Source organism: Amycolatopsis sp. NPDC049252, assembly GCF_043197175.1.
GTDB lineage: Bacteria > Actinomycetota > Actinomycetes > Mycobacteriales > Pseudonocardiaceae > Amycolatopsis.
In genome coordinates, this window is sequence record NZ_JBICSQ010000009.1 from 1 (window position 1) to 55173 (window position 55173).

Consider the following 55173-nt stretch of genomic DNA (forward strand, 5'->3'; position numbering starts at 1 on the left):
GACCGGGTTCCCGCTGGTCACCGACGGGGTCACCACGAGCAGGGAGCCGACCGCGGAAGAGCTGGAGCTGATCGCCGAACTGGATCCGAAGTCGTTGCGGGAGAAGGAAGTACCCGAATGAAGACGCGGCTGACCGAGCTGACCGGCGTCCGGCACCCGGTCGTCCAGACCGGGATGGGCTGGGTGGCCGGGCCGCGGCTGGTGTCGGCGACGGCGGAGGGCGGCGGGCTCGGCATCCTCGGCTCGGCGACGATGACGTTCGACGAGCTCGAAGCCGCCGTCAAGGAGGTCAAGAGCCGCACGTCCGCGCCGTTCGGGGTCAACCTGCGCGCGGACGCCGACGACGCCGGCCGCCGCGTCGACCTGCTGATCCGCGAGAACGTCCGGGTCGCGTCGTTCGCGTTGGCCCCCAAGAAGGACATGATCGCGAAGCTGAAGGACCACGGCGTTGTCGTGGTGCCGTCGGTGGGCGCGGCCCGGCACGCCGAGAAGGTGGCGGCGTGGGGCGCGGACGCGGTCGTCGTCCAGGGCGGGGAGGGCGGCGGGCACACCGGCGGGGTCGCCACGACGCTGCTGCTGCCGTCGGTGCTGGACGCCGTCGACATCCCGGTGGTCGCGGCGGGCGGGTTCTTCGACGGCCGCGGGCTGGCCGCGGCGCTGGCCTACGGCGCGGCCGGGATCGGCATGGGCACCCGGTTCCTGCTGACGCGGGAGAGCACGGTGCCCGACGCCATCAAGCAGGCCTACCTGGCGCGAGACCTGAACGGCACCGTCGTCACCCGAAAGGTGGACGGCCTTCCGCACCGGGTGTTGCGCACCGGGCTGGTCGACGGGCTGGAGGCGTCCGGGACGCTCGGGGGGCTCGTCCGGGCGGCGGCCAACGCGGGCCGGTTCCGGCGGCTCAGCGGGCTTTCCTGGGCGTCGCTGGCGCGCGAGGGCGTCCGGATGAAGCGCGGCGGGCAGCGGACGTGGGCGCAGGTGCTGATGGCCGCCAACACGCCGATGCTGCTGCGCGCGGGGCTCGTCGACGGCGACCTCGGGGCCGGGGTGCTGGCGTCCGGGCAGGTCGTCGGGCTGCTCGCGGATCTCCCCCGGGTGGGTGACCTGATCGAACGGATCGTGAGCGACGCCGAAGCAATCCTGCGCGGGCTGTGTGCTTGACTTTCGGGCATGATCTCGGAAAGCCGTTGCCCGGTGGAGGACGGTGAGCTCCAGGTCCGCCGCGGCGGCGAGGGGCCGGTGCTGCTGCTGATCTCGGGCGGGACCGGATCGGGTGACGCCTACCGCGCGCTGGCGAAACACCTGTACGAGCACTACACGGTCGTCACGTACGACCGGCGCGGCCACTTCGCCAGCACGGACACCACGACGGGCCCGGTCCCGGTGGCGCTGCAGGCGGACGACGCGCTGGCGGTGCTGAACCACGTGACGGACACCCCGGCCCTGGTGTTCGGCTCGAGCGCGGGCGCGCTGATCGGCCTCGACCTGGTCGCCCGCCACCCGGACCGCGTGTCGACGCTGGTGGCGCACGAGCCCCCGGCGGTCCACCTGATGCCGGACGCGAGCGGCTGGCTCGAAGCGGCGGCCGAGCAGGTGCAGCTGGCCCGTTCGGGTGAGCTGATGACGGCGGTGACCCGGTTCGCCGACGCGATCGCGGGGGCCGCGCTGCCGGACCTGCCCAACCTCCGCCTCCCGCACGAGGCCGACTGGATCCGGCTGTTCGACCGCGAGCTGACGCCGTTCTTCGACTACCTGCCGGACCTGCGCGCGTTGCGCCGGGCGAGCACGGAGGTCCTCCCGGTGGCCGGCGAGGGAAGCCGCGGCCGGTACCACTACCAGCCGGCGAAGATCCTGGCGCTGGAGCTGGGCCTGCCGTTCACGGAGCTGCCCGGGGCGCACCTGGCGCCGCAGCGGAACCCGGTCAAGTTCGCGGCCGCGTTGCGGGACCTGCTGTCCCCGGAACTCCCGTAATCGGGCTTTCGCCCCTTTTCAACGCGGGAAAAGCCCGCCCTCGTAACGAAATTCGCCACGGCCGCGACCCAGGGACCGGTGTGGCCGGATTCGGCGGCGGACGGGGCGGACGGGGCGGACATGGAAAGCAAGACCCGCGGTGGTTTTGTCATCGCCGGCAGCGTCATCGGATTCCTCGGGTTCGTCCTGCCGTCCTTGTACGGCGCGACCTACGAGCCGCCGCCCGGTTCTCCGCTGGCGCACACCGTCCTGACCAGCTTGAAGGACTTCGGCGGCGGGGTCGGGGGCGGGAACTTCGCCGTTTTCAACGGTTTCGCCGGACCGGTGAATTTCCACCCGACGCTGTATTCGCTCATCGCGCTGACCTTGATCGGAATCGTCGGACTGAACTGGAACATCGACAACGCCGCCCTGATCGCGAAAGTGGCGGGCTATTCCGTCAGCGCCGTCGCGATGCTCTGGCCGATCGCGCAGTTCATCTGGGAATTCCGCTACGACCGCACGCCGGCCGCGATCCGGGACGCGTTCGTCGCCGACCTCGGTGGGGGGCAGAACGCAGTCACCGCGGCCCAGTACGTGCACGGTGAACTGGGCCTCGGCACGCTGATCCTGGCGTTCGGCCTGCTGGTGGCCGGGGTCGGCGTCAAGCCGATCGTCGGCTGGCCGCTGCTGGGCGTGACCGTCACGGGCTTCGTCGTGCTGGTCGCGGTCGGCAACTAGCTCAGACCACCCGGGTGCCGTCCTTCCAGACCTCGCGGATGGTGCCCGCCAGCCCCGGGAAGTCGTACGGGTCCCCCGCCACCACCACGAGGTCCGCGCGCAGGCCCGGCTCGATGCGGCCCAGCTCGCCGTCCAGGCCCATCAGCCGGGCCGCCGACGACGTCGTCGCCTCCAGGACGTCCCCGGGCGTCATGCCGCACGCCGCCATCAGGGCCAGTTCCTCGAGGTTCGTGCCGTGCGGGCCGACGCCGCTGTCCGTGCCCATCGCGATGCGGACGCCTGCGGCGTACGCGCGGCGGACCGAGTCGCGGTGGGCCTCGACCACCTCGCGGGCCTTGGCGACGACGGCCGACGGCAGGTCGATGCCCGCGTCGGCCGCGCGGACCACGTTCACCGGGGCGATCAGCGTCGGGACCAGCCACGTGCCGTGGCCGAGCATCAGCTCGATCGCCTCGTCGTCCAGGTAGATGCCGTGCTCGATCGAGCGGACGCCCGCGCGGACGGCGTTCTTGATGCCCGCCGCGCCCTGCGCGTGCGCCATCACCGGACGGCCCTGCGCGGCCGCCTCGGCGACCAGGACCTCCAGCTCCTCCGGCGTGTACTGCGCGTGCCGCGGGTCGTCGCGCGGCGAGAGCACCCCGCCGGTCGTGCACACCTTCAGCACGTCCGCGCCCGCGCGCAGCAGGGTGCGGGCGACGCGGCGCATCTCGTCGGGGCCGTCGGCGGTCGCGTCCGGGCGGCCCGGGTGCGGCACCAGCAGCGGGACGCACATCCCGGACGGGCTCCACGCGTCGCCGTGGCCGCCGGTCTGGCTGATCAGGCCGATCGAGATCTGCAGCCGCGGGCCCGGGATCAGTCCGTCGTCCACCGCCTGCTTGATGCCGAGGTCGGCGCCGGAGGCGTCGCGGACCGTCGTGATGCCCAGCCCGAGGGTCGCCCACAGGTTCCGGGCGGCCTCGTAGAACTGGTAGGAGAACGGTTTCTGCACCCGCGCGAGCAGCCCGATGTCGGACACCGTGACGTGCACATGGCAGTCGAACAGGCCCGGCAGCAGCACGGCACCGTCGCAGTCGACGCCCTCGTCGCCGTCCAGATCCGTGCCGACGTCGACGATCCGCCCGTGTTCGACGGCGACGTCGGCCGCCGCCGGGTCCGCGCCGGTGCCGTCGAACACCGAACCGCCGGTGAAGACCGTGCGAGTCACGCCGCCTCCTGGGGAGAAGCCTGTCGTTGGACCAGAGCGGCCAGTGCGAGCACGACGACGTTCGCGCCGAGCCCCACCAGGCCCACGTTGACCGTGCCGACCAGGTGAGTGTCCACAAAGGTCAGCCAGCTGACCACGAGCTCGCCGGCCACCAGCCCGGCCAGCACCGGGCCCTTGCCGACCGGCACGCGCCGGAAGAAGCCCAGCAGGTTGGCCGGCGCCAGCTGGACCGAGCCCGAATAGGTGAGCAGCAGCAGGTTGGCCAGCAGGTCCGGGCGGAAGATGCCGAGCACGAGGGCAAGGGTACTCGCGACCACAACCGTGCCGTGGTTGATCCAGAACTGCTTGCGGCCGCTGCGAACACGGACTATGTTGCGCGCCACCAGCGACGAGATGCCGATCAGGATCCCGGCCGCCGGGACCATCGCGGTGGCCGTCGCGGCGACCACGACGACCCCGGTCACCCAGCCGGGCAGGGCGTCCTTCGAGAGCGTCAGCAGTACGCCGTTCGGATCACTCCCCTTGGGTACCACGAGGATCGCCGCGAACCCGATGACCATCGGCAGCAGCAGGCACAGCTCGTACACCGGCATCCAGGCGTAGTTGCGCCGCAGCACCTTCGGGTCGCGCGCGGACATCAGCGCCGGCCACGAGTGCGGCAGTGTCATCAGGCCGACGCCGATGGCGCTGACCAGCATGCTCGTGATGAACCAGACGTGGTCGTTCGCTCCACTGTGGACGATCAGCTTCTCCGGGTGCAGCTGCTCGATCTTGTGGAACACCGCGGGAATCCCGCCCGCGAAGTGCGTCGGCACGGCGATGATGAGCACCACCAGCGCGACCAGCATGACGCCGTCCTTGAAGTAGGACGTCGCCGCGACGCCGCGCAGCCCGGCCCACAGCACGAACGCGACGATCAGCACGCTGCCGGTCACCATGCTGAGCGTGCCGGAGGCGTTGTCGCCGGTGACCAGCCGGACGATCAGGCCGAGCCCGGTGATCTGCAGCTGCAGGTACGGCAGCACGAAGACCACGCCCAGCACCGCGGACAGCGTGCCGAGCGTCCGGCTGGAGTAGCGGTCCTCGAGGAAGTCGCCCTGGGTGAGGTACCCGCGGTCCTTCCCCATCGTCCAGAGCCGTTTGGCGAGGAAGAACAGCACGACGTAGGCGATCGGCACGTACGGCAGCGCGTACATCGCCGCGACGCCGCCGGAGAACGCGAGCCCGGCCATGCCGAGGAAGGTGAAGGTGGTGAACACCTCCCCGGCCTGCAGGAACCACATCGTGAGCGCGCCGAACCGGCGGCCACCGACCGTCCATTCGGCCAGGTCGGCGACGGGCTTGCGGCGGCCGACGAAGCCGAGCACGCCGATCAGCACGATGCCGGCGAGGGTGAAGGTGAGGATCATGCGTCGTCCTCCTCCCCCGCCGCGCGCAGCAGGCGTTCGGACCACAGCAGCGCCGGGGTGAACATCAGGCACCAGAACGCGCCCCACACCACCATCCGCGGCAGCCCGAGCCACAGCCCGGTCGTGTTGACGAACGGCAGGAACGGCATCAGCACCAGCGCGAGCACCGGGAGCAGCGGCGGCCAGTGGTATCTGCGCACGGGCTCACCCCGCCAGGATCTCGAGCCGGCGGAGGGCGAGCTCGGCCAGCAGCGCGGCGCCGTCGCCGAGCACGCTGTCGTCGAACCTCGCGCGGGGCGAGTGGTTGTCCGGCGCGGTCGCCGGGTCCGTCGGACAGGCGCCGAGGAACAGGTACGCGCCGGGCACGCGCTCGAGGACGCGGGAGAAGTCCTCCGACCCGGTGATCGGTTCGGCCATCTCGGTGAACCGCTCCTCGCCGAAGACGTCGCGGATCGTGTCCGCGACGAAGTCGTATGCCCCGGCGTCGTTGATCGTCGCCGGGTACTCCGGCTCGTAGGTGACGTCGACGTCGAGGCCGTGCGCGGCGGCGATGCCGCGGCAGACCTGGACGGCGCGGTCGCCGACGCGGGCCGCCGTCTCCGGCGAGAACGAGCGCAGGGTCGCCTCGAACCTCGCGTCGTCCGGGATGATGTTGCGCCGGGTGCCGGCGTGGAACATCCCGACGGTGACGACGACCGGGTCGAAGACGTCGAAGGTGCGCGTCACCATCGTCTGCAGCGCGGTCACCATCTCGCAGGCCGCCGGGATCGGGTCGCGGGCGTCGTGCGGGGACGAGCCGTGGCCGCCTTCGCCGAGGACCCGGACGGCCAGCGCGCCGGACGCCGCCATCAGCGTGCCGGGGCGGGCGGTGAACTGGCCCTTCCCGTAGCTCGCGGCCGAGACGTGCAGGCCGTACGCGGCGTCGACGTGCTTGCCGGACGCCGTCAGGACGCCCTCCTCGATCATGTGCCCGGCGCCGTCCCAGCCCTCTTCGCCGGGCTGGAACATGAACACGACATCGCCGGGCAGGTCGGCCTTGCGGGCGGCGAGCAGCCGGGCCGCGCCGACCAGGCCCGCGGTGTGCAGGTCGTGGCCGCAGGCGTGCATGGCGCCGTCGAGCGTGGAGCCGAACTCCTCGCCGGTGGCCTCGGTGACCGGGAGCGCGTCCATGTCGCCCCGCAGGAGGACCGTGCCGCCGGGCTTGCCGCCGCGGAGGACGCCGGTGATCGAGGAGAGGTTCTTGCCGAGGGTGAGTTCGAGGCCGAGGCCGTCGAGCGCGGCGAGGACGCGTTCCTGCGTGCGCGGCAGGTGCAGGCCGATCTCGGGGATGCGGTGCAGGTCACGGCGCAGGGAGACCAGATCGTCGAGCAGGACGGCGGCGTCGGAGCGCAGAGTCATCCGCCGATCATGCGAGAGTCGAGCACAATGGCTGGGAAAAACCCACAGAACCACCGTTTCGAGGGCCGATGAGCGAAGAATCCGCCATGTTGGACGAGCAGGACCTCAAACTGGTCGACGCGCTGCAGGCGGCGCCGCGGGCGTCCTGGTCGACGCTCGGAAAAGCGCTGGGGCTGGGCGCGGTCACCGCCGCCCGGCGCTGGGACGGCCTCGTCGAACGCGGGGACGCGTGGCTCACCGCGTACGCGGGTGGGGAGCTCACCGCGCAGCTGGCCTTGGCGTTCGTCGAGATCGACTGCACGCCCGGCTCGGTTCTGCGCGTCGCCGGCGAGCTGGCCGCGGACGTGCACGTGGTGACCGTCGAATGTGTGGCCGGGCCGGGTGACCTGCTCGTCCACGTCGTCGCGCCGACGTTGCGGGAGCTGGGCGCGCACGTGCTGGACCGGGTGGCGACGACCCCGGGTGTCACGCGGGTGCGGACCGTCCTGTCACCGCGGATGTTCACCGAAGGCAGCCGGTGGCGGGTGCGCGCGATCTCGCCCGGGCAACGGGAAGCGCTGACGCCGAAACCGGTGCGGCACCGCGCCCCGCTGCGGTTCGACGAGGCCGACCGGGCGTTGATCCTGGCCCTCGGGGTGGACGCGCGGGTGTCGGCGGCGGCGCTGGCGGCCGAGCTCGGCGTCGGGGCGACGACCGTGCGACGCCGGCTGGACGCGCTGCTGGCCCGGGGCGCGATCCGCGTGCGGTGCGAGATCGCGCGGTCGGCGTCCCCCGCGCCGGTCACGGTGACGCTGTGGCTGCGGGTTCCCCCGGACAAGCTGGAGACGACGGCGCGTTCGCTGGCGATGCTGCCCGACGTCCGGATGTGCGCGGCGGTGTCCGGGGAGGCGAACCTGATGCTGGTGGTGTGGCTGCCGGCGCAGCACGACACGGTGGCGCTGGAAGGGGTTCTGGCCGCGAAGCTGCCGTGGCTGGAGATCACCGGCCGGGCCGTCACCCTGCGGAGCGTCAAGCTGATGGGCCGGCTGCTCGACTCGGCCGGGCGGGGCGTCGGCCGCGTCCCGCTGGACTTCTGGGCCACGGTCCCCGTGCCGGAGCACGGGGACCGCAGCTGAGCCGGTCCGGAGGATGAGGGGGGTGAGGTGGAGGGAAGCATCCACCGGACCGGGGATTGCGGAACGGCCCGCGACCGAGGGGGCGGCCGTCAGGCCGGGATCCGGGCGGAGCGTGGAAGCTCGGAGACCGGAATCGCGGGACCGTAAGCGGATCTCGCGTGACTGGGGACGTGACTCGCGTGATGGAGGACGTGAGTCGCGTGTCCAGCGGGGATTTCGGTTGGCTGGAGGGGCCTCTCGCGTGTCTGGAGGGGCATCTCGCGTGATTGGGAGGTCGGCTCGCGTACCTGGAGGGTCGGGTTGCGGGGTTGGGGGAGTTCCGGGCCGGCGGGCGAGGGGGGTGAGGTGGAGGGAAGTCGCCTGCCGGACCGGAACTCGGGGCGGGATCTGCATCCCGCGACTGTCCTCCTTCGCCTGATCCGAAGTGGATCGTTGTGGGGGAACGGAATCCCGGCCGGGTGGACGAGGGGGTGAGGTGGAGGGAAGTCGTCCACCCGGCCGGGGCTCGGGGACGGGACCGTGGTCCGGCGGACTGGGGGGTGAGGTGGAGGGCGTCCGCCGGACCGGGTCTCGCGTTACCGCATCGGCCCGGTGGGCAAAGGGGGTGAGGTGGAGGGGAAACACCCACCGGGTGCGGTAACTCACGAACGGGACCGTGGTCCCGCGTACTGCGACCGGCCCGGCGAACGGGGGGGTGAGGTGGAGGGAAGTGTTCGCCGGGCCGGGGATCGTGGGGCGGGTCAGTACCCGCCGGAAGATGACGCTGCCGCAACCTGCTGGGCGTCGGGTCTGCGGGCCGGGTCGACCTTGCAGCCGCTGGGTTCCACGGCGTACCAGGTGTTCCCGACTCCGTGCCCGTTGGCTTCGCCGGGCGCTTCGTCCTTGCTGTAGCTGTAGACCGGCCAGCCGCCGACGGTCACCTGCATGGTTCCGTCGGAGCGCCGGATCTGCCCGATGAGGGCGGTGTCGACGCTCTCGGCGACCGTGATCCGGCCGTCCACCCGCACCGGCGGCCACGTCTTCGCGCAGGCGCCGTCGCATGTGGACGTTCCGGAGTCCTTGCCGTCCTTCGTGAACAGGTAGAGCGTGTTGCCGGCCTGGTCCGTGAGGACCGGGCCGAGACCGCCGACTTCGGTGGTGCCGATCGTGGTGGGCTTCGCGGGTTCGGTGGCCGGGGAAGCCGGGCCCTGGCCCGCCTTCTCCCCCGTCGGCGTGATCGCCGACCAGTCCGCGCTGGCGTTCTGGCCGAGCGCGATGCCCCGGCCGGTGTCCTTGGCGTACCGGTAGACCGGCCAGCCGCCGACGGTCACCTGCTGCTGTCCGTCGGATCTCGTGACCTGGCCGATGAGCTGCGCGTCCACGCCGGCGGCGAGCGCCGGGGTGTCGGAGACCAGCGGGGGCCACATTTCGGCGCAAGCCCCGTCGCAAACAGCTTTCGGGGGCTTGGCGGTGTCCTTGGCGTACCGGTAGAGCGTGTGGCCTTCGGTGTCGGCCAGGACCGTGCCGAGACCCTCCACTGTGGAGGTGACGAGCTGGACCTGGCCGGCACCGGCCGGAACCGTGCTCGCCGGTTGCTGCTGCTGGAGTCCGAGCGCGGCCGGCTGCACGGTGGTGCCGGACGTGGCGTACGGATTGGTCCCGCAGGCCGTGACCAGCGCGAGGCCGGCGACGGCGAGCAGTGCGGCAGCGACCGGGCGAGCACGGTTCATGACGTTCACCCTTCTTGGAGCGGTGGCCGGTTGCGGAGCGGTGGAGCCGTTATTCCGCGCAGGCCTTGCCGGAGTTGACGCAGTTGACGAGGCGGTTCATGATCTGCCTGCTCATCACGTTGCCGAAGTCGTCGTGGTCGGACCGCGGGTTGTGCTTCTCCTGGGCGAATGCGTCCACTTTGTACTGGCCCTTTTGCTGGACGTCCTGCGGGACGTTGTAGACCAGCGTCACCTGCAGCTGCGGGATGTTCTTGAACCCCTGCGGGCACTTGCCCTGCTGGTTGGCGAACACCACGTGGGTGCGGTGGTTCGCGCTGTCGGTGTTCTTGCCGTCCCAGCAGTTCGGGAAGGCGTGGATGCGCTCCACCTTGCTGCCCGCCGGGCAGATCGGGTAGAGGTCGGTCAGCCGGTCCTCGAACCCGGTGCAGGTCCAGCTGGGCCGGGCGTTGGCCGGGCCGTTGGTGCTCTGCTTGGCGTCACCGTAGAGGATCTTCAGGCCGAGCGGCATCGCGACGACGCTCCTGGCGCCGCCGCCGATGAACTTCAGCGTCGCCGACTCCGGCTCGACGATCTGGCCGTCGTTGTCGCCGACCTCTTCGTTCGCGCCCTGGGGGCCGCCGAGCACTTCGGACGGCGGTGCCGCGGCGCTGCTGCTCTGGTTGCCGTTCTGGCCACCGTTGTTCTGGCCACCGTTCTTGCCGCCCTGGTTCTGGCCGCCGTTCTGGCCACCGCGGCGACGGTTCTGCGCCTGCTGGTCCTGCTGGGCGTTCTGGCCGTCCTGCTGCTGGGCGTTCTGGCCACCGCGAGTCCCGCCGCCACCGGCGTTCTTCTTCTGCTGACCGTTCTGGTCCTGAGCGTTCTGATCCTGCGCGTTCTGGTCCTGCGCGTTCTGATCCTGCGCGTTCTGATCCTGCGTGGCCTGGTCCTGCGTGGCCTGGTCCTGAGTGGCCTGGCCCTGGCCGGCGGCGTCGGCCGCCTGGGCGTCCGCGGCGCTCTGGTCCTGCTGGACGTCGCCGGTCTTGCCCTGCTGCTGTTGCTGAGCCTGCTGGTTCTTGCTCGCGTTCGCCGCCGCGTCGTCCGCGGTGTCGATCCGGATGACCGGCCAGAAGTAGGCGGACTTGTCGCCGTTCTTGCAGGTCGTGCCACCGGCGAGCAGGCTCTTGAGGCTCGAGTCGGCGTCGGTGGTCAAGTTGCCGACGTAGTCGTGCAGGTGCTGCGCGCCGTTCTTGATCCCGGGCTGGGCGATGAAGTTGTCCGGGTTGTGGTGGGCGCCGTCGGCGTTCGTGCCGCAGTCGACGGTGAAGGAACCTTGGGTACCCTTCTTCGCCAGGGCCGCGTTGACGTTGTTGCCGGCGGGAACCTTGTTGATGTCGATGAAGAACGACGGGTCAGCCGGGTCCGCGCTGGCCTCGCCCGTGCGGCCGGTCGAGACCGCGACGGCGAGTGCGCCGACGGCGATCGCCAGGCCGATCGCGCCCATCGCGATCTTGGTTCGACGGGCAACACGATGCTTGCCCGTCACGGGGGACCGAGAATTCCGGGGCATGGACTAGTTCACCTCGTTCGTTTTTCCGGGCGCGCCGAACAGCGCGGCAGCCCGGGCAAGAACTACCGATAATTGAGGTCGTGATGTGGTGCGGAACCCGGGGGAAGTGCTGTCCGGGGCCTTCCGCCGAATGTTCCGGCGTCGCTGCCCGGTGCCACTTGGTTCCGGCTCGGGGTCTATCGGGGTGCATCAGGGGGATGCATTGGGGGATACGGACGCCGGCGGCGCGAGGTTCAAAAGCGACCGGCCCGTTATCTTTTCGTTATCTGACGCCGCGCAACCGCGCAGCATTCACCCAGGTCACCGGGGGACAAGCGGGAAAATTGTTTCAACGCCGCACGGTTCAGCGCTGCACCATGACGAGGACGGTGCCGTCCTCGCCACGGACCTCGAACCGGCCGATCTGGTCCATCGGCGTCGAGGTGGACCCCTGCAGGCGCAGCGGTTCGGGCGAGCCGGGAATGCCGAAGCCCTTGGGCGGCACGGACCAGCTGGCGACCACGCCCTCGCCGCCCGAAACGGAGACGGCGATCAGCTGGCACTTCAGCGGCCCGACGATCCCGCGCAGCTCGAGCTCGATGCGGCTGCCCCACTCCACCGGCAGGACGGTGACGAGGGCGCTGACGGCGGACCCGCCGCTGCCGCGGCCGTAGGTCTGGCCGTTGCCGGCCTGACCCGGCGGCGGGGTGGACGTCGCGGGGACGCTCGTCACGGGAGGCGGCTGCTTGCCGCTCGGCGCGGAGAGGGCGGCGGGCGGGACGGCGTCGGCCGGCCGGACGGCGAGGGTCACGAGCGGGCCGGCCACGACGAGCGCGGCGGCCGCGGCCCCGGCGATGATGCCGAGCCGCTTGCGACGGCGGCGCTTGACGGACGCCTCCTCCATCAGGCCGCGCAGCACCCGGGGCCCGGGGGCGAGGGTGCGCGGGCCGGGCGCCGGCATCGGCGGCTCCGGCCAGCTGCGCTTGACGAGGTCGAGGACGTCCGGCAGCTGGTACAGCTCGATCAGGTCGAGCTGGCAGTGCGGGCAGTTCATGAGATGGGCTTCGAACTGGGTGCTCTCGGCCTCGGTGAGGACGCCGAGCACGTACGCGGCGACGTCGGTGTGCGCGGACCCGGCCAACCTCAGCTCACCCCCGCTCACGGAGGGCACGGCGCAGGGCGCGGACGGCGTGGTGGATGCGGGACTTGATGGTGCCCGGGGGTACGCCCAGGGTGGCCGCGACCTCGTTCACGGTGCGATCGCGCAGGTAGGTCTGCTGGATGGCCTCGCGCTGCTCGGGCGAAAGTCCCTGCAGCGCTTCGTAAACGATCATGGCGGCGAGCGTGCGGTCCGACTCGTCGGACACCGCGATCGCGTCGGATTCGATCTCTTCGAGCTCCTGGGGACGGACACTGCGGCTGCGCCAGCCGTCGATGACGGTGCGGCGGGCGACGGTGAACAACCACGCGCGCAGCATCTCCGGCTGGCGGTCGAGCTTGTCGGCGTTCCGCCACGCCTTGATCAGGGTCTCCTGCACGACGTCTTCGGCCCACTGCCGGTCGTGGCCGGTCAGCCGGAGCGCGAACGCCATGAGGGACCCGCCGAACTCCTGGTAGAGCGCCTTCGCCAGATCGTCATGGGCGTCGTTGGGCTCAACAACGACTTCCTGATCTTCGACGGGTCTCAGCGCTCGAGTGTGCCGTCCCACGCGGCACATCTTGGTGCGCCGGACGGCCTACGTCTAGTACCAAGTGCCGGGCAAGAGCGGCCGAAAGTTTTTTGAACCGTTTCCCTACCGTGTCCGTATCCCCTACCGAAGACCCCGACAAGGCGTTGTCCCCCGCAACGCTCCGCATCCACCCCGGACCAGTCGTCCACAGTGGATCTTTCGCGCGCTTTTCCGTTGCACCCCCGGCAACAGCGCGTAGTCATGCCCCACGGAGGAGCAGTGATCCGCATTCCCCGACCGGTGGTCCCCGCCGCCGTGTGCCTCACCGCACTCGCTCTGCTCACCGCCTGTACCGCCGGCGCCGCGACCACCTCCGGTGGTTACGCCGCAGGTGGCGGCGCCGGGATGCAGATGCCCGCCCAGCAACCGGGCCAGATGACCCTCGCCATGCCCCAGCCGATCACGGCCAACCCGAACGACCCGGCGAAGAGCCAGCTCCGCGCCGCGAAGACGTTCGACCTGGGGCTGATGCTGGTCGACGGCACCGGCTACACGATCTACCGCTACGACCGGGACACGACCGACCCCTCACGGTCCAACTGCAACGGCGCCTGCGCGACCAAGTGGATCCCGGTCACCGTCGGCGGCCCCGCGCCGATCGGCGTCGACACGTCCCTGATCGGCCAGATCACCCGCGAGGACGGCAGCCAGCAGGTCACCCTCGCCGGCTGGCCGCTCTACCACTTCACCGGCGACAGCGAACCGGCCGACACCTCCGGCCAGGGCGCCGACCAGGCGTGGTTCCCGATCGCGCCGGACGGCAAGAAGATCACGCTGACCCAGGACGAGTGGAGGCAAAATGCTTTCGGCATCTGAGTTCGCCGCGCCGGAGCTCTACCCGCCGTCCGCCCTCGAACGCTCCCGGCCGCTGGTCCGGATCCTGTTCGTGGTGGTCGCGGTGCTGGCGCTGCTCGCGCCGGGCTCGGCCTCGCTCGCCCAGACCACGGCCGTCTCGCCCACCGACTCGGTGCTGCTCACCAAGGTCCGCCAGGCCGGGCTGTGGGAGATGCCCTCGGGCATGATGGCCATGCAGAAGGGCAGCCCGCTGGTCAAGGAAGTCGGCTTCGCGATCATGATGGATCACGGCCGGCTCGACGTCGCGACCCGCGCGCTGTCGGCGAAACTGAACTCGCCGGTGCCCGACCAGCCCTCCGACGAACAGCGCGGCTGGCTGCTCGAAGAGATGAACGCCGCCCCCGGGCCGGCGTTCGACCGGGTCTTCGCCAACCGGCTGCGCGCGGCGCACGGCCAGGTGTTCGCCATCCTCGCGCAGCTGCGCGCCGGCACCCGCAACGACGACGTCCGGGCGTTCGCGACCGTCGGCAACCAGGCCGTGATGCGGCACATGACGATGCTCGAGAGCACCGGCATGGTCGACTACACCGCGCTCCCCGAGCCCGCGGTCTCCACCACCGCGGCGCCCGCCGGAGCCCCGCTCGGCCTCGACACGTCCCAGGTCGCCGTGGTGGCGGCCCTGTTCCTGCTGGTCGGCGGCGGCCTGTTCTACGTGCTGCGCCAGATCAAGGGCAACCGCACCCGCGCCCGGACCGCTTCCCGTCCGGCCGCCGTTCGTGCCGGGAGCAGTCATGGTTGAGACCTGGCACGACGCGACGATCCTGATCACCCAGCAGTTCCAGCCGAAGACCGACCCGGCGGCGCGGGGCCTCGCGGCCTTCGCGGCCCGGGCGTCCTACGCGGCGATGATGCTGACCCTCACCTGGGGCGTGCTCACCGCCACGGGGTGGGTGCGCTCGGTCACCGGCCGCAAGGCCCTGCGCAGCTCGCACATGGTGCTCGCGACCGGCACGCTGATCTTCGGCGGCATCCACGCCCTGGGGTTCTTCTACCTGACGATCCAGCCCTACTCCCTGCAGTACCTGTTCCTCCCGTTCCTGTCCGGCCAGGAGATCCGGCACAGCATCGGCATCGTCGGTTTCGAGGTCATGCTGGCCATCGCGCTCACCGCGGGCCTGCAGCGGTTCACCTCCTACCGCCGCTGGCTGTGGCTGCACCGCTGCGCCTACCCGGCCGTGGCGCTGACCGCGTTGCACGCCTGGTTCGGCTCGATCGCCAACGGCCACCTCGCCGTCGTCTGGCTGGGCGGCATCACGCTGCTCATCCCGGCGGCGACGTTGTCGCTGCTGCGGTTCCTGCCGGCCCGGACCCTCGAACGCATCGGACTCGTGGAAGAGCAGGTGGCCTGACATGCCCCTCCGTTTGCCCGGTAGCGGGCCCCGGATCAGTGTCGACAACGACCGCTGCGAGCTCTACGGCATCTGCGCCATGGAAGCGCCGGACGTGTTCGACCTCGGCCAGGACGGCCGGCTGCGCTTCCGCACGCGGCTGCTGGACGAAACCACCATGGAACAGGCGAAGATGGCGGCCCGCTGCTGCCCGATGCAGGCGGTCGTGATGAGAGGGGACCTCGATGGCTGACGGCGACCGGATCGTCATCGTCGGTGCGGGCGTCGCGGGGTTGCGCGCCGCGGAACGCCTGCGGGAACAGAACTTCGACGGTGAGATCGTCCTGATCGGCGACGAAGCCCGGCGCCCCTACCACCGGCCGATGGTCTCCAAGGCGCTCGTGATGGGGACCGAACGGCCCAGCGACGTGGGCCTTTCGCACTACCTGCCGGACCTGGACGTGCACTGGCGGCTCGGCGCGCGGGTCACGCACCTCGACACCACCGAGCGGGTCGTGCACCTGCCCGGTGGTGAATCCCTCTGGTACGACGGCCTGATCGCCGCGACCGGCGTCTACCCGCGGCACCTGCCCGGATCGCCGCGCCACGACCCGCGCGTGCGGATCCTGCGCACGGTCGAGGACTCGATGGCCGTGCGGCGCTGCCTGCACGCCAGCAAGAAGCCGGCCGTCGTGATCGGCGCCGGCCTGATCGGCAACGAGTTCGCCGCGAGCATGCGGCACATCGGCCGGGACGTCACCCTGGTCGGCCACGCGAAGGCGCCGCTGCACCGCTTCGGCGACCGCGTCTCGAGCGGCATCGTCGAGGCGCACCACGAGCACCGCGCGAAACTCGCGATGAAGAGCGAAGTGCGGCACTGGATCAGCACGAAGGACACCGTCGGGCTGCACCTGACGAACAACCAGCTGCTGGTCGCCAGCGTCGTCGTGCTCGCCATCGGCAGTGTCCCGTCGGTCGACTGGATGCGCGGCTCCGGCCTCGACATCAGCGACGGCGTGCTGTGCGACTCGAAGCTGTTCGCCGAGGGCGCGTCCGACGTCGTCATCGCCGGGGACATCGCGCGCTGGCCGAACCTGCGCTTCGACGAGACCCCGCGGCGGGTCGAGCACTGGATCAACGCCGTCGAGTCGGCCCGGCACGCGGCGGACAACCTGCTGATGGGCCAGTCCAGCGCCAAGCCGTTCACCCCGCTCCCCCGGGCGTGGTCGACGCTGTACGACACGCGGCTGCAGATGTGCGGCATGCCGTCGCTGGCCGAAGACACCGTGACGCTGGCCGACGGCATCACCGGCTTCATCCGCGACGGCCGGCTCGTCGGCATCTCCGCGTGGGACAAGCCGCGCGCGATGCTCGACTGGATGGCCGAGCTCGACCGCCGGCTGCCCGCCCCGGAGTACGTGCCGGAGCCGGAGCCCGCTCCCGCCGTGGCCGCCGAGACCCCCCAGGTCCCGGTCGTCGAACCGTCGCTCGCGGCGCTGGCGGCCGACGTGCCGACGGAGTTCGAGAGCGGTTTCGACGCCCAGGCCTTCGAGCGCGAGTTCGAGAGCGAGTTCGCCAACAACATCCCGACCACCGCGTTCGCCGCGCAGTCCCTGGCCGCGCCCCCCACGACGGCGTTCGCCGCGCAGTCCCTGCCGGTGGACGCACCGCCGACCATGGCCATCCCGATGGGGAGGTAACGAAGACCGGGGCGAGGCTGCGCGCGGCGGCCCTCGTCCCTTGGCCGGCCACTACGTCCCCTCCGCGGCTGGGCGGCGTGGTGGCCGGCCCCCAAAACGTCCCCACTGCCCGCCTCGCGCCCGGACTCGGGCCGAGCGTCCGGCGGGCCAGGAGAGGGCCATCCCGAGGGAACCCGACACCCCTCGAGATGGCCTTCTTCCGGCTCGCCGGGCGGGGGCCCGGGGTCGGGCGTCCCGGCGGGTGACCGACGGGACGGTGGATCGTGGGGGCCTTCTCGCCGGAAGGGTATGCCGGCGGGAAGGCCGTCACGGAGATGGTGCGCTATCGGGGTTGCACCGGCCGAGGCCGGTTCGAGGGAACGGGAACCCCCGAACCGGCCTCAGCTGTGTCCGGAGTTCAGTGCTCAGGCGAGGTTTTCGACGATCGTCACGTTGGCCGTGCCGCCGCCTTCGCACATCGTCTGCAGGCCGTAGCGGCCGCCACGGCGCTTCAGTTCGTGGAGCAGCGTCGCGAACAGCTTGGTGCCGGACGCGCCGATCGGGTGACCGAGAGCGATCGCGCCGCCGTTGACGTTGACCCGGGACGGGTCGGCGCCCGTCTCGTCGAGCCACGCCAGCACCACGCTCGCGAACGCCTCGTTCACCTCGAAAAGATCGATGTCACCGATCGTCAGCCCGGTGCGACGCAGCGCGTGCGCGGTCGCCGGGATCGGGCCGGTGAGCATCCAGACCGGGTCCGCCGCGCGGACCGACAGGTGGTGGATGCGGGCCATCGGCGTCAGCCCGTGCTCCCGGACGAATTCGGCGGACGCGATCAGCGTCGCGCTCGCGCCGTCGGAAATCTGGCTCGCCACCGCCGCCGTGATGCGGGATTCCGGGGACAGCGGCTTCAATCCCGCCATCCGTTCCAGGGAGGTGTCCCGGCGTGGTCCTTCGTCCCGGCTGAATTCTCCGAACGGCGCTATTTCGTCGTCGAACAATCCGCCGTCGGACGCCGCCGCGGCGAGCTGGTGACTCCGCAGCGCGAATTCCTCCATCGCGACGCGCGAAATGTCCCAATGGCCGGCGATCATGTCCGCGCTGCGGAACTGCGACACCTCACTCGCACCGAAGCGTTCCTGCCAGCCCTTCGAACCGGAAAACGGATCCTCGAACCCGTATTCGCGCCCGGCGAGCATCGCCGCGCCGATCGGGACGGCGCTCATGTTCTGCACGCCGCCCGCCAGCACGAGGTCCGCCGTGCCGCTCAGCACCGCCTGCGCGGCGAAGTGCACGGCCTGCTGGCTCGACCCGCACTGCCGGTCGACCGTCACCCCCGGCACGTGCTGCGGGTAGCCGGCCGCGAGCCACGACGTCCGCGCGACGTTGCCCGCCTGCGGGCCCAGCGTGTCGACGCAGCCGAAGATGACGTCCTCCACCAGCTCCGGGTCGACGCCGGTCCGTTCGACGATCGCGCGGATCACGTGCGCGCCCAGGTCGGCCGGGTGGACCGTGCTCAGCGCTCCCCCGCGCTTGCCGACCGGTGTCCGGACCGCGTCCAGGACATACGCTTCAGCCACGTCGCCTTCCCTTCTGAGCGATGCCGTCCAGCAGGATCCCGAGGTACTGCTCCGCGACGTCCTGCGCGGTGAGCGCGCCGTCGGGGTTGTACCAGCGCACGGCCACCCACACCGTGTCGCGGATGAACCGGTAGGTCAGCTCGACGTCGAGGTCCGCGCGGAAGACCCCGTCCGCGACGCCGTCGGTGAGGATGCCGTTCCACAGCTTGCGGAACTCGGCGTTGCGGTCGTTGAGGTAGGCGAACCGCGGCAGCTGCATGAGGTGCTTGGCCTCGTTCTGGTAGATCGCGACCTGCGCCGGGCGCCGGTGGATCGAGTCGAACGACGCCACGACGACCGCTTCGAGCGTCTCGCGCGGGCCCAGCCCCTGGGCGACGATCTCCGCGTACGACCCGAACAGCTCGTCGAGGAAGCCGGTGAGGATCTCGTCGGCCATCGACTCCTTGGAGTCGAAGTGGTGGTACAGGCTGCCGGACAGGATGCCGGCGGCGTCGGCGATGTCCCGCACGGTGGTGGACACGTACCCGCGCTCGGCGAACAGCCGCGCGGCCAGGTCCAGCAGCTCCGCACGGCGGCTGTTCTTGACGGGACTCATCGGGGCACCTCACGCATGTTGCGAACTCACGGACACGACCTCGCCGGTGAGGTAGGAGGAGTACTCACTGGCCAGGAACACGATCACATTCGCCACTTCCCACGGCTGCGCCGCCCTCCCCGAAACCTCGCGGGCGGTCAATTCCTCGAGCAGCTCGTCGCTGGTCACCTTGGCCAGGAACGCGTGCATGGCGATGCTGGGCGCGACGGCGTTGACCCGGACACCGAGCGGCGCGGCGTCCACGGCCGCGCACCGCGTCAAGGCCATCACCCCGGCCTTGGCCGCCGCGTAGTGCGCCTGCCCGCCCTGGGCGCGCCAGCCGAGCACGGACGCGTTGTTGACGATCGCGCCACCGTCACCCTGTTGCGCGAACCGGCGCAGGGCCGCGCGGGTGGCGCGGAAGGTGCCGTTGAGGGTGACGTCGAGGACCCGGGTCCACTCCTCGTCGGTCATGTCCAGCAGGGACTTCGTGCCGCCGAGCCCGGCGTTGTTGACCACGACGTCGATCCGGCCGAACCGCTCGACGCTCCCGTCGACGAGCGCCTGGACCTGGTCCTCCTGCGTGACGTCGCACGGGATCGCGTGGACGTCACCGAGGTCCGCGAGTTCCTCGGCCTTCTCGCCGAGGCGGCGTTCGTGCCAGTCGCTGACGACGACCTTCGCGCCCTCCTCGAGGCAGCGTTTCGCCGTGGCGGACCCGATGCCGGTGCCGGCCGCGGCGGTCACGACGACCACCTTGTCCCGCACCAGGTTCGCACCCGCCGGGTACTTCGGGACGGTGATCACGGTCGCGCCTCCCGGGGCAGGCCGAGCACGCGCTCGGCGATGATGTTCCGCTGGATCTCGTCGGAGCCGCCGTAGATCGTGTCGGCGCGGGTGAACAGGTAGAGCCGCTGCCAGTCGTCGAGCCCGCCGGGCGCGAGCATCCCCGCCGCGCCGCGGATCGCCATGGCCAGCTCGCCGAGGGTGCGGTGCCAGTTCGCCCAGACGAGTTTCGCGACCGACGCCGTGCCGGGGCCGGTGTCGCCGAGCGTGCGGATCGCGTGCGCCCGCATGACTTCCAGGCCGAGCCAGGCCCGGTCGACGCGCTCGGCGAGCACCGGGTCGTCGAGCGCGCCGGTGGCCCGGGCCAGGTCGGTCAACGCCGTCAGCTCGCGCCGGAAGCCGACCTGCTGGCCGAGGGTGGCGACGCCGCGTTCGAAGGCCAGGGTGCCCATCGCGACGCGCCAGCCGTCACCCGGCTCCCCCACGGCCAGGTCGCGGTGCGTGCGGGCGCCGTCGAAGAAGACCTCGTTGAACTCCGCCGTCCCGGTCAGCTGGACGATCGGCCGGACGTCCACTCCGGACTGTCGCATCGGGACGAGCAGATAGGACAGTCCCTGGTGGCGCTTCGAGCCGGACTCGGTGCGGGCGACGACAAAACACCAGTCGGCGTGCTGAGCCAGCGACGTCCAGACTTTCTGGCCGGTGACGACCCACTCGTCGCCGTCGAGCCGGGCCGACGTCGAGACGGCGGCGAGGTCGGAGCCCGCGCCGGGTTCGGAGTAGCCCTGGCACCAGAGTTCTTCGGCGGCGACGATCGGCGGCAGAAACCGGCGCTGCTGCTCCGGCGTGCCGAACGCGATGAGCGTCGGGCCGAGCAGTTCCTGGCCGAAGTGCCCGACCTTGGCCGGGGCGTCGGACAGGGCGTACTCCTCGTGGAAGATCACCTGCTGCTCGAGGGTCGCGCCGCGGCCGCCGTGCTCGACGGGCCAGCCGACGCAGTTCCAGCCGCCGGTGGCCAGCTCGCGTTCCCACGCCAGGCGCTCCTCGAACGCCTCGTGCTCACGGCCGGGCCCGCCACGCCCGCGCAGCTTCGCGAAGTCGCCGCGCAGGTGTTCGGCCAGCCAGGTCCGTACCTCGGCACGGAAGTCTGGGTCGGGCACCGCCACCTCCTCTGGCCAAAACCGGGGGTCCTGCGTAGGCTACCCTACCAAGCACTTGCTAGGGAGGCCGTGATGACGGAGACCGTCCCGGCGGCGCTCGACGCCGCGGCGGAGCGGTTCCCCGCGCGTGAAGCACTGGTGGACGGCGACGTCCGGCTGACCTGGCCGGAGCTGCTCTCCCGGGTGCGGCGGTGCGCGAACTTCTACGCCGCCGCGGGGATCGGACCGGGTGACCGCGTCGCGGTCTGCGCGCCCAACACGTGGCACTGGCCGGTCGCCGCGCTCGGCGCGCACTACGCCGGCGCGACGCTGGTGCCGATCAGCACCCGGTTCACCGCCCGGGAAACCACCGACATCCTGACCCGCGCCAAGGTCTCGGCCCTGGCCGTCACCGGGACTTTCCTCGACACGGACCGGCTCGCGGACCTGACCGAACGACCGCCCACCGTCCTGCGGATGCCGGTCGAGGGCCCGGAAGACCCGGTCGACGGCGTCACCGAGTGGGACGCGCTCGACGGCTTCGACGACACCTTCACCAGCCCCGCGCGGCCGGACGACGTCAGCGACATCCTCTTCACCTCCGGCACCACCGGCCGCAGCAAGGGCGCGATGTCGTCGCACCGCCAGGCCCTGGGGGTCGCCGCCGCGTGGGCCGCCTGCGGCGAGCTGAGCGAGCACGACCGCTACCTCGTGATCAACCCGTTCTTCCACAGTTTCGGCTACAAGGCCGGGATCCTGGCCGCGACGCTCCACGGCACGACGCTCGTGCCGCAGCGCACCTTCGCCGTCGCCGAGACCCTCCGGCTGATCCAGGACGAGCGGATCTCCGTGCTGCCGGGCGCCCCGACCATCTTCCAGGTCCTGCTGGACGCCCCCGAGCGGCCGTCGTACGACCTGTCGACGCTCCGCTTGGCCGTCACCGGCGCGGCGACCGTCCCGGTGGCGCTCGTCGAGCGGATGCAGGCGGAACTGGGCTTCGATCTGGTCCTCACCGCGTACGGGCTCACCGAGGCCGTCGTGGCCACGATGTCCCTGCGCACCGACCCGCCCGACCTGATCGCCCGGACCGTCGGCCGGCCCACCGCCGGGTTCGAGGTCCGTCTCGGTGACGCCGGCGAGGTACTGCTGCGCGGGCCGAACGTGATGCTCGGCTACCTCGACGACCCGGCCGCGACCGCCGAGGCGATCGACGCCGACGGCTGGCTGCACACCGGGGACGTCGGCGTGCTCACCGAATCGGGGCACCTGCGGATCGTCGACCGGATCAAGGACATGTACATCTGCGGCGGCTTCAACGTCTACCCGGCCGAGGTCGAGCAGGCACTCGGCTGGCTGGACGGCGTGGCCGAGGCCGTCGTCGTCGGCGTGCCGGATCAGGTCTACGGCGAGGTCGGCAAGGCCTACGTCCGGCCGCGGCCCGGCACCACTCTGTCCATTGAGGACGTCCTGAACCACTGCCAGGCCAACCTGGCGAACTACAAGCGGCCCCGGCACGTCGAGTTCCGGGACGAGCTGCCGCGCACGCCGTCGGGCAAGGTGCTCAAGCGAGTTCTGCGAGAGGAAGGGCATGACCGAACCGTCTGAGGTGACCTACGAGCGGCGCGGGCCGGTCGCGGTCGTCACCCTGAACCGGCCCGAGTACCGCAACGCGCAGAACTCGGCGATGACCTACGCGCTCGACGCCGCGTTCACCAGGGCCGTCGACGATGCCGAGGTCAAGGTGATCGTGCTGGCCGGCGCGGGCAAGCACTTCTCGGCCGGGCACGACATCGGCTCGCCGGGCCGCGACGCCGACGTCTCGTTCGAGCGCAAAGCGGTGATGTGGTGGGACCACGTCGACGCGGCGGGCGGTGACCAGCGGTTCGCGCGGGAGTCCGAGGTGTACCTGGGGATGTGCCGCCGCTGGCGGGAGATCCCCAAGCCGACGATCGCCTCCGTGCAGGGCGCCTGCATCGCCGGGGCGCTGATGCTGGCCTGGGTGTGTGACCTGATCGTCGCGTCCGACGACGCGTTCTTCGCCGATCCTGTGGTGCGCATGGGGATTCCCGGTGTCGAATACTTCGCGCACCCCTGGGTGCTCGGCCCGCGCCGGGCCAAGGAGGTCCTGTTCACCGGTGAGCGCTTCACCGCCCAGCAGGCTCTCGACTGGGGCATGCTCAACCGCGTCGTCCCGCGCGCCGACCTCGAAACCGAGACGATGGCGCTCGCGGAGAAGATCGCCGAGATGCCGCGGTTCGGGCTCGCGCTGGCCAAGAAGGCCGTGAACCAGGCCGAGGACCAGATGGGCCTGCGGTCCGGAATGGACAGTGTGTTCGGGCTGCACCACTTCGCGCACGCGCACAACGCCGAGACCTCCGGCGACTCCCTGGCCGGTCTGGACGCCCGGTCCATGCGGGGTCGCTGATGGACCTCGACCTCTCCCCCGAAGCTCAAGCGTTCCGCGACGAAGCCCGCGCCTGGCTGACCGCGCACGTCCCCGCCGAACCGCTCCCCTCGTTCGACACGCCGGAGGGCTTCGCCGCCCACCGCGAGTGGGAAGCCGAGCTGGCCGACGCGCGCTGGTCGGTGGTCTCCTGGCCGGCCGAGTACGGCGGCCGCGACGCGAGCCTCCTGGAATGGGTGCTGTTCGAGGAGGAGTACTACGCGGCCGGCGCGCCGCTGCGGGTCAACCAGAACGGCATCTTCATGCTCGCGCCGACGCTGTTCTCCCACGGCACGGACGAGCAGCTGGCCCGGATCCTGCCGAAGATGGCCCGCTCCGAAGAGGTCTGGGCGCAGGCCTGGTCCGAGCCGGAGGCGGGCAGTGACATCGCGGCGCTGCGCAGCACGGCGTCGCGAGTGGACGGTGGCTGGGTCCTCAACGGACAGAAGACGTGGAGTTCCCGGGCCGCGTACGCCGATCGCGCGTTCGGCCTGTTCCGCAGCGACCCCGACGCCGAACGCCACCGCGGCCTGACCTACCTGATGGCGGACCTGCGCACCGGCGGCGTCACCGTGCGCCCGATCCCGCAGCTGGACGGCGAGCCGGGGTTCGCCGAGATCTTCTTCGACGACGTCTTCGTGCCGGACGCCGACGTCATCGGCGAGCCCGGCGCGGGCTGGAAGGTCGCGATGACCACGGCCAACAACGAACGCGGCCTGTCCCTGCGCAGCCCCGGCCGGTTCCTCGCGGCCGCCGGCCGGCTCACGGCCTTGTGGTCGTCGGCGGGCCGTCCCGAAGCCACCGCGGACCGGGTCGCCGACGCCTGGATCGGCGCCCGCGCCTACCAGCTCTACACCTTCGGCACGGTCACCAAGCTCGCCGAAGGCGGGCAGCTCGGGCCGGAGTCGAGCGTCAACAAGCTGTTCTGGTCGCACCTCGACGTCGAGCTGCACGAGACGGCGCTCGACCTGCTGGGCCCGGACGCCGAGCTGCACGGCCGCTGGAGCGACGGCTGGCTGTTCTCCCTGGCCGGGCCGATCTACGGCGGGACCGACCAGATCCAGCGCACCATCGTCGCCGAACGCCTGCTCGGCCTGCCGCGGGAGGATCGATGAGGTTCGGGCTGACCGGCGAGCAGACGGCGTTCGCCGCGTCCCTGCACGACCTGCTGTCCACCACCGACGACTGGCCGAAGCTGGCCGAGCTGGGGGTCACGGCGCTCGGCATCCCGGAGAAGCACGACGGCCTCGGCGCGTCACCGGTCGATCTCGTGGTCGCGTTCGAGGCGCTGGGCCACCACGGTGTTCCCGGGCCGTGGACCGACACCGCGGCGGTGCTGCCCGCGCTGCTCGACGACCCGGTGCTCGCCTCGGTCGCCGCCGGCGAGACCCGGGCGTCGGTGGTCTTCACCCCGCACGTCCCCTACGCCCTCGACGCGGACACCGCGGACCTGCGCGTCCTGGTGGACGGCACCCGCTTGCAGACCTTCACCCCCGGCCGCGCACTGTCCTCGGTGGACCCGACCCGGCGGCTGTTCGAGGTCGTCCCCGGCGACGACCTCGGGCCGGCGCTGGACCCGGCGCGCGCGTTCGACCTCGGTGTGCTGGCGACGGCGGCCCAGCTGCTCGGCGCCGGGAACTGGCTGCTCACGACGTCGGTCGGCTACGCCGGTCAGCGCCGGCAGTACGGCTGCGAGATCGGTAAGTACCAGGCGGTCAAGCACCTCCTCGCCGACGTCGTCACGGCGCTCGAGCTGGCCCGGCCGTTGCTGTACGGCGCGGCCGTGACCCTCGCCCCGGAAGACGTCTCGGCGGCGAAGGTGGCCTGCGGCGACGCGGCGTTGCTCGCGGCCCGCACCGGACTGCAGGTGCACGGCGCCATCGGCTACACCGCCGAGCACCCGCTCGGCCGCCGGCTACTGCGGATCCGTGCCCTGACCACGGCCTGGGGCACCGCCGCGGTGCACCGGCGTCGGGTCCTGGCGGCGGTCGGATGACGCCGGAACAGGACGAACTCCGCGCCACCGTCCGGAAACTCCTGGAACGGGAGGCCGCGCCGTGGCCGGCCCTCGTCGACATCGGCGTCCCCGCCCTGGCCATCCCCGAGGAGCACGGCGGGCTCGGCGCCGGGCTCACCGAACTCCGGATCGTCGCGGAAGAACTCGGCCGCGTGCTGTCCGACGTCCCGTTCCTCGGCTCGGCCGTCGCCGCCCGGGCGGTACTCGCGACCGGTGACGAGCAGCTGCTCCCCCGGCTCGCCGAAGGCGCCGTCGCCGCGCTGGCCTGGACCGGCGAGGACGGCCGCTGGGAGGCCGCCGCGTGCCGAGGTGATTTGTCGACTGTGGACGGACGGGCGCACTACGTCCTGGACGGCGACACCGCTTCGATTCTCCTGGCCGTCGCCGAAGACGGACTGTACGAAGTGGACCCCGCCGACGCCGTCCGCGAGCACGTCCCTTCGCTGGACGAGACCCGGCACTTCGCCACCGTGACGTTCGACCACGCGCCCGCCCGGCGGCTCGGCCCCCTGGATCCGGGCCCGGTCCGGGACTTCGCCTGCCTCCTCCTCGCCGCCGAGCAGACCGGCGCGGCGGCGCGGGCCCTCGAGCTGACCGTCGAATACACCAAGCAACGCCACCAGTTCGGGCGGCCCATCGGGAGTTTCCAGGCGCTGAAGCACCGCATGGCCGACCTGCACGTCCTGGTCGAGACGGCCCGCTCGGCCGCCTACGCGGACCTGCCCGCGGTCGCCAAGGTGCACTGCTCCGAGGTGCTCTCGGAGGTGGCGGCGGAGATGATCCAGCTGCACGGCGGGATCGCGATCACCTGGGAACACCCGGCGCACCGCTACTTCAAGCGCGCGCACTCGTCGGCCCTGCTGTTCGGCGCGCCGCACCACCACCTGCCCCGCGTCCGCCCCAGCTGAGCACGCGTGCTGCCCCGGCGGTCACACGTTCCGCTATACCAGGTCACCGGGTAGGGCTGGCCCCCCGAAGTACCCACCGGCGCGCAGGCTTCCGGGCGGTGGCGTGCGCGCGAAGACTCGGGGACGTGACCACAGACAACCTCGTGCACACCAGCAGCGACTTCGCCCGGCTGAGCCACCGCATCTCCGCCGCCGGCCTGATGCGGCGCCGTCCCGGCTACTACACCGCCCGGATCGCCGTCGTGACCACGCTGTTCGCCGCCGGCTGGGTCGCCTTCGCCTTCCTCGGGAACTCGTGGTGGCAGCTGGGCGTCGCCGCGTTCCAGGCCGTGCTGTTCGGCCAGATCGCCCTGCTCTCCCACGACCTCGCGCACAAGCAGGTGTTCCGGCGACGGCGGCCGACCGAGATCGCCGGGATGATCGCGGGCAACCTCGGTGTCGGCATGAGCTACGGCTGGTGGATGGACAAGCACACCCGCCACCACGCCAACCCGAACCACGAGGAGCTGGACCCGGACGTCGACCCGGACATCCTCGTCTGGTCGAAGGACCAGGCCCGCGCGGCCCGCGGCGTGCCCGCGTTCATCGGGCGCCACCAGGCTTTCCTGTTCTTCCCGCTGCTCACCCTCGAAGGCCTGAACCTGCACTGGTCCGGGATTCGCGCGGTGCGCAAGCCGGGCCTGCGCCGCCGCGGGGTCGAAGCGGCACTGCTCGCCACGCACTTCGTCGTCTACTTCAGCGCGTTGCTCACGGTGCTGTCGCCGGGCATGGCGCTGCTGTTCTTCGCCGTCCACCAAGGACTGTGGGGTGTCTACATGGGATCGATCTTCGCGCCCAACCACAAGGGCATGCCGACGCTGACCGGCCGCCCGGAGCTCGACTTCCTCCGCAAGCAGGTGCTGACCTCCCGCAACGTCCGCGGCGGCGCGGTCGTCGACGTCGCCCTCGGCGGCCTCAACTACCAGATCGAGCACCACCTGTTCCCGAGCATGCCGTCGCGGCACCTGCGCCGGGCGCAGCCGATCGTCCAGGCGTACTGCGCCGAGCTGGGCGTCCCGTACCGGCAGACGAGCCTGGTCGAGTCCTACCGGCAGGCGCTCACCCACCTGCATGAAGCTGGGGCGCCTCTCAGGAACCGTTCGTAGACTCGGGGCATGAGGAAGACGATCGCGGCCCTGCGAGACCTGCCGGCGGCGTTCGGCGCGAAGGCCGCCGGCGCCCGAGCCGAGCGGGTCCGCCGGTCGCCGCAGTTCGACGGCAAGGTGTTCCGCAACGTGGCGCCGCGGCACCCGATGACCGCGGCGTCGATGAGCACCATCTTCCGCGAGATGTTCTTCGGCACCGACCGTGAGCTGCGCAAACCCGCGGGCGTGATCCCGCTGGTCCAAGACGCGCCGGTCGAGACGGGCGCCGGCCTGCACCTGACCTGGTACGGCCACGCCTCGACGCTGGTCGAGCTGGACGGCGCCCGCGTGCTGCTCGACCCGGTGTGGAGCGACCGGGTCTCCCCCGCGACGTTCGCCGGCCCGAGGCGGCTGCACGAGCCGCCGGTGCCGCTGTCCGGGATCGGCCGGGTCGACGCCGTCGTCATCTCGCACGACCACTACGACCACCTGGACCTGGCGACGATCCGCTCGCTGGTGACGTCGACCGACGCCCCGTTCCTGGTGCCGCTGGGGGTCGGCGCGCACCTGGAGCGCTGGCACGTCCCGGCCGACCGGATCATCGAGCTGGACTGGCACGAAGACGCGACGGTCGCCGGTGTCCGGTTCGTGTCGACGCCGGCCCAGCACTTTTCCGGCCGCGGCATCACGAACGACGACACGCTGTGGACGTCCTGGGCCCTGATCGGCCCGGAGCACCGGGTCTTCTACACCGGCGACACGGGCTACTTCGACGGCTTCGCGAGCATCGGTGCGGAGTACGGACCCTTCGACGTCGCGCTGGTCCAGATCGGCGCGTACGCCCCGCAGTGGCCGGACATCCACATGACGCCGGAGGAGGGCGTCGCGGCGGGCCTCGACGTCCGGGCGAAACTGCTGGTCCCGGTCCACTGGGCGACGTTCTCCCTGGCGATGCACCCGTGGGGCGAGCCGGCCGACCGGGTCTGGCGCGAGGCGAAGGCGGCGGACATCCCACTGTCGGTCCCCCGCCCGGGCGAGCGGATCGACGTCACCGAGCCCCCGCCGGTCGACGGCTGGTGGCAGGCCCTGTGAAGCTGAAACTGGACCTCCACGACATCTACAACCGCGGCGGCGAGATCGACAAGGCGCTGCAGGGGATCATCAACGAGGCCGTCGCGAAGAAGGCGCCGCTCGTCGAGATCATTCCCGGGAAGGGGTCCGGGCAGCTGAAGAAGCACGTGCTACGGTTCCTCGAGCGCAAGGACATCAAGGCGCTCTACCACCGGATCGAGAAGGACAAGGACAACTTCGGCCGGGTGTTCGTGCACTTCCGCTGGAAGTGACTCAGAACCGGCTGTCGTGGCGGGCTTCGGCCCAGGCACGATCCCAGGCCGCCGAGCGGAGCCGGTCCAGGACGAACCGGCCGAGGCCGTAGAGCGCGGCCAGGCCGCCGGTGACGCCGACCCAGAGCAGGATCGCCGCGAACACGCCGTCGGCGGCGGAGGTGGACGCCGACAGCGGCTCGGTCGTCAGCTCGCCGCGCTGGTCCAGCCACACCGGGACGTGCGTGCCCTTCGGGCTGCCGGAGTCGGCGAGGACGTCGCCGGTGTGCCGGGTGCCGCGGGCGTCGAACCAGGCCGCGGGGACGGTGGTCTGGTCAGCCGGGGCGCCGGCCCCGTCGGTGCTGTAGGTCTGGGTGGGGGCCGCGGCGAGCGCGATCGCCGTCGCCGGGTGCCGGGAGGCGCTCTCCTGCTCGGCGCGGGCGGTCTGCGCGGCGTAGGTGTCGGAGCCGAACGCGGCGGCGAACGGGAGGGCCAGCAGCGCCCCCGCGATCACCAGCCCCAGCAGCGCGGCTTCGACGCGGTCGCCGAAGCGGGCGAGCGGGTTGCGGCCGGGGAACAACCGGCGCCGGAACCGGGCGATCCGACCTCGCATGCGCGGCACTCCTCCCCGGGAAACACGACTCTGCGGCTCCAGTGTGCGCGCGAGGTGTCGTCTTTCTCTCGTGAATGGGACGCGGCCCACCTGTGAACCGGTGCACAACCACCCGGTCGAGCTACTGTGCCGATGGTTACCGATCCGACCACAGCCACGGCCGATGGCTTCACCTCAACGGTTACGTGCCGCACGGGGGGGGCGGCCTACCTCTGGCCAGATCGGTAACTGGCCGCGATCGCCGACAACAATGCGTGAGCGATTTCCGGCCCGTCGACGTCGGTGTGCCCGTGCACGAACCGATCGGCCTGCAGGTTGTGCGGCACGCCCGGGTGCCACGCGTAGCTCCCGCCGGCCGGCAGCAGCTCGGCCGTGACGGCTTCGGGGGTGTCCCGTGCGCCGTCGCGCGCGAGGCACCCGTGCTCCAGCCCCGTGATGCGCGACGCGATCTCGAAGGCGACGCCGGCGACCAGGTCGTACGCGGTGTGCGTGACGAGGATCGGGCCGGTCACGACGTGCCGGTCGAGGACCTCCCGGAACGTCCCGCCCTCGGCGAAGGCGTGGTGCGAGAGGGCCGCCTGCAGCAGGGTGAGGGTGCTCAGCGAGGCGGCCGGCCGGGCCTTCGCGGCCGCGGTGACCAGCCGGGCGCCGAACCCGTGCCCGGCGAGGTGGACACGCAGGCCGGGCCGGGCGAGCGCGCCGAGCAGCGGCGCCAGCCCGCGCTCCCCGACGTCGCCCGCGCGGGTCTTCAGCTCGTAGTAGGTCAGGTAGTCGAGCAGCTGCCGCGCGGCCTCGACGAACCCGGACGCCGGCTTCGCGAGCCGGTCCATCACGGTGCCGCCCGGCAGGGTCAGCAGCTGCGTCGACGCGTCTTCGACGTCCTGCGCGCCGGGCGCGGCGACCGACAGCACGGCGGCCGCGAACGCGGTGCGCGCGGTCGCCCGGGCCGGCAGCGCCGGGACGAGGTCGGCCGCGGCGTCGATGGTGGACCCGTGCTCGGACCGCAGGGTCCGCAACAGGTCCAGCCGCGCCTCCAGGCCGGTGGACGCGGCGTACCGGCGCGAGGGCCACAGGACGCAGGCGAGCGCGATCGGGCGGCCGCCGGACACCGCGCGCAGCGACGAGGCGAGGGCGGCGTACAGCTCCCGGGCGGTGGCCGGGTCGTCGTCCCAGCCGTGGCTCAGGACCACCAGGTCCGTGGTCGCGCGGTCCGCGGCCAGCTCCCGCACGGCCGCGCCCTCGTCGCCGGCCGGCCGGCCCGCGCGGTCGAACCCGACCTCCGCGGCCGGGAAACCGGACAGCTGCACGGGCTCCTCCTCGAGCGGGCGACGCCCGTGAAGTCGCTCCCGCGCGCGCCCTTGTTACATCCGTCCACAGTGGACGTCAACCCGGGCTTATCCTTGCCGGGCAGGCCGAATGGTGATTTCGCCGATTTCGACGTCGTCGGGCTGCTCGATGGCGAACGCGATGGCGCGGGCCACGGCGTCCGCGCCGATCCCGAGGGTGGCCATGGCCTCCTGCGCCTGCGCCCGCCGTCCGGGATCCTCGATGTGGTCGACCAGTTCGGTGTGCACGAACCCCGGCGAGACGGACGTCGTGCGCAGGACGCCGTCGGTGGACTCCTGGCGCAAGGCTTCCAGCAGCGTGCGCACCGCGTTCTTCGTCCCCGCGTAGACCGCCTGCGTCGGCACGATCTTCAAGCCCGACGTCGACACGGTGGTGACGAAGTGCCCGCAGCCCTGCCGCCGGAACACCGGCAGCGCGGCGGCGATGCCGTGCAGGACACCCCGCAGGTTGACGTCGATCATCGCGTTCCAGTCGTCGACGTCGAGGTCCGCCACCGGCGCCGTCCGGGCGACGCCGGCGTTGCCCACCAGGACGTCGAGGCGCCCGAACCGGTCCACCGCCAGCGCCACCAGCTCCTCGACGTCGGCGCGCCGGGTGACGTCGACCGCCAGCACCTCCGCGCGGCCACCTTCGGCCCGGATCCGCGCCGCGAGTGTGTCGAGCCGGTCGGTGCGCCGGGCCCCCAGCACGACCGCCGCGCCGCGACCCGCCAGCTCCAGTGCCGTCGCCGCGCCGATCCCGCTGCTGGCGCCGGTGATCGCGACGACCTTGCTGCCCAAAGTGCCCATCACAGCTCTCCCACGTTAAGCTGACAACTGTCCGGTTACTCCTCGAGCATACCGGACAGTTGTCCACTTTGCTGTGAGGGAAGGCTGGTGGCGTCGTGGCCACACGAGAGCGCCGGTCGGACGCGGTCGCGAACCGCGACCGGATCGTCGAGGCCGCGCGGGCCGAACTGAGCGAGTCCAACGGCGCGGCCGCCGACCTGAAGCTGCACCGCGTCGCCAAGGCCGCGGACGTCGGGCAGGGCACGCTCTACCGGCACTTCCCGACCCGCGAGCACCTGCTGGCCGAGGTGTACCGGTACGAGCTGACGCAGCTCGTCGACGCCGTGGCCCCGCTGCTGGCCGAGCACCCGCCGCTCGCGGCCCTGACCGCCTGGCTGGCGCGGCTGGTCGAGTACGCCCGGGTCAAACGCGGGGTGATGGCGGCGATCGAGGCCTCGGCGTGGCAGGACCTCTACGCGGACCACCACCACCGGCTCGACCAGGCACTGGAGCTGCTGCTCGACCGCGGGAAGGCCGCCGGCGAGATCCGCGCCGAGGTCGACGCGGCGGACGTCATCCTGCTCCTGGGCGCGTTGTCGCGGGTGCCGGAAGCGGAGTGGGACGCGCGGGTGCCCAAGATCGTGACGGTGATCGTCGACGGTCTCCGCAGGCGGTGACGCCGGTTCAGAGCCAGTCGTCCGGGCGGGGCCACGGCATCAGCGCGGCGAGGGCGTCCCGGGCCGGTTCGGTGACCGAGTACCGGCCGCGGTGGAACAGCAGCGGCCGCGCGTCCGACGGCGCGCCCAGCGCCGTGACCCGCCCGATCACGACGTAGTGGTCGCCGGCCTCGTGCACGGCTTCCAGCTCGCAGTCGATCCAGGTCAACGCCCCGTCGAGCAGCGGCGCCCCGGACGGCGCGGGGGTCCAGCCGAAGCGGGCGAACTTGTCCTCGCCGCGGGCGCCGAACACCGCGCTGACCTCCTGCTGGTCCTCGGCCAGCACGTTCACCGCGAACCGGCCGGCCGCGGCGAGCACCGGCCAGGTGCGCGAGGTCCGCGACGGGCAGAACAGCACCAGCGGCGGGTCGAGCGACAGCGCCGCGAACGACTGGCAGGCGAACCCGGCGAGCGTGTCGCCGTCGCGGCCGGTGACCACGGTGACGCCCGTGCAGAAGTGGCCGAGGACGCCGCGGAACGCCGTCTGGTCGACGGCCATCGCCGTCACGGCGCGCCGGGCGGCCGGGCGCCGACCGAGAAGTCGTGGCCCCACAGGGAAACCGCCGTGCTCTCGCGGGCGATCCAGTTCTCGTCGTCGACCTGGCGGCCCTCACAACCGAACTCGACGTCGAACCCGCCGGGGGTCTTCATGTAGAACGACAGCATCAGGTCGTTGACGTGCCGGCCGAGCGTCGCCGACATCGGCACCTTCCGCCGGATCGCGCGGTCCAGGCACAGGCCGACGTCGTCGGTCTGCTCCACCTCGACCATCAGGTGCACGATCCCGCTCGGCGTCGGCATCGGCAGGAACGCCAGGCTGTGGTGGCGCGGGTTGCAGCCGAAGAAGCGCAGCCACGCGGGCGCACCGTCGGCGGGCCGGCCGACCAGCTGCGGCGGCAGGCGCATCGAGTCGCGCAGCCGGAACCCGAGGACGTCACGGTAGAAGCGCAGGGACGCCTCATCGTCCTTTGTAGACAAGACGACATGGCCGAGGCCCTGCTCGCCGGTGACGAACCGGTGCCCGTACGGGCTGACCACGCGCCGGTGCTGCAGCGCGACGCCGTGGAACACCTCCTGGGTGTTGCCGGACGGGTCGTCGAAGCTGATCAGCTCGTCGACGCGGCGGTCGGCCAGCTCTTCGGGCGTGCCCTCCTTGTAGGGCACCGAGGCACTGTCCAACCGCGACCGGATCTCGGCCAGTTCACCGGCGTTCGCGGCCTCCCAGCCGGTCCGGTCGAGCCGGTCCGCCGAACCCGGCGTGATGACCAGCCGGGCCGGGAAGTCGTCCATGCGCAGGTAGAGCGCGTCGGGGTTCTGCCCCTTGCCCTCGACCATGCCGAGCACCTTGAGCCCGTACTCGCGCCACGCGGCCATGTCGGTGGCTTCGATGCGGAGGTAACCCAGTGACCGGATGCCCATCAGGAACTCCCGAGGAAGTCGAGGGCCAGCCGGTTGAATTCGTCGAACTTCTCCAGCTGGGCCCAGTGTCCGCAGCCGCCGAACACGTGCAGCTGCGCGCGCGGGATGGTCTTCAGCGCGACCAGCGCGCCGTCGAGGGGGTTGACGCGGTCCTCGCGGCCCCAGATCAACAGCACGCGTTGGCGCAGGCGGTGGGCCTCGCGCCAGAGCATGCCCTCTTCGTAGGTTTCGGGCTGGGCGAACGACATCCCCATGGCCCGCATCGCGGCGAGCGACTCGGGGGTGTTCGCCGCGGCGAACCGGTCGTCGATCAGCTCGTCGGTGATCAGCGCCTGGTCGTGGACCATGATGCGCAGGAACGCTTCCATGCGCTCCCGGCTGGGTTTCGCGCCGAACTTCCCGAGGTTCTTGACGCCTTCGGTGGGGTCGGGCGCGAACATGTTGACGCTCAGCCCGCCCGGCCCCATCAGCACCAGCCGCCCGGCGCGCTTGCCGTGGTTCAGCGCCAGCCGGACCGCGGCCCCGCCGCCGAGCGAGTTGCCGATGAAGTGGGCGGTTTCGACGCCGAGCGCGTCCATCAGGCCGACGACGGCGTCCGCGCTGTGGCGGAAGTACTGCGGGTGCTCGGTCGGCTTGTCCGAGCGGCCGAAGCCGGGCTGGTCGACGGCGATCGTCCGGTAGTGCTTGGCGAGCACCGGCAGGTTGCGCCCGAAGTTGCTCCACGCGGACGCGCCGGGCCCGCCGCCGTGCAGCAGGATCACCGTCTCGGCGTGCTCGGCGCCGGACTCGTGGTAGTGCAGCTTCAGACCGCCCGCCTGGACGTACTTTCCTTCCGGAGAAGCCATCAGTACATCGCGTTCTCGACGGGGAGCCCGAAGACCCCGGTGCCGTACATGACGTAGGCGCGCTCGGCGTCGTTGGCCGCGTGCACCCGGCCGGCGTGCGCGTCGCGCCAGAAGCGCTGGATCGGCGTGCCACGCTGGATGGCCCGGCCGCCGGAGTTCTCGAAAAGGCGGTCGATCGCGCTGATCGCGCGCTCCGTGCCGCGCACCTGGTCCCGCCGGACGCGCAGGCGAAGATCGCTCGGCAGGCGCTCCTCGCGCTTGGCCATTTCGTACAGCTCGTCGATGTTGCGGGTCAGCTGCAGCCACGCGGCGTCGATCTCGCTGGCGGCCTCGGCGATCCGCACCTTGGCGAACGGGTCCTCTTTGGACTGCTCACCGGCGTACGCGGCGCGCACCCGCTTGCGCTGGTGCTCCACGTGCGCGTCGTAGGCGCCCTGGGCCATGCCGATGATCGGCGCGGTGATGGTGCTCGGGTGCACCGACCCGTACGGCAGCCGGTACAGCGGCCCGGGGTTGACGGCCTGCCCCGGCACCTTGCACTTCGACGTCGCGATGAAGCTCAGCGCCCGGTGCCGCGGGACGAAGACGTCCTCGACGACGATGTCGTTGGACCCGGTGCCGCGCAGCCCGACCGTGTCCCAGACGTCCACAATGGAGTAATCCGAAATGGGCAGCAGGTACGTGCAGAAGTCGACCGGCTTGCCGTCCTTGAACGCCGGCCCGCCGAGCAGCACCCACGTGCAGTGGTCGCAGCCGGACGAGAAGCTCCAGCGGCCGGAAAGCCGGTAGCCGCCTTCGACGACCTCCGCCTTGCCCATCGGGGCGTACGACGAGGAGATCCGCACGTCCTCGTCGGCGCCCCACACCTCTTCCTGCGCCTGAGCGTCGAACAACGCCACGTGCCACGGGTGGACGCCGAGGATGGAGGCGACCCAGCCGGTGGACCCGCACGCGCTCGCGATCAGCTTCACCGCGGTGTAGAAGCTCACCGGGTCGGCTTCGAAGCCGCCGTACGGCTTCGGTTGCAGCATCTTGAAGAACCCGGTCTCCTGCAGGGCCTTGACGGACTCCTCGGGGACGCGGCGCGCGTCCTCGGTGTCCTGGGCCCGTTCCCGCAGGACCGGCAGGAGGTCCCGGACCCCGGCGATCACCTGCTCGCTCATGCGTGTTCCTCTCTCGCGGTCACTCCCGCAAGACTAGAACACGTTCTCGTTTTTGTCGAGAACACCCTGGGCCAGGGCCGAGTTGATCCCCGCCCTGCGGCCGGAAAACACGCAGTCGGCCAGCGAAAGACCGCTGACGTAGGACCTGGAACAGATTCCCACCGCGGTGCGCCCGGCGGCGTACAACCCGCGGATCGGCGGCCCGTCCACACTCCGGACGGCGCCGGTGTCCTCGTCGACGACCAGGCCGCCGAGGGTCAGCATCGGCGTCGGGTACCCGAGGTTGGGCCGCACCGAGACGTCGATGAGCGAGAACGGCGGGTTGTCCAGGCGCCGGGCGAACTCGGCGGGCTTGCCCATCGGGTCTTCGGCGCCGTGGTAGGCCTCGACGCTGGCACGCAGCCCGGCGGCGTCGATCCCGGCCTTGCGCGCGACCTCGTCGAGCGTCGATCCGACGACCCGCCCGCGCCGCAGGAGGTAGCGCAGCTGCAGGCCCTGGAACCACTGGCTCTGTTTGCTCCCGTCGCGCCGGGCCTCGGCGACGATCGGCGCGTCGACCAGCAGCCAGCCCTTGCCGTCGTGCTGCTCGATCAGCCGCTCACCGACCGCGGCGCCGTAGCGCGACTCGTCGATGATCCGCCGGCCACCGGCGTCGACGATGATCCCGCCGAGGAACGCGCTCGGCGGCGTCACGAACCGCCACGCCGAGATCCGGCCCAGCTCCGCGGTCGCTCCCCCGGCCTCGACGCCCATCCGGATGCCCGAGCCGTCGTCGGCAGCCGTCCCCAGCGGCAGGCCACCGCGGTAGGCGGGCGCGTGCTCGCGGGCCATCTCGCGGTTGGCGATGAAGCCACCGGCGGCGAGGACGACCCCGCGGCGGGCGGTGATCCGCAGCTCGCGGGCGTGCGCGCGTTCGAGCCGTTCGACCCGCCGGTGCAGGGGTTTCCGCACCGACGGGACGTAGATGCCGGGCTTGGCGGAGTACTGCGCGAGCCGCTGGTGCCGGGCCTTCACCGAGGCGGACGCGTTGCGCAAGGTGTCCACGACAACCCCGGTGACCACGCCCTGATCGATGATCAGCGAACGCACCCGCGTCTGCGACAGGACGCGGATACCGCGCCGGCGTACAGCTTCGGCCAGCCGGGTCATCAGCATCTTCCCGGACGTGCCGGGGCCCTTGACGCGGTGGCCGCGCGGCGCCGGTTCCGCCGCGTCGCGGAAGCCGCCCGCGGCCTCGCTGCCGGAGTAGTACAGGTAGTACTTGTCGCTCGGGTACGACGTCTTGTACGGGCAGAGGCTGCCTTCGAACGGCACGCCGTTGCCTTCCAGCCAGGTGATCATCTCGCGGCTGCCCTCGCAGAAGCGCCGCAGCGTCTTTTCGGAGACGACGTCCCCGGCTTCGAGGCGCAGGTAGCCGTACATCGCGTCGACGGAGTCGCCGACGCCCGCGTCCTGCTGCTGGCGGGTGCCGCCGCCCGCGTAGACCACGCCACCGCTCACCGCGCTGGCGCCACCACCGGCGAAGCGCTCGACGATGACGACGTCCGCACCGGCGTCGGCGGCTTCGAGGGCGGCGCACGCGCCGGCCGCCCCGAACCCCACGATGACCACGTCCGCGACGAGTTCGTCCATGGTCGTCACCCTAGAACTGAAACACGTTCTCGTCTATGGTGGCCGAAAGCGGCTCCCAACTGGATACTCGTCTCGTGGAACACGTTACAGGTAACGGTACAAGTGAGGTGGCATGACGGAGCAGTTCGACGTCGTGGTGGTCGGCAGTGGCGCCGCCGGGATGACCGCCGCGCTGGCCGCGGCCCACCGCGGCCTGAGCGTCGTCGTCCTCGAGAAGGCCGCGCACTTCGGCGGGTCCACCGCACGCTCCGGCGGCGGGGTCTGGCTGCCGGGCAACCACGCGCTGCGGGCCGCCGGGATCGACGAGCCGCCCGAGCGGGCGCGCGAGTACCTCGCCTCGATCGTCGGGGACGTCGTCCCGGCCGTCCGGCGCGACGCGTTCCTCGCCCACGGCCCCGAGGTGCTGCGGTTCGTCTGCGACCACACCCCGCTGAAGTTCCGCTGGGTCCGCGACTACAGCGACTACCACCCCGAGGCGCCCGGCGGGCGGCCCGGCGGCCGGTCGGTCGAGCCCGTCGCGCTCGACGGCCACCTGCTCGGCGACGACCTCGCGCACCTCGAACCGCCCTACAGCGCTCCCCCGCTCGGCGTCCCGATCACCCAGGCGGACTACCGCTGGCTGAGCCTGCTGGCCCGGCACCCGCGCGGCGCCGTCCGGCTGCTGTCGCTCGGCACGCAGTGGCTGGTCGGCCGGCTCCGCCGGCAGCGGCTGCTGGCCATGGGGCAAGCGCTTGCGGCCGGCCTGCGGATCGGCCTGACCAGGGCGAACGTCGACGTCCGGCTCAACACCGCGCTGGTGGACCTGCAGGTCGAGGGCGACCGGGTCACCGGCGTGGTCACCGCGCAGGGAACCGTCGAGGCCCGGCGCGGCGTGATCCTCGCCAGCGGCGGCTTCGAGCAGAACCTCGAGATGCGCGAGAAGTACCAGCGCGCGCCGATCGGCGTCGACTGGACCGTCGGCGCCGCCGCCAACACCGGCGACGGCATCACCGCCGGCCTCAAGCTCGGCGCCGCCCTCGACCTGATGGACGACGCCTGGTGGGGCCCGACGCTGCCGCTCACCGGCGGCCCGTGGTTCGCGCTGGCCGAGCGTTCGCGGCCGCGGTGCGTCATGGTCGACGCGCGCGGCGAGCGGTTCGTCAACGAGTCGGCGCCGTACGTCGAGGCCGTGCACGCGATGTACGGCGAGGGTGACGGCCCGGGCGAGCACATCCCGACCTGGCTGGTGTTCGACCAGCGCTACAAGGACCGGTACATGTTCACCGGCATCGGGCCGCGCCAGCCGCTGCCCGGCCGCTGGTTCAAGGCCGGGATCGCGGCGAAGTCGTCTTCGCTGGCCGGGCTGGCCGAGAAGATCGGCGTCCCGGCGGATGGTCTCGAGGCGACCATCGAGCGGTTCAACGGCTTCGCGCGCAACGGCGTCGACGAGGACTTCCAGCGCGGGCTCAGCACGTACGACCACTACTACGGCGACCCGCGCAACAAACCCAACCCCAGCCTCGGGCCGCTCGACAAGGCGCCGTACTACGCGGTGAAGATCGTGCCGGGCGACCTCGGCACCAAGGGCGGCCTGCGCACCGACGAACACGCGCAGGTCCTGCGCGAGGACGGCTCGGCCGTGCCGGGGCTGTACGCGGCGGGCAACGCCAGCGCGGCCGTGATGGGCCGCACGTACGCCGGGCCGGGCGCGACCATCGGCCCGGCCATGGTGTTCGGCTACCTTGCGGCGACGCGGCTGGCCCACGAAGATCACAGGACCACGGGAGGCGAGCAATGACGCAAGCAGCCGACGCTGTCCGGACCATCTACGCCGGCGAGCCACCGGCCCGGTTCGCCCGGGGCTGGCACTGCCTCGGCCTGGCCGAGCGCTTCCGCGACGGGAAACCGCACGCCATCACCGCGTTCGGCACGAAGCTGGTGGTGTTCGCGGACTCCCACGACGAGCTGCACGTGCTCGACGGCTACTGCCGGCACATGGGCGGCGACCTCACCCAGGGCACGGTCAAGGGCGACGAGGTGGCCTGCCCGTTCCACGACTGGCGCTGGAACGGCAAGGGCAAGTGCGTCGCGATCCCCTACGCCAAGCGGGTTCCGCTGCGCGCGCGGACGCGCTCGTGGACGACGCTGGAGCAGAACGGCCAGCTGCTCGTGTGGCACGACCCCGAGGGCAACCCGCCGCCGGAGGGGCTCGCGATCCCGCGGATCGAGGCGGCCTACAGCTCCGAGTGGAGCAACTGGACGTGGGACTCGATCCTCATCGAGGGCTCCAACTGCCGTGAGATCATCGACAACGTCGTGGACATGGCCCATTTCTTCTACATCCACTACGCGTACCCGACGTACTTCAAGAACGTCTTCGAAGGCCACATCGCGACGCAGTACCTGAACACCAAGGGCCGCCCGGACATGGGCATGGCGTCCAACTACGGCGGCGAGGACAACCTGCTGCGGTCGGAGGCGTCGTACTTCGGGCCGTCGTACATGATCAACGACCTGGTGAACTCCTTCCAGGGCTACGAGATCCAGAGCGTGCTGATCAACTGCCACTACCCCGTGACGCCGACGTCGTTCGTGCTGCAGTACGGGATGAAGGTCAAGAAGCAGGACGGGCTTTCGGACGAGCACGCCGACAAGATCGCGGCGAAGCTGGCCAAGGGCATCGGCGCCGGGTTCCTGCAGGACGTCGAGATCTGGAAGCACAAGACGCAGATCGAGAACCCGCTGCTGTGCGAAGAGGACGGTCCGGTCTACCAGCTTCGCCGCTGGTACCAGCAGTTCTACGTCGACGCCGCCGACGTCACCGACGACATGACCCGGCGCTTCGAGTTCGAAGTGGACACTTCCAAGGCGAACGAGGCGTGGGCGGCCGAGGTGGCGGAGAACCTGGCCAGGCAGAAGGCGGAGGCCGAGGTGTGAGCACGCCGGAGACCGTCGAGTTCCTCACCGGCGGGCTGCGGCCGCACGAGTGCCGCAGCTGCGGGACCCGCGTGCTGGTGAAGAAGAACAGCATCAACCACACCAGCATCCAGTGGATCACGAACGCCGCCGAGAGCTGCCCGGTGTTCGCCGACGCCGAGGGCCCGACCGCGTTGCTCGACACCTGCCCGAAGCTCTCGGACAGCATCGACGACGCGGTGCGCGAGGGCACGCTGGCGGTCGCGGATGGCTGAGCGGGTCTACACCCTGACGGTCGCCGACGTCGTCGTCGAGACCCCGGACGCGCGCTCGGTGGTGTTCGAGATCCCCGGCGAGCACGCGTCGGCGTTCACGTATTCGGCGGGGCAGTTCCTGACGCTGCGGATCCCGAGCGAGCGGACCGGTTCGGTGGCGCGGTGCTACTCGTTGTCGAGCGCGCCGCACGAGAACCGCGTGCAGGTGACGGTCAAGCGCACCGACGGCGGTTACGGGTCGAGCTGGATCTGCGACGAGCTGCGGGCCGGGATGACCCTGGACGTGCTGGCGCCGGCCGGGGTGTTCACCCCGTCCTCAGTGGACGAAGACTTCCTGCTCTTCGCCGCGGGCAGCGGGATCACGCCGGTGATGGCGATCCTGAAGACCGCGCTGGAGCAGGGATCCGGGCGCGTGGTGCTGGTCTACGCGAACCGCGACGAGCAGTCGGTGATCTTCGCCGGCGAGCTGCGCTCCCTGGCCAAGCGCTACGGCGACCGGCTCGTCGTGGTGCACTGGCTGGAGAGCGTCCAGGGCCTGCCGGACGTCGCGCAGCTGCGCGGGCTGGCTTCCGCGTTCACGGCGTACGAGGCGTTCCTCTGCGGTCCGGCGCCGTTCATGGCGGCCGTGCGGGAGGCGCTCGGGCAGCTCGGCGTGCCGCGGGAGCGGGTGCACATCGAGAAGTTCACGTCGCTGTCGGGCAACCCCTTCGAATCCGCGGAGCCCGAGCCTGTCGAAGAATCGGACGAGGCTCCCGCGTCGCTGACCGTGACGCTGGACGGCGAGACGCGGTCGATGGCGTGGCCACGCCGGCGCAAGCTGCTGGACCACCTGCTGGAGGCGGGGCTCGACGCGCCGTATTCGTGCCGCGAGGGACAATGCAGTGCGTGCGCGTGCCGGATCGAGTCGGGCGAGGTGAAGATGCTGCACAACGAAGTCCTCGACGCCGAGGACATCGCGGACGGCATCGTGCTCGCCTGCCAGTCGCTGCCGGTCACCGACGACGTCTCGATCAGCTACGAATAGGAGCACCCCGTGCCCATCGATCCCGCCGTCGCCATCGGCGCCGAAATCGGGGAAGTGAGCTTCGCCTGGACGTCGTCGGACGTGCTGCTCTACCACCTGGCGCTGGGCGCGGGCCCGGAGGAGCTGCGCTACACGTACGAGCGTGACCTGGTGGTCGTCCCGACGTTCGCGACGGTCGCGGCCAACCTGCGGGTGTTCGAACCGCCGGCCCTGTCGTTCCCCGGGGTGGAGATCGACCTGGCGAAGGTGCTGCACGGCAAGCAGGAGATCACCCTGCACGGGCCGATCCCGGTCGAGGGCGAGGCGGTGGCCCGCTCGCGGGTCGCGGACGTCTTCGACAAGGGCAAGGCGGCGGTGATCGTCCAGGAGGTCGACGTCACGTCGGCCGACGGCCGTCCTCTGTGGACGGCCCGGTCGAGCATCTTCGCCCGCGACGAAGGCGGTTTCGGCGGCTCACGCGGGCCTTCGGACCGCATCGAGTGGCCGACCCGCGACCCGGACTTCGTCCTCGACACGCCGACACTGCCGCAGCAGGCGCTGCTGTACCGCCTGTGCGGCGACCGCAACCCGCTGCACGCGGACCCGGCGTTCGCCTCGGCCGCGGGCTTCCCGCGCCCGATCCTGCACGGGCTGTGCACGTACGGCGTGGTGGCGCGGGTCCTGATCAACGAGTTCCTCGACGGCGACCCGTCGCGGGTGCGCTCGTTCGCCACGAAGTTCGCCGGGGTGGTGTTCCCGGGCGAGACCCTGCGCACCCGGATCTGGCGCGGCGACGACCGCCTGCTGGTCAGCACGTCGGCCGTCGAACGCGAGGACGCGCCGGTGCTGACGGACACGGTCCTGACGTTCGCCTGAGGGTCCCTGCCCCGGGGTGGTCCACGTCACTCCTGTCCAGGTGGTGATCGCCCGGTCACCGGCGCGCTACCGTGGACGGGAGCGACCTCGGGAGGACGGAACACGATGCCGGAATACTTCGTGGTGCGGGGCACGGTCGAGCACGGTGACGAGCGCGGCCGGGAGCTGGGCTTTCCCACCGCCAACATCGCTCTCCGTGACCAGGACGGGTCCGTCGGGGACGGCGTGTGGGCCGGCTGGGTGCAGCGCGGCGACGGCACCCATGTCGCGGCGGCCGTGTCCGTCGGGCGGCGGCCGACCTACTACGGCGCCGACGGCTACCGGCTGCTCGAAGCGCACCTGCTGGAGTTCGCCGGCGACCTCTACGACGAGACGCTCGTCGTCTGGCTCGGCGCCCACCTGCGCGACCAGCAGGCCTACTCCTCCGCCGAGGACCTCATCACCGCCCTGAAGAACGACATCGCCGTCGCGACGCAGTGGACCGCCGAGCACCCCGCCGCCTCGCTGCCGGAACCCGGGGACAGCCCGCTCGGCGAGGTCCGGCACATCCCCGGATAGTCACGTCTTGCATGGTCACAGGGCCGCCGCGAGCAGCAGGTAGCCCATCCCGGCGCCCATCACCACCCGGCAGGCCGCGCGCGACGCGTGACCCGACGCCGCCGCCACCGGGCCCCGCACCATGAGCACGCCCGTGCGCGCCGCGTCGAAGACGAAGTAGGCCGCCGCGGCCACCGCGACCAGGGGCGCGGCCAGCCGGGCGTCCATTGTGGACATCGTCAGCCACGGGCCGTGCCCCATGCCGTCGTGCGGCATCGCCGTGACCATGTAGAGCATGGCCGCCGCGGACAGCGCGTGGTGCGCGCAGCCGGACTCGCGGCCGCGCCACCACGCGAGCGCGAACCAGCCCGCCGTCAGCACCAGGACCGCCTGCCAGCCGGCCGCCGGGATCGGGCCGCCGACCGGCGAGAGCATCGCCACCATCGCGACGACGAGCAGCAGCTCGGCCAGGTCGCCGTTGCGAACGCCGTGGCCGAGGCGGACGTAGTCGAGGCGGACCAGCCGCAGCAGGCAGGGCAGCGCCAGGGCGGCGAACACCACGGTCAGCGCCCAGTCCACGCCCGCCATCACGCGACGGCCGGCGGCTCGGCGGGTTCACGCATGGCGGCCTCACTGTGCGTCGCGAATGGTCCCTCCACCGTGACATCCGGCGGGGACGCACACCAGCCGTCAATGAGGTGACACCCGTTGACCCACCAGGGGGACCGTCAGTCACTCGTGAGGACGAGCCCGCTCGTCGGCACTCCCGTCCCCGCCGTGACCAGCACCCGGGACACGTCCCGCACCTGGTTGGCGGCGTCCCCGCGCAGCTGCCGGACACCCTCCGCGATGCCGTTCATGCCGTGGATGTAGGCCTCGCCGAGCTGGCCGCCGTGCGGGTTCAGCGGCAGTTTGCCGTCCAGCTCCAGCACGCCGTCGGCGATGAAGTCCTTCGCCTCGCCGCGACCGCAGAAGCCCAGTTCCTCCAGCTGCATCAGGACGTACGGCGTGAAGTGGTCGTACAGCACGGCGACGTCCACATCGGACGGTCCCAGCCCGGACTGCGCCCACAGCTGCCGGCCCACCACGCCCATCTCCGGCAGCGCGGCCAGGTCGTCGCGGTAGTAGCTGGTCATCACGTACTGGTCCGGCCCGCTCCCCTGCGCCGCCGCGGCGATCACCGCGGGCGCGTGGGCCAGGTCCCGGGCGCGTTCGACGCTGGTGACGACCAGCGCGACCCCGCCGTCGCTCTCCTGGCAGCAGTCGAGCAGGTGCAGCGGCTCGGCGACCCAGCGCGACCCCTGGTGCTCCTCGAGGGTGATCGGCCGGCCGTGGAACCACGCGCTCGGGTTGGTCGCCGCGTGCTTGCGGTCGAGCACCGCGATGCGGCCGAAGTCTTCGCTCGTGGCGCCGTAGTCGTGCAGGTAGCGCTGCGCGACCATGGCGACGGTGGCCGCCGGGGTCGCGATGCCCATCGGGTAGTGGAAGGCGTTGTCGACGCCCGAGGAGTTGACCTGGCCGGCCGCGGCCGAGGACACCTGGCCGAAGCGCATGCCCGAGCGTTCGTTGAACGCGCGGTAGGCGACCACGACGTCGGCGACGCCGGTCGCCACGGCCATCGCGGCCTGCTGCACGGTCGCCGCCGCCGCACCGCCGCCGTAGTGGATGCGGCTGAAGAACTTCAGCTCGGGGATGCCCAGCTCGCGCGCGAGCGCGATCTCCGCGTTGCCGTCCATGGTGAACGAGACCAATCCGTCCACATCGGACGGCTTGAGCCCGGCGTCGGCCAGTGCGTGCGACACGCATTCCGCGGCCAGCCGCAGCTCGGTGCGTCCCGAGTCCTTTGAGAACTCGGTCGCGCCGATGCCGGCGATGGCCGCCTTGCCCGAGAGCGTCACGGCAGGGTCACCTCCACCGTCCCGGCGACGTGCTCGCCGAGACTGTCCACACCGGACACCGCGACCACGGCGTCCCGGCCGTCACACGAGACGACGCGGCCGGTGAACGTCAGCGTGTCGTAGGCGTAACACGGCACGCCGAGCCGGATCTTGATCGACCGGATCAGCGCTTCCGGCCCGGCCCACTCCGACACGAACCGCTGCACCAGGCCGGTGTCGGTGAGGATGTTGAGGAAGATGTCCTTGGAGCCGCGGTTGACCGCGGAATCCCGGTCGTGGTGGACGTCCTGGAAGTCGCGGGTGGCCAGCGCGGTGCTGACCACGAACGTCGGGGTCGCCTCGATCGTCAGGGGCGGCAGCTCGGTTCCTTCGGCGACGGTCATCGGGCCACCTTCCAGGCGGGCAGGGTCAGGTCGTCGTCCACCGCGACGAAGGCCGCCTCGACCGGGAGTCCGATGTGGACTTCTTCCGGGGCCGCGTCGAGCAGCTCGGCCAGCACGCGAACGCCCTCCTCCAGCTCCACGAGGGCCACGACGAACGGGAGGGTCTTCCCGGGTACCGGCGGGTGGTGGTGCACGACGTAGCTGAACACCGTGCCGCGGCCGCTCGCCACGACGTAGTCCGGCTTGGCGTCGAGGTCGCCGTCCGGCGGCATCGGACCCGGTGGGTGGCGCAACGTCTCACCCCAGCGCTGGATCCGCAGCTCGCCCGCTTTCAGGCCGTCCCAGAAGAACTCGGTGTCCTTGCTGATCACCGGCCGCAGCACCGGCGCCGGCGGCGGTTTCGGCGCGGGCGGGCGGAACTTGAGCACGCGGAACATCATCTCCGCGACCGGCTCGTCCTCGACGTACCAGGTCACGCGCGTGGTGACGAACCAGCCTTCGCCCAGCGCGGTCTTCTTGGGCCCGACCACGCTTTCCAGCGCGGTGCGCGCCTCGACCTGCTCGCCGTGACGCAGGTAGCGGTGGTAGGTCTGCTCGGAGTTGGTCGCGACGACCGAGGTGAACCCGGCCTCGTCGAGCAGCTCCATCATCAGGCCGAGCGGGTCGTCGCTGCCGCGCGGGACGTTCAGGCCGCCCATCGTCCACACCTGCGCCATCGCGGGCGGCGCGACCAGTCCCTTGTGGACGCTCGTCGCGGCGAACTCCGGGTCGACGTACACCGGGTTGGTGTCGCCGATGGCCTCGGTCCAGTTGTTGACCATCGCCTGGTTGACCGGGTCGCGCGCGAGCCGCGGCGCGCACTCCCCCCGCGCGGCGATCTCTTGTGCAGCTGCGGTGATCTTGTCGGTCATCGTGGCACCCTCGGCAGTCCCAGGCCGATCGACGCGATCAGCTCCCGTTGGATCTCGCTCACCCCGCCGCCGAACGTCAGCACGATGTTGCGTTTCGCCTGCAGGTCCAGCCATTCCGCCAGTTCGGCGGTGTCCGGATCGGCCAGGTCGCCGTGCCGTCCGACGAGTTCCTCCATCGACCGGCCGATCCGCTGGATGACCTCGGAGCTGAACACCTTCGTCGCGGACGCGTCGGCGACGACGACCGGCGCGCTCGCCGCCGACGCGGCGACCTGCCAGTTCAGCAGCTCGTTGATCCGCGCCACGGCGAGGGTCTCGGCCAGCACGGCCCGCACGTCGGGCAGGTCCAGCAGCGCGTGGGCCGCGGCCCAGGCGTGGAGCCGGTCGTACAGGCCGCCGATCCGCCCGGCCGGGCCGAGCATGACCCGCTCGTGGTTGAGCTGGGTCGTGATCAGCCGCCAGCCCTCGTTCTCCGTGCCCACCAGCCGGTTCACCGGCACGCGAACGTCCGAATAGTACGTCGCGTTGACGTGGTGGGCGCCGTCGCAGGTGATGATCGGCGTCCACGAGTAGCCGGGGTCGCTCGTGTCCATGATGAGGATCGAGATGCCCTTGTGCCGCGGCGCGTCCGGCGCGGTCCGCACGGCGAGCCAGATGTAGTCGGCGTCGTGACCGCCCGTGGTGAAGATCTTCTGGCCGTTGACGACGTACTCGTCGCCGTCGCGCACGGCCGTCGTCCGCAGCGCCGCCAGGTCGGTGCCGGCCTCGGGCTCGGTGTAGCCGATGGCGAAGTGGATCTCCCCGGCCAGGATCTTGGGCAGGAAGAAGGACTTCTGCTCGTCGGTGCCGTACCGCTGCAGGGTCGGCCCGACCGTCTGCAGCGTCACCGACGGCAGCTGGACGTCGGCTCGGGAGGCCTCGTCGACGAACAGGTGCTGCTCGATCCCGCCGAAGCCCTGACCGCCGTACTCCACCGGCCAGCCGACGCCGAGCCGCCCGTCGCGGCCCATCCGGCGGACGATCTCGCGGAACACCGGCCCGTGACGTTCGCGCCGCATCGCCTGGCGTTCCTCCGGGCTGATCAGCCCGGCGAAGTACGCGCGCAGCTCGGTGCGCAGTTCCTGTTGCGCCGCGGTCAGTTCGACGTGCATCCCACTCACCCCGCCACTCGTTCGCCGAGCCTGCCGAGCCGGTGCGCGGTGCCGCCGAGCGCCCGGCCGAGATCTTTGACCATCGACGAATACCGGTGCAGTGGATAGGTTTCGTCGACGCCGACGCCGCCGTGCAGGTGGTGGCAGGTCGCCAGCGCGACCGGTGCCCGCTCGGCGAGCCAGTAGGCGGCGACGTCCAGTTCGGCATCCGCGTCGAGGCCCGAAGCCAGCCGCCACACCGCGGACGTCACGGCCAGGTGCACGGTCCGCGCGGCGACGTAGACGTCCGCGATCTGGCCGGCCACCGCCTGGAACGTCGCGAGCGGACGGCCGAACTGGGTCCGCTCGCCGACGTGCTTCACGGTCAGCGCGAGCGCTCCGGCCAGCAGCCCGTCACCCAGGGCCAAGGCTCCGGCCAGCGCGAACCGGTGCAGCGTCGCGACCGCTCCCTGGTCGGCGAGCAGGTCGGACTCCTCGACGGCGACGTCGTCGAAGCGCACCGTGCACTCGGGCGTCCCGGCGGAGGTGCGGGTCGGAACCAGGGTGACGCCGTCGGCGCGCGGGTCGACCAGGAAGACGGCGGTGCCACTCGGGGTCGTCACGGGCGTCAGGATCCGGGCGGCCTCCCCGGCGTACGGGACGGCGGTCTTCACGCCGCTGAGCAGCCAGTGGCCGTCACCCGCCCGGGTGGTCGTCGCCGGCTGAGCGGCGAAGGGCGCGGACGGCTCGTGCAGCGCCGCGGTGAGCAGCGACTCCCCCGCCGCGACCTGCGGCAGCAGCTTCGCGCGCTGCCCGGGCGTGCCGAGCGTCTCCACCGGCAGCACTCCCAAGGCGAGTGCGGCGTAGGCGGGCACGGGCGCGGCGACGCGGCCGACCTCGGTCAGCACCTGGGCGACCTCCGCGACGCCCAAGCCGTCGCCTTCCAGGTCGGGCGGCAGGGCGAGCGCCAGCAGGCCCGCGTCGGCGAGGGCACGCCAGGGGTCGTCGGTGCTCAGCACCTTCGCGGTGAGTGCGCCGATCTCCGTCTGCGTATCGTCAAGGGTGAAGTCCACGCCTGTCCTCCGGATCGGCGCAATACTGAAACCTGTTCTAGTCTTAGCCGTAAACGTCCTGGACGGCAACCCCTTGGAGGAGCGGAATGCCGGTGATCGAACCGGGCAGCGCGGGCTGGCGCGCGACCCGGCGGCTGGTCACCGTGCCGCCGACCGCCGGCGTGCCCGACCCGGTCCCCCTCGACCTGCCCGGCCGCGGCAAGACGGTCGTCACCGACGTCGGCCCGCGGCACGCGCCCGCGCTGGTACTGCTGCACTCGGTGGCCTGCACCGGCTTGCTGACCTGGTACCCGGCCCTCGAGCGGCTGGCGCGGCACTACCGGGTCGTCGTGTTCGACCAGCGGTGGCACGGGCAGGGCATCCGGTCACCGGAGTTCCGGCTCGCCGACTGCGCCGCCGACGTCACCGCCGTCGCCGACGCGCTGGGCATCGAGCGGTTCGCCGTCGGCGGCTACTCGATGGGCGGGATGGTCGGCCAGCTCGTCGCGCACTCCGAACCAGAACGTGTTACCGGATTGGTGCTCTGCTCGACGGCCAGCAACTTCCGCCGCGGCCTGCGCCAGCGGGTCGCCCTCGACGTCTTCGGGCGGACGTTGACGCAGCTGCGCGAGCGCGTCCGGCTCGGGACGATCCCCGGCGAGCCGCGACGCGAACGGCTGGCGCGGCTCGAGGACCACCGGTGGGCGCTGCGGGAGTTCCGCTCGACCACGCCGTGGGAGATCGCGGTCGCCGTCGACGAGATCGGCCGGTTCGACTCGACACCGTGGCTGCACACGCTGCGGCTGCCGACCGCGGTCGTCGTGACCACCCGGGACCGCTTCATCGCCCCGGACCACCAGCGCGCCCTGGCCCGCCGGATCCCGGACGCGGCGACCTACGAGATCCCGGCCGGGCACGCCGCCTGCGTCCTGGCCGCCGCCAAGTTCGTGCCCGCGCTACTGGCCGCGGTCACGTCGGTGCACGCTCGCTAAGGAGTTCACATGGGACGCTTCAGCCTGCCCGAACAAGCCCCGGACGGCCTGGACTCGCCGGTCACGGCGGCGGCGATGAAGTACGGGGCGAGGGCCCAGGTCGCGGTCTTCCGGCTGACCGGCGGGCGCGTCGGCAGCAAGTGGCGGGTCGGCGCCGGGTTCCGCCAACCGGTGCCGACGCTGCTGCTGGAGCACCGCGGCCGCAAGTCGGGGCGGCTGTTCACCACCCCGCTGCTGTACCTGCGCTCCGGTGAGGACGTCGTCATCGTCGCGTCCCAGGGTGGCCTGCCGAAGCACCCGCAGTGGTACTTCAACCTGGTCGCGCACCCCGAGACCCGCGTTCACCTCAAGGGCCGCCGCGACGTCTCCGTCACCGCGCGGGTCGCCGGGCCGGAGGAACGCGCCGAACTCTGGCCGCGGCTGGTCGAGCTGTACGCCGACTTCGCCAAGTACCAGGCGTGGACCGAACGGGAGATCCCGGTCGTGGTGCTCAGCCCGGCGCGGCCTTGAGCAGTTCGGCGAGGGCGTCCGGGAGGGCGTCGGCGAGCGGCCAGAGGTCCTTGACCAGCTCTCGCGCGCCGAGCAGGCCGACGTGCACCTTGCCCGCGTTGGACAGCACGGTGACGTTCAGCCCGGCGCCGTGGAAGACCGGCCCGAGCGGGTAGAGGCCGGTGATCCGCGCGCCGAGCAGGTAGAGCGGCATCGGCGGGCCGGGCACGTTGGAGACGACCAGGTTGTGCACCACCGGGTGCTTCTCGGCCAGCCGCAGCGCCGAGTAGGCGCGCACCGCCATGCCGAACGCCGTCGCCGCGGAGAACTGGGCCCAGTCCTGCAGCATGTCGGCGTCGATGTCGTAGTGGTGGTCCTTCGACAGCCGGTTGGCCTCGGCGAGGAAGAACACCCGCGCGGCCGGGTCGGCCAGGTGCGTCGGCAGGGAGGCGAAGAACGCGGAGACCTTGTTGCTGCCGTGGTCGCGTTCGGTCCGGTCGTGCACGGACACCGGGACGGTCGCGACCAGCGGGTCTTCGGGCAGCTCACCCCGCTCCGACAGGAACTCCCGCAGCGCGCCGGCGACCAGCGCGAGCACGACGTCGTTGACCGTGACCCCGAAGGCGTTCTTCACGTGCTTGACGTCGTCGAGGTCGACCTGGGCGTACGCGACGCTGCGGTGGCCGGTGATCGTGCCGTTGAGCGAGGTCCTCGGCGCGGTGAACGGGATCGGCATTCCCTTGCCCTGCAACGCCTTCCCGAGCCAGCGCGGAACGAGCTCCAGCAGGTCCGGCAGCAGCCGGGCGATTTCCAGCGGCCCCTTCACGACGTTCAACACGCTGGAGCGCAGGATGTCGAACCCGGCCGGGACGCTCGAGTTGGCCCGCTCGGTGACCTCCGGCGCGGGCGCGTCGGGCTCCACCCCGGCCAGGTAGGTGATCAGGCTGGCGCCGCTCACGCCGTCGACGCTCGCGTGGTGCATCTTCAGCAGCACCGCGATCTCGCCGTTGGCCAGGCCTTCGATGACGTACAGCTGCCACAGCGGGTACGCGCGGTCGAGCTGCTGCCCGGCGATGTGGGCGCACAGCTCGGCCAGCTCGACGCGGTCGCCGGGGGCGGGCACGCCGATGCGGTGCACGTGGTGGTCGAGGTCGAAGTCCTCGTCCTCGACCCACACGGGGTGACTGAGGTTCCAGAGTGGATTGTGCAGTTTGCGGCGGAATGCCGGGATCACCCGGACCCGTTCTTCCAGGCGCTGCTTGAGTTTCGCGAAGGTGTAGCCGCCGGGGACGGTCGAGCCGTCGAGGGTCATCAGGCCGCAGACGTGCAGGACCTGCGACGACGTCTCGAGGTAGAGGAAGCTCGCGTCGAGGCCGCTCAGTCTCTGCATGCCTGCCAGCCTAAGCCACTTCCCGTGAGCGGCGCGTCACCCTACTCGTCGGTACCATGGCGGGGGTGCAGCCGAACTTCCTGATCCGCCGTACGGTCCAGCTCGGCCTCGCCGCGAACGCCCTCCGCCCGCTGCGGGCGCGCTCCACGTCGGTCCCGGTGTTCTTCGCCGGATGGCTGACGAGCGAGCTCGCGCCCCAGTTCCTGGCGTTGACGGCCGCGGACACGGCCGTCCACCTGGCGCGCCACGGCGCGCGTGACCGGTCGACTCAGGTGGGTCTTGGATTGGCCGCGGCCACGGCGGTGAGCCTCGGCGCGTCGATCCGCACAGGCCACGGCGCCCGCGAGGAGATCGAGCGCGCGCTTCGCGAGGCCCTCGGCGACGGCTACGCGGACGAGCTGGGCCGCTCCGACCTGGGCCTGCCGTGGAGCGAGCTGGCCCTGCCGTTCCGCATGGGCGCGCCGGACGTCCAGGTCGACCGCAACATCGCCTACGCCCCGGGCGGCAAGCGTTTCCTACTGGACGTCTACCGCCCGTCCGAGCCGGTGACCGGTGCGCCCGTGCTGCTGCAGGTCCACGGCGGCGCGTGGGTGATCGGCAACAAGGAGGAGCAGGGCCGGCCGCTGATGCGCTACCTGGCCCGCCGCGGCTGGGTGTGCGTCGCGATCAACTACCCCCTTTCGCCGACGCACCGCTGGCCGGCGCACATCGTCGCGGCGAAGCAGTCACTGGCGTGGATCCGCTCGGAGATCGCCGCGTACGGCGGCGACCCTCGGTTCGTCGCGGTGACCGGCGGGTCGGCGGGCGGGCACCTGTCGGCGCTGCTGGCGCTGACCCAGAACGACCCGGCGCTGCAGCCGGGTTTCGAGGACGCGGACACGAGCGTCCAGGCGGCCGCGCCGCACTACGGCGTGTACGACTTCGCGGCGACGTCCGGTTCCCCGGCCAGCAAGTACCGCCTGGAGAGCCTGCTGGCCCGGCGGGTGTTCGCGGCCGACCGCGATCCGGCGCACCACCTGGACGACTACATCGCGGCATCGCCATTGGACCGGATCACGTCGGAGGCACCGCCGTTCTTCGTGATCCACGGCCGCGACGATTCGCTGGTACCGGTCCGGGAGGCGCGGGAGTTCGTCCGGCGGCTGCGGGAGAAGTCGAAGAACCCGGTGGCGTACGCGGAACTGGCGGGGGCGCAGCACGCGTTCGACGTGTTCACCTCGGTCCGGAGCGCGCACGTCGTGCGCGGGGTGGCGCGGTTCCTGGACCACACGTATCTGCAGTGGAAGGCCGCTCAGTAGGCCAGGTCCACCGGGCTTGCCGAAGGCGGGCCGTCCAGGCGCCACTCGGTGCCTGAGCGTACGAAGCGGTACCAGCGGGCGTCACGGCCGTAGCGGAGCTGGACGCCGCCTTGGGTGAGCCGGTTGCGCCAGGTTCGGGGTGCTCCCGGCAGGCCCGCGTCGGCCAGGACGGCCTGGGCTTCGGACAGCGGGCCGGGGCCCGGCTGCCAGGTCTCGCGCAGGGCCGTCAGGCCGCCGCGGCCTGCTTCGCGCCAGGCCTCCGCCCACCGCGCGAGGTCGCGGGGCGGCACGGCCGCCGCCTCGGCCAGCGCCGTGACCTCGGCGGGGGTGCGGCCGGCCGCGCGGCGGGCCAGGTCCTCTTCGAACGTCAGGTCAGCTGCTGTCGCGCCACCGACCAGGAGGTCGCGGGCCAGGGAGGCCGCGTCCGCGGCCAGCGCGGACAGGCCCGCCGCCGTCCAGCCGGTGCCGGCCGGTGGGTCCAGGTCCAGCACCGCCGGGGGTCCCGCGGTGCGGGGTGGGGGCGGCAGCGCCGGGATGGCACCCGGCCGCCGGGCGTAGGCGGCTTTCGGCGAGAGCCCCTGGTCCGTGAGCTTCGGCAGTTTCGGCCGCTCTCCCCGCGCCGGCGCACGGCGGGCGCGCAGCTCGGCCAGCACGTCCGCCCGGGGACGCCCGCGCAGCAGGAACAGCACGAACGGGTCGCGGTCCACCTCGTCGGCGACCAGGTAGTACACCGCGGCCACGTGCTTGCACGGGTTCGCCGAGTCCGGGCACGAGCACCGCGGCCGCAGGTCACCCGGCCCCGGCAGCAGGTCGGCGCCCGCCTCGCGGGCCTGCTCGGCGAGCGCGCCCGGCAGCTCACCGTCGAGCAGGGCCGCCGCGTGCCCGAGCTGCGTGCCGACGACACCCAGCAGCGTGTCCCACTCGCCGTCGGTGAAGGTGCGCATGGTGATCGTCACCCGGTACGGCTGGGGCCGGCTGCCCCGCACCCGGGCGCTCACCGCCCCGGCACCGACCGCCAGCTCGCTGACCGTGCCCTGGCGCGCGTACGTCCGCCCGCGCGGCAGCCGGTTGGGGTCGAGCTTCGCGCGCTGCTCCAGGGCGTCGACCCACGCGCGGCCCCACCACGTGGTGCCGAAGTTGCGCCTCGGCGCCATCACCCGCTCCCGAGCCGCACCAGGTCGGCCAGTTCGTCGTCGGACAGCTCGGTGATCCAGTCTTCCCCGGCGCCGACGATCGACTCGGCCAGCCCGCGCTTCTTCTCGAGCACGACGGCGATCCGTTCCTCCAGCGTGCCTTCGGCGATCAGCCGGTGCACCTGGACCGGCCGGTCCTGGCCGATCCGGTAGGCGCGGTCGGTGGCCTGGTCCTCCACCGCCGGGTTCCACCAGCGGTCGTAGTGGATCACGTGCGTGGCCTTCGTCAGGTTGAGCCCGACACCACCGGCCTTCAGCGAGAGCAGGAACACCGGGATCTCCCCCGCCTGGAACCGGTCGACCATGTCCTGGCGCTGCCCGGGCGAGCTCTCGCCGGAGAGCAGCTCGGCCGGCAGCCCGCGGTCCTCCAGCCGCCGCCGGAGCAGCTTGCACAGCTGGACGTACTGGCTGAACACGAGCACGCTCTCACCCTCGTCGAGGATGACGTCCAGCAGTTCTTCGAACGCGGCGAGCTTGCCCGATCGGCCGACGAGCGCGCCGTGTGGTTCCTTGAGGAACTGCGCCGGGTGGTTGCAGATCTGCTTGAGCTCGGTGAGCAGCTGCAGCACCTGCCCGCGCCGCTGGATGCCCTGCGTTTCCTTGATCTCGGCCAGGTTCTCCCGCACCACGGCCTCGTACAGCGTGGTCTGCTCGGCGGTCAGCGGGACGAACCGGTCGGTCTCGGTCTTGGGCGGCAGCTCCGGGGCGATGTCCGGATCGCTCTTGCGGCGCCGCAGCAGGAACGGCCGCACGGTCGTGGCGAGCCGCTCGGTCACCGCCTTGTCCCGGTCACGCTCGATGGGCCGCGCCACGGTGCGGCGGAAGCGGTCGAGCGGGCCGAGCAGCCCGGGCGTCGTCCAGTCCACAATGGACCACAGCTCGGTGAGCCGGTTCTCCACCGGGGTGCCGGTGAGCGCCACCCGCGCCCGCGCGGGAACCTTGCGGAGCTCCTTGGCCGTGGCCGACAGCGGGTTCTTCACGTGCTGCGCCTCGTCCGCGGCGACCAGGCCCCAGTCCACTTCGGACAGTGTCTCACGGTCCCGGCGCAGGACACCGTAGGTGGCCAGGACGACCTCGTCGGGGGCCAGGTCGTCGAGGTGCCGGCTGCCGCCGTGGAACCGCCGGACGGGGATGTGGGGCGCGAAGCGGGCGAACTCACGCTCCCAGTTGCCGAGCAGGGACGTCGGGCAGAGGACGAGGGTCGGCCCGCCGTGGTCCACCAGGCAGTGGCGGTGCAGGTGCAGGGCGATCAGCTGGATCGTCTTGCCCAGGCCCATGTCGTCGGCCAGGCACGCGCCCAGGCCGAGGCCGGTCATCGTCGCCAGCCACGCGAGGCCCGCCTGCTGGTACGGGCGCAGGGTCGCCTGCAGGCCCGGTGGCGGGCCCAGCCGCTCGCCCGGGCGCTCGCGGAGACGCTCGGCCAGCCCGCCCAGCACCGACGGGGCCGCGAACTCGACCCGTTCGCCGTCCAGCTCCAGCTCGCCGGTGAGCGCCGCCGCCAGCGCCTCGCCCGCTTCGAGCTTGCGGCTGCGGCCGCGGACCTTGGCCAGCAGCTGCGGGTCGACGCGGACCCACTGGCCCCGCAGCCGGACCAGCGGCCGTTTCGCCTCCGCCAGCGCCGTGACCTCGGCTTCGGTCAGCTGCTCGCCGCCCAGGCTGAGCTGCCAGCGGAACTCCAGCATGGTCCGCAGCGCGAAGTCCGGGCCCGTGACACTCGCCGGCGCCTGCGTCGCGCTCGCCTTGGCCTTGACCTCGCCCGCGAACAGGCCCTTCGACCAGAGCACCTCGATCCCGGCGCCGCCCAGGTCACGGC

At 71.8% G+C, this 55173-nt stretch carries 56 protein-coding genes (1 of these 56 only partly in view); 27 read left to right on the forward strand and 29 right to left on the reverse strand.

Going from position 1 to position 55173, the window contains the following annotated elements:
* Window positions 1–117: 117 nt before the first annotated feature.
* From ACGFMK_RS14020 to ACGFMK_RS14030, 3 genes are all read left to right on the forward strand, one after another.
* On the forward strand, window positions 118–1161 hold the full coding sequence (locus ACGFMK_RS14020; protein WP_392761997.1) for an NAD(P)H-dependent flavin oxidoreductase: 1044 nt from the start codon (window positions 118–120) through the stop codon (window positions 1159–1161).
* 9 nt (window positions 1162–1170) lie between these two features.
* Window positions 1171–1971, forward strand: a complete 801-nt coding sequence (locus ACGFMK_RS14025; protein ID WP_392761999.1) for an alpha/beta fold hydrolase — start codon at window positions 1171–1173, stop codon at window positions 1969–1971.
* A gap of 120 nt (window positions 1972–2091) precedes the next feature.
* Entirely contained in the window at window positions 2092–2691 is a 600-nt protein-coding gene (locus ACGFMK_RS14030) for a hypothetical protein (RefSeq protein WP_392762001.1), read from the forward strand.
* A 1-nt stretch (window position 2692) separates the two neighbouring features.
* Here the strand turns inward: ACGFMK_RS14030 and ACGFMK_RS14035 are convergent, their stop codons facing one another.
* The 4 genes from ACGFMK_RS14035 to ACGFMK_RS14050 are packed head-to-tail and all read right to left on the reverse strand — an operon-like array spanning window position 2693 to window position 6702.
* On the reverse strand, window positions 2693–3895 hold the full coding sequence (locus tag ACGFMK_RS14035) for an amidohydrolase family protein (RefSeq protein ID WP_392762004.1): 1203 nt from the start codon (window positions 3893–3895) through the stop codon (window positions 2693–2695).
* Window positions 3892–5304, reverse strand: a complete 1413-nt coding sequence (locus ACGFMK_RS14040) for a sodium:solute symporter (protein WP_392762005.1) — start codon at window positions 5302–5304, stop codon at window positions 3892–3894. Before ACGFMK_RS14040 ends, ACGFMK_RS14035 begins: the two co-directional genes overlap by 4 nt.
* A complete protein-coding gene (locus tag ACGFMK_RS14045) occupies window positions 5301–5504 on the reverse strand; it encodes a hypothetical protein (protein ID WP_392762007.1) in 204 nt (67 codons plus the stop codon). The genes ACGFMK_RS14040 and ACGFMK_RS14045 overlap by 4 nt, the downstream gene beginning before the upstream one ends.
* 4 nt (window positions 5505–5508) lie before the next feature.
* Window positions 5509–6702 (reverse strand): M20 family metallopeptidase, encoded by a 1194-nt coding sequence (locus ACGFMK_RS14050; RefSeq protein ID WP_392762009.1) that lies wholly within the window; start codon window positions 6700–6702, stop codon window positions 5509–5511.
* Between the two features lie 86 nt (window positions 6703–6788).
* Here ACGFMK_RS14050 and ACGFMK_RS14055 point away from each other — a divergent pair, with 86 nt between their 5' ends.
* Entirely contained in the window at window positions 6789–7817 is a 1029-nt protein-coding gene (locus ACGFMK_RS14055) for an Lrp/AsnC family transcriptional regulator (RefSeq protein ID WP_392762011.1), read from the forward strand.
* A 740-nt stretch (window positions 7818–8557) separates the two neighbouring features.
* Here ACGFMK_RS14055 and ACGFMK_RS14060 read toward each other — a convergent pair.
* The 4 genes from ACGFMK_RS14060 to ACGFMK_RS14075 form a co-directional block, all read right to left on the reverse strand.
* Complete coding sequence (locus ACGFMK_RS14060; RefSeq protein WP_392762013.1) at window positions 8558–9526, reverse strand: SCO0930 family lipoprotein; 969 nt, start codon at window positions 9524–9526, stop codon at window positions 8558–8560.
* A 49-nt stretch (window positions 9527–9575) separates the two neighbouring features.
* Window positions 9576–11072 carry a DUF1996 domain-containing protein gene (locus ACGFMK_RS14065; protein WP_392762016.1) on the reverse strand — a complete coding sequence of 499 codons (1497 nt, stop codon included), beginning with the start codon at window positions 11070–11072 and terminating at the stop codon, window positions 9576–9578.
* Between the two features lie 343 nt (window positions 11073–11415).
* On the reverse strand, window positions 11416–12213 hold the full coding sequence (locus ACGFMK_RS14070; RefSeq protein ID WP_392762019.1) for a zf-HC2 domain-containing protein: 798 nt from the start codon (window positions 12211–12213) through the stop codon (window positions 11416–11418).
* Window positions 12200–12760: a sigma-70 family RNA polymerase sigma factor gene (locus tag ACGFMK_RS14075; protein ID WP_323337612.1), complete on the reverse strand. Its 561-nt coding sequence runs from the start codon at window positions 12758–12760 to the stop codon at window positions 12200–12202. The genes ACGFMK_RS14070 and ACGFMK_RS14075 overlap by 14 nt, the downstream gene beginning before the upstream one ends.
* Window positions 12761–13000: 240 nt before the next feature.
* Between ACGFMK_RS14075 and ACGFMK_RS14080 the strand changes: the two genes are divergently transcribed.
* The 5 genes from ACGFMK_RS14080 to ACGFMK_RS14100 are packed head-to-tail and all read left to right on the forward strand — an operon-like array spanning window position 13001 to window position 16664.
* Window positions 13001–13597 carry a hypothetical protein gene (locus ACGFMK_RS14080; RefSeq protein ID WP_392762022.1) on the forward strand — a complete coding sequence of 199 codons (597 nt, stop codon included), beginning with the start codon at window positions 13001–13003 and terminating at the stop codon, window positions 13595–13597.
* Window positions 13581–14375 carry a DUF4142 domain-containing protein gene (locus ACGFMK_RS14085; RefSeq protein WP_392762025.1) on the forward strand — a complete coding sequence of 265 codons (795 nt, stop codon included), beginning with the start codon at window positions 13581–13583 and terminating at the stop codon, window positions 14373–14375. Before ACGFMK_RS14080 ends, ACGFMK_RS14085 begins: the two co-directional genes overlap by 17 nt.
* Window positions 14368–14985: a ferric reductase-like transmembrane domain-containing protein gene (locus tag ACGFMK_RS14090; RefSeq protein ID WP_392762028.1), complete on the forward strand. Its 618-nt coding sequence runs from the start codon at window positions 14368–14370 to the stop codon at window positions 14983–14985. The genes ACGFMK_RS14085 and ACGFMK_RS14090 overlap by 8 nt, the downstream gene beginning before the upstream one ends.
* Window position 14986: 1 nt before the next feature.
* On the forward strand, window positions 14987–15217 hold the full coding sequence (locus tag ACGFMK_RS14095) for a ferredoxin (protein ID WP_328442459.1): 231 nt from the start codon (window positions 14987–14989) through the stop codon (window positions 15215–15217).
* Window positions 15210–16664, forward strand: a complete 1455-nt coding sequence (locus tag ACGFMK_RS14100; RefSeq protein WP_392762032.1) for an NAD(P)/FAD-dependent oxidoreductase — start codon at window positions 15210–15212, stop codon at window positions 16662–16664. The genes ACGFMK_RS14095 and ACGFMK_RS14100 overlap by 8 nt, the downstream gene beginning before the upstream one ends.
* Before the next feature lie 404 nt (window positions 16665–17068).
* Here ACGFMK_RS14100 and ACGFMK_RS14105 read toward each other — a convergent pair whose 3' ends face one another.
* The 4 genes from ACGFMK_RS14105 to ACGFMK_RS14120 are packed head-to-tail and all read right to left on the reverse strand — an operon-like array spanning window position 17069 to window position 20743.
* Window positions 17069–18223: an acetyl-CoA C-acetyltransferase gene (locus tag ACGFMK_RS14105; RefSeq protein ID WP_392762034.1), complete on the reverse strand. Its 1155-nt coding sequence runs from the start codon at window positions 18221–18223 to the stop codon at window positions 17069–17071.
* Window positions 18216–18818, reverse strand: coding sequence for a TetR/AcrR family transcriptional regulator (locus ACGFMK_RS14110; RefSeq protein WP_392762037.1), 603 nt, complete (start codon window positions 18816–18818; stop codon window positions 18216–18218). Before ACGFMK_RS14110 ends, ACGFMK_RS14105 begins: the two co-directional genes overlap by 8 nt.
* A 9-nt stretch (window positions 18819–18827) precedes the next feature.
* Window positions 18828–19604: an SDR family oxidoreductase gene (locus ACGFMK_RS14115; protein ID WP_392762039.1), complete on the reverse strand. Its 777-nt coding sequence runs from the start codon at window positions 19602–19604 to the stop codon at window positions 18828–18830.
* Complete coding sequence (locus ACGFMK_RS14120) at window positions 19601–20743, reverse strand: acyl-CoA dehydrogenase family protein (RefSeq protein WP_392762042.1); 1143 nt, start codon at window positions 20741–20743, stop codon at window positions 19601–19603. Before ACGFMK_RS14120 ends, ACGFMK_RS14115 begins: the two co-directional genes overlap by 4 nt.
* 72 nt (window positions 20744–20815) lie before the next feature.
* Between ACGFMK_RS14120 and ACGFMK_RS14125 the strand changes: the two genes are divergently transcribed.
* The 8 genes from ACGFMK_RS14125 (at window position 20816) to ACGFMK_RS14160 (ending at window position 28557) form a co-directional block, all read left to right on the forward strand.
* Window positions 20816–22327, forward strand: coding sequence for a FadD3 family acyl-CoA ligase (locus ACGFMK_RS14125; RefSeq protein ID WP_392762045.1), 1512 nt, complete (start codon window positions 20816–20818; stop codon window positions 22325–22327).
* Entirely contained in the window at window positions 22311–23147 is an 837-nt protein-coding gene (locus ACGFMK_RS14130) for an enoyl-CoA hydratase (RefSeq protein WP_392762047.1), read from the forward strand. Before ACGFMK_RS14125 ends, ACGFMK_RS14130 begins: the two co-directional genes overlap by 17 nt.
* Window positions 23147–24280, forward strand: coding sequence for an acyl-CoA dehydrogenase family protein (locus ACGFMK_RS14135; protein ID WP_392762049.1), 1134 nt, complete (start codon window positions 23147–23149; stop codon window positions 24278–24280). The genes ACGFMK_RS14130 and ACGFMK_RS14135 overlap by 1 nt, the downstream gene beginning before the upstream one ends.
* Window positions 24277–25161: an acyl-CoA dehydrogenase family protein gene (locus ACGFMK_RS14140; RefSeq protein ID WP_392762051.1), complete on the forward strand. Its 885-nt coding sequence runs from the start codon at window positions 24277–24279 to the stop codon at window positions 25159–25161. The genes ACGFMK_RS14135 and ACGFMK_RS14140 overlap by 4 nt, the downstream gene beginning before the upstream one ends.
* Window positions 25158–26090: an acyl-CoA dehydrogenase family protein gene (locus tag ACGFMK_RS14145; protein ID WP_392762054.1), complete on the forward strand. Its 933-nt coding sequence runs from the start codon at window positions 25158–25160 to the stop codon at window positions 26088–26090. The genes ACGFMK_RS14140 and ACGFMK_RS14145 overlap by 4 nt, the downstream gene beginning before the upstream one ends.
* A 125-nt stretch (window positions 26091–26215) precedes the next feature.
* On the forward strand, window positions 26216–27235 hold the full coding sequence (locus ACGFMK_RS14150; RefSeq protein WP_392762056.1) for a fatty acid desaturase family protein: 1020 nt from the start codon (window positions 26216–26218) through the stop codon (window positions 27233–27235).
* Window positions 27236–27244: 9 nt separating this feature from the next.
* Window positions 27245–28306 carry an MBL fold metallo-hydrolase gene (locus tag ACGFMK_RS14155; RefSeq protein WP_392762059.1) on the forward strand — a complete coding sequence of 354 codons (1062 nt, stop codon included), beginning with the start codon at window positions 27245–27247 and terminating at the stop codon, window positions 28304–28306.
* On the forward strand, window positions 28303–28557 hold the full coding sequence (locus ACGFMK_RS14160; protein WP_392762062.1) for a Smr/MutS family protein: 255 nt from the start codon (window positions 28303–28305) through the stop codon (window positions 28555–28557). Before ACGFMK_RS14155 ends, ACGFMK_RS14160 begins: the two co-directional genes overlap by 4 nt.
* 1 nt (window position 28558) lies before the next feature.
* On the opposite strand, the gene ACGFMK_RS14165 is transcribed toward ACGFMK_RS14160, so the two are convergent.
* From ACGFMK_RS14165 to ACGFMK_RS14175, 3 genes are all read right to left on the reverse strand, one after another.
* Window positions 28559–29149 carry a hypothetical protein gene (locus tag ACGFMK_RS14165; protein ID WP_392762064.1) on the reverse strand — a complete coding sequence of 197 codons (591 nt, stop codon included), beginning with the start codon at window positions 29147–29149 and terminating at the stop codon, window positions 28559–28561.
* Window positions 29150–29355: 206 nt separating this feature from the next.
* Window positions 29356–30456: a hypothetical protein gene (locus ACGFMK_RS14170; protein ID WP_392762067.1), complete on the reverse strand. Its 1101-nt coding sequence runs from the start codon at window positions 30454–30456 to the stop codon at window positions 29356–29358.
* An 87-nt stretch (window positions 30457–30543) separates the two neighbouring features.
* Window positions 30544–31284 carry an SDR family oxidoreductase gene (locus tag ACGFMK_RS14175; RefSeq protein WP_392762070.1) on the reverse strand — a complete coding sequence of 247 codons (741 nt, stop codon included), beginning with the start codon at window positions 31282–31284 and terminating at the stop codon, window positions 30544–30546.
* Between the two features lie 95 nt (window positions 31285–31379).
* Here ACGFMK_RS14175 and ACGFMK_RS14180 point away from each other — a divergent pair, with 95 nt between their 5' ends.
* On the forward strand, window positions 31380–31940 hold the full coding sequence (locus tag ACGFMK_RS14180; RefSeq protein ID WP_392762072.1) for a TetR/AcrR family transcriptional regulator: 561 nt from the start codon (window positions 31380–31382) through the stop codon (window positions 31938–31940).
* Between the two features lie 7 nt (window positions 31941–31947).
* Here the strand turns inward: ACGFMK_RS14180 and hsaB are convergent, their stop codons facing one another.
* From hsaB to ACGFMK_RS14205, 5 genes are read right to left on the reverse strand one after another with little or no spacing between them, the layout of a single operon-like run.
* The gene (gene hsaB / locus ACGFMK_RS14185) at window positions 31948–32478 is read right to left on the reverse strand and encodes a 3-hydroxy-9,10-secoandrosta-1,3,5(10)-triene-9,17-dione monooxygenase reductase subunit (RefSeq protein WP_323337571.1); all 531 of its coding nucleotides are present in this window, start codon (window positions 32476–32478) and stop codon (window positions 31948–31950) included.
* 5 nt (window positions 32479–32483) lie between these two features.
* Window positions 32484–33398 (reverse strand): iron-dependent extradiol dioxygenase HsaC, encoded by a 915-nt coding sequence (gene hsaC / locus ACGFMK_RS14190; RefSeq protein WP_392762076.1) that lies wholly within the window; start codon window positions 33396–33398, stop codon window positions 32484–32486.
* On the reverse strand, window positions 33398–34243 hold the full coding sequence (gene hsaD / locus ACGFMK_RS14195; protein ID WP_392762079.1) for a 4,5:9,10-diseco-3-hydroxy-5,9,17-trioxoandrosta-1(10),2-diene-4-oate hydrolase: 846 nt from the start codon (window positions 34241–34243) through the stop codon (window positions 33398–33400). The genes hsaC and hsaD overlap by 1 nt, the downstream gene beginning before the upstream one ends.
* Window positions 34243–35406, reverse strand: coding sequence for a 3-hydroxy-9,10-secoandrosta-1,3,5(10)-triene-9,17-dione monooxygenase oxygenase subunit (hsaA, locus tag ACGFMK_RS14200; protein ID WP_392762082.1), 1164 nt, complete (start codon window positions 35404–35406; stop codon window positions 34243–34245). Before hsaA ends, hsaD begins: the two co-directional genes overlap by 1 nt.
* A gap of 33 nt (window positions 35407–35439) precedes the next feature.
* A complete protein-coding gene (locus ACGFMK_RS14205; protein WP_392762085.1) occupies window positions 35440–37038 on the reverse strand; it encodes an FAD-binding protein in 1599 nt (532 codons plus the stop codon).
* 112 nt (window positions 37039–37150) lie between these two features.
* Between ACGFMK_RS14205 and kstD the strand changes: the two genes are divergently transcribed.
* The 6 genes from kstD to ACGFMK_RS14235 all read left to right on the forward strand — a co-directional run bounded on the left by kstD (window position 37151) and on the right by ACGFMK_RS14235 (window position 42645).
* Window positions 37151–38815 (forward strand): 3-oxosteroid 1-dehydrogenase, encoded by a 1665-nt coding sequence (gene kstD, locus ACGFMK_RS14210; protein ID WP_392762088.1) that lies wholly within the window; start codon window positions 37151–37153, stop codon window positions 38813–38815.
* Window positions 38812–39954, forward strand: coding sequence for a Rieske 2Fe-2S domain-containing protein (locus ACGFMK_RS14215; protein WP_392762090.1), 1143 nt, complete (start codon window positions 38812–38814; stop codon window positions 39952–39954). Before kstD ends, ACGFMK_RS14215 begins: the two co-directional genes overlap by 4 nt.
* Window positions 39951–40208, forward strand: coding sequence for a hypothetical protein (locus ACGFMK_RS14220; RefSeq protein WP_392762093.1), 258 nt, complete (start codon window positions 39951–39953; stop codon window positions 40206–40208). The genes ACGFMK_RS14215 and ACGFMK_RS14220 overlap by 4 nt, the downstream gene beginning before the upstream one ends.
* Window positions 40201–41232, forward strand: coding sequence for a 2Fe-2S iron-sulfur cluster-binding protein (locus ACGFMK_RS14225; protein WP_392762096.1), 1032 nt, complete (start codon window positions 40201–40203; stop codon window positions 41230–41232). Before ACGFMK_RS14220 ends, ACGFMK_RS14225 begins: the two co-directional genes overlap by 8 nt.
* Before the next feature lie 9 nt (window positions 41233–41241).
* Window positions 41242–42087, forward strand: a complete 846-nt coding sequence (locus ACGFMK_RS14230) for a MaoC/PaaZ C-terminal domain-containing protein (protein WP_392762099.1) — start codon at window positions 41242–41244, stop codon at window positions 42085–42087.
* Between the two features lie 105 nt (window positions 42088–42192).
* The gene (locus tag ACGFMK_RS14235) at window positions 42193–42645 is read left to right on the forward strand and encodes a riboflavin kinase (RefSeq protein ID WP_392762101.1); all 453 of its coding nucleotides are present in this window, start codon (window positions 42193–42195) and stop codon (window positions 42643–42645) included.
* Between the two features lie 15 nt (window positions 42646–42660).
* On the opposite strand, the gene ACGFMK_RS14240 is transcribed toward ACGFMK_RS14235, so the two are convergent.
* The 6 genes from ACGFMK_RS14240 to ACGFMK_RS14265 form a co-directional block, all read right to left on the reverse strand.
* A complete protein-coding gene (locus ACGFMK_RS14240) occupies window positions 42661–43212 on the reverse strand; it encodes a DUF5134 domain-containing protein (protein ID WP_392762103.1) in 552 nt (183 codons plus the stop codon).
* A 140-nt stretch (window positions 43213–43352) separates the two neighbouring features.
* Complete coding sequence (locus tag ACGFMK_RS14245; RefSeq protein ID WP_392762105.1) at window positions 43353–44522, reverse strand: lipid-transfer protein; 1170 nt, start codon at window positions 44520–44522, stop codon at window positions 43353–43355.
* Entirely contained in the window at window positions 44519–44905 is a 387-nt protein-coding gene (locus ACGFMK_RS14250) for a MaoC family dehydratase (protein ID WP_392762107.1), read from the reverse strand. The genes ACGFMK_RS14245 and ACGFMK_RS14250 overlap by 4 nt, the downstream gene beginning before the upstream one ends.
* Window positions 44902–45816, reverse strand: coding sequence for a bifunctional MaoC family dehydratase N-terminal/OB-fold nucleic acid binding domain-containing protein (locus ACGFMK_RS14255; RefSeq protein WP_392762110.1), 915 nt, complete (start codon window positions 45814–45816; stop codon window positions 44902–44904). The genes ACGFMK_RS14250 and ACGFMK_RS14255 overlap by 4 nt, the downstream gene beginning before the upstream one ends.
* Complete coding sequence (locus ACGFMK_RS14260; RefSeq protein WP_392762113.1) at window positions 45813–46967, reverse strand: acyl-CoA dehydrogenase family protein; 1155 nt, start codon at window positions 46965–46967, stop codon at window positions 45813–45815. Before ACGFMK_RS14260 ends, ACGFMK_RS14255 begins: the two co-directional genes overlap by 4 nt.
* Before the next feature lie 5 nt (window positions 46968–46972).
* On the reverse strand, window positions 46973–48019 hold the full coding sequence (locus tag ACGFMK_RS14265) for an acyl-CoA dehydrogenase family protein (RefSeq protein WP_392762116.1): 1047 nt from the start codon (window positions 48017–48019) through the stop codon (window positions 46973–46975).
* Between the two features lie 86 nt (window positions 48020–48105).
* Between ACGFMK_RS14265 and ACGFMK_RS14270 the strand changes: the two genes are divergently transcribed.
* Both ACGFMK_RS14270 and ACGFMK_RS14275 read left to right on the forward strand, forming a co-directional pair.
* Entirely contained in the window at window positions 48106–48990 is an 885-nt protein-coding gene (locus ACGFMK_RS14270) for an alpha/beta fold hydrolase (protein WP_392762118.1), read from the forward strand.
* Window positions 48991–48999: 9 nt separating this feature from the next.
* Window positions 49000–49500, forward strand: a complete 501-nt coding sequence (locus tag ACGFMK_RS14275) for a nitroreductase family deazaflavin-dependent oxidoreductase (RefSeq protein WP_392762120.1) — start codon at window positions 49000–49002, stop codon at window positions 49498–49500.
* Here ACGFMK_RS14275 and ACGFMK_RS14280 read toward each other — a convergent pair.
* Window positions 49481–50869: a wax ester/triacylglycerol synthase family O-acyltransferase gene (locus tag ACGFMK_RS14280; protein ID WP_392762123.1), complete on the reverse strand. Its 1389-nt coding sequence runs from the start codon at window positions 50867–50869 to the stop codon at window positions 49481–49483. The two genes, ACGFMK_RS14275 and ACGFMK_RS14280, sit on opposite strands and share 20 nt — an antisense overlap.
* A gap of 65 nt (window positions 50870–50934) precedes the next feature.
* On the opposite strand from ACGFMK_RS14280, the gene ACGFMK_RS14285 reads away from it, so the two are divergent.
* Window positions 50935–52167: an alpha/beta hydrolase gene (locus ACGFMK_RS14285; RefSeq protein WP_392762126.1), complete on the forward strand. Its 1233-nt coding sequence runs from the start codon at window positions 50935–50937 to the stop codon at window positions 52165–52167.
* Here the strand turns inward: ACGFMK_RS14285 and ACGFMK_RS14290 are convergent.
* The gene (locus ACGFMK_RS14290; protein WP_392762128.1) at window positions 52161–53321 is read right to left on the reverse strand and encodes an SWIM zinc finger family protein; all 1161 of its coding nucleotides are present in this window, start codon (window positions 53319–53321) and stop codon (window positions 52161–52163) included. The two genes, ACGFMK_RS14285 and ACGFMK_RS14290, sit on opposite strands and share 7 nt — an antisense overlap.
* Window positions 53321–55173: the 3' portion of a DEAD/DEAH box helicase gene (locus ACGFMK_RS14295; protein ID WP_392762130.1), read on the reverse strand. It continues 892 nt past the right edge of the window; 1853 of the gene's 2745 nt are visible here — the last part of the coding sequence; its start codon lies beyond the right edge, outside the window — the gene reads right to left on this strand; its stop codon occupies window positions 53321–53323. The genes ACGFMK_RS14290 and ACGFMK_RS14295 overlap by 1 nt, the downstream gene beginning before the upstream one ends.

Excerpts from the sequence above, each read along its gene's own strand:
- ACGFMK_RS14020 (WP_392761997.1), top strand. The coding sequence starts at position 118 with ATGAAGACGCGGCTGACCGAGCTGACCGGCGTCCGGCACCCGGTCGTC.
- ACGFMK_RS14025 (WP_392761999.1), top strand. The coding sequence starts at position 1,171 with ATGATCTCGGAAAGCCGTTGCCCGGTGGAGGACGGTGAGCTCCAGGTC.
- ACGFMK_RS14030 (WP_392762001.1), top strand. The coding sequence starts at position 2,092 with ATGGAAAGCAAGACCCGCGGTGGTTTTGTCATCGCCGGCAGCGTCATC.
- ACGFMK_RS14040 (WP_392762005.1), bottom strand. The coding sequence starts at position 5,304 with ATGATCCTCACCTTCACCCTCGCCGGCATCGTGCTGATCGGCGTGCTC.
- ACGFMK_RS14050 (WP_392762009.1), bottom strand. The coding sequence starts at position 6,702 with ATGACTCTGCGCTCCGACGCCGCCGTCCTGCTCGACGATCTGGTCTCC.
- ACGFMK_RS14055 (WP_392762011.1), top strand. The coding sequence starts at position 6,789 with ATGTTGGACGAGCAGGACCTCAAACTGGTCGACGCGCTGCAGGCGGCG.
- ACGFMK_RS14060 (WP_392762013.1), bottom strand. The coding sequence starts at position 9,526 with ATGAACCGTGCTCGCCCGGTCGCTGCCGCACTGCTCGCCGTCGCCGGC.
- ACGFMK_RS14065 (WP_392762016.1), bottom strand. The coding sequence starts at position 11,072 with ATGCCCCGGAATTCTCGGTCCCCCGTGACGGGCAAGCATCGTGTTGCC.
- ACGFMK_RS14085 (WP_392762025.1), top strand. The coding sequence starts at position 13,581 with ATGCTTTCGGCATCTGAGTTCGCCGCGCCGGAGCTCTACCCGCCGTCC.
- ACGFMK_RS14090 (WP_392762028.1), top strand. The coding sequence starts at position 14,368 with ATGGTTGAGACCTGGCACGACGCGACGATCCTGATCACCCAGCAGTTC.
- ACGFMK_RS14095 (WP_328442459.1), top strand. The coding sequence starts at position 14,987 with ATGCCCCTCCGTTTGCCCGGTAGCGGGCCCCGGATCAGTGTCGACAAC.
- ACGFMK_RS14100 (WP_392762032.1), top strand. The coding sequence starts at position 15,210 with ATGGCTGACGGCGACCGGATCGTCATCGTCGGTGCGGGCGTCGCGGGG.
- ACGFMK_RS14110 (WP_392762037.1), bottom strand. The coding sequence starts at position 18,818 with ATGAGTCCCGTCAAGAACAGCCGCCGTGCGGAGCTGCTGGACCTGGCC.
- ACGFMK_RS14125 (WP_392762045.1), top strand. The coding sequence starts at position 20,816 with ATGACGGAGACCGTCCCGGCGGCGCTCGACGCCGCGGCGGAGCGGTTC.
- ACGFMK_RS14130 (WP_392762047.1), top strand. The coding sequence starts at position 22,311 with ATGACCGAACCGTCTGAGGTGACCTACGAGCGGCGCGGGCCGGTCGCG.
- ACGFMK_RS14135 (WP_392762049.1), top strand. The coding sequence starts at position 23,147 with ATGGACCTCGACCTCTCCCCCGAAGCTCAAGCGTTCCGCGACGAAGCC.
- ACGFMK_RS14140 (WP_392762051.1), top strand. The coding sequence starts at position 24,277 with ATGAGGTTCGGGCTGACCGGCGAGCAGACGGCGTTCGCCGCGTCCCTG.
- ACGFMK_RS14145 (WP_392762054.1), top strand. The coding sequence starts at position 25,158 with ATGACGCCGGAACAGGACGAACTCCGCGCCACCGTCCGGAAACTCCTG.
- ACGFMK_RS14155 (WP_392762059.1), top strand. The coding sequence starts at position 27,245 with ATGAGGAAGACGATCGCGGCCCTGCGAGACCTGCCGGCGGCGTTCGGC.
- ACGFMK_RS14165 (WP_392762064.1), bottom strand. The coding sequence starts at position 29,149 with ATGCGAGGTCGGATCGCCCGGTTCCGGCGCCGGTTGTTCCCCGGCCGC.
- ACGFMK_RS14175 (WP_392762070.1), bottom strand. The coding sequence starts at position 31,284 with ATGGGCACTTTGGGCAGCAAGGTCGTCGCGATCACCGGCGCCAGCAGC.
- hsaB (WP_323337571.1), bottom strand. The coding sequence starts at position 32,478 with ATGGCCGTCGACCAGACGGCGTTCCGCGGCGTCCTCGGCCACTTCTGC.
- hsaC (WP_392762076.1), bottom strand. The coding sequence starts at position 33,398 with ATGGGCATCCGGTCACTGGGTTACCTCCGCATCGAAGCCACCGACATG.
- hsaD (WP_392762079.1), bottom strand. The coding sequence starts at position 34,243 with ATGGCTTCTCCGGAAGGAAAGTACGTCCAGGCGGGCGGTCTGAAGCTG.
- hsaA (WP_392762082.1), bottom strand. The coding sequence starts at position 35,406 with ATGAGCGAGCAGGTGATCGCCGGGGTCCGGGACCTCCTGCCGGTCCTG.
- ACGFMK_RS14205 (WP_392762085.1), bottom strand. The coding sequence starts at position 37,038 with ATGGACGAACTCGTCGCGGACGTGGTCATCGTGGGGTTCGGGGCGGCC.
- kstD (WP_392762088.1), top strand. The coding sequence starts at position 37,151 with ATGACGGAGCAGTTCGACGTCGTGGTGGTCGGCAGTGGCGCCGCCGGG.
- ACGFMK_RS14215 (WP_392762090.1), top strand. The coding sequence starts at position 38,812 with ATGACGCAAGCAGCCGACGCTGTCCGGACCATCTACGCCGGCGAGCCA.
- ACGFMK_RS14225 (WP_392762096.1), top strand. The coding sequence starts at position 40,201 with ATGGCTGAGCGGGTCTACACCCTGACGGTCGCCGACGTCGTCGTCGAG.
- ACGFMK_RS14235 (WP_392762101.1), top strand. The coding sequence starts at position 42,193 with ATGCCGGAATACTTCGTGGTGCGGGGCACGGTCGAGCACGGTGACGAG.
- ACGFMK_RS14240 (WP_392762103.1), bottom strand. The coding sequence starts at position 43,212 with ATGGCGGGCGTGGACTGGGCGCTGACCGTGGTGTTCGCCGCCCTGGCG.
- ACGFMK_RS14250 (WP_392762107.1), bottom strand. The coding sequence starts at position 44,905 with ATGACCGTCGCCGAAGGAACCGAGCTGCCGCCCCTGACGATCGAGGCG.
- ACGFMK_RS14255 (WP_392762110.1), bottom strand. The coding sequence starts at position 45,816 with ATGACCGACAAGATCACCGCAGCTGCACAAGAGATCGCCGCGCGGGGG.
- ACGFMK_RS14260 (WP_392762113.1), bottom strand. The coding sequence starts at position 46,967 with ATGCACGTCGAACTGACCGCGGCGCAACAGGAACTGCGCACCGAGCTG.
- ACGFMK_RS14270 (WP_392762118.1), top strand. The coding sequence starts at position 48,106 with ATGCCGGTGATCGAACCGGGCAGCGCGGGCTGGCGCGCGACCCGGCGG.
- ACGFMK_RS14275 (WP_392762120.1), top strand. The coding sequence starts at position 49,000 with ATGGGACGCTTCAGCCTGCCCGAACAAGCCCCGGACGGCCTGGACTCG.
- ACGFMK_RS14280 (WP_392762123.1), bottom strand. The coding sequence starts at position 50,869 with ATGCAGAGACTGAGCGGCCTCGACGCGAGCTTCCTCTACCTCGAGACG.
- ACGFMK_RS14290 (WP_392762128.1), bottom strand. The coding sequence starts at position 53,321 with ATGGCGCCGAGGCGCAACTTCGGCACCACGTGGTGGGGCCGCGCGTGG.